The sequence below is a fragment of the Neptunitalea chrysea genome (assembly GCF_027924145.1).
In the GTDB taxonomy this organism is placed as follows: Bacteria; Bacteroidota; Bacteroidia; order Flavobacteriales; family Flavobacteriaceae; genus Neptunitalea; species Neptunitalea chrysea.
Map to the genome: position 1 here is coordinate 1 of NZ_BRVP01000025.1, position 44,686 is coordinate 44,686.

Genomic DNA, 44,686 nt, shown 5'->3' on the forward strand with positions numbered 1-44,686 from the left:
ATACAACTCTTCAGAATTAAGCTATATACAACTAGGGATTATACCGGATTCTTCCTAAAGGTTCGGGACTATGCAACTATTTTAGTTAATCTGTATAAAACTACGTGTTTGTAAAACCTGTAAAGGTGTTTGTGTTGCTATTTATAAAGCAATTTAAGATACAGCTATAGGTTAAGCGGATGCTATTAATTTAGCTAGAGATTGCAAGCTTTCTGTAGCTCTGGATATAATCAAAGAGTAATGTAAATAGCTCACGTTGGCTTATTATCCAGTCATTTGATGCTTTATAGAGTAGATACGGATCACAAGCGTAAAAGTTGGGGGATTGATCCAAAATATAGGCTATGAGTAACTATTTATACTATGTATACTTTAAAACATAGGATTGGAGATTTTAACCGTTAATGATTAATGCCTATAGGTTCTATCTGTTATTTAAAAAGACAGTAACGATGTTTTGACGTATCCCAATTATTTATGGATTTAATTTAATGGGTTTATTTAGTATTAGGCTATTATATTTTTGATAAAAGACTATTTAATATATCTATAACAGTCATTTTTATACATTATATGTGGTAGCGTATTTTATGGATTTATTCATCTTTTCTATATTTGAATATCATTATAACAGACTTCTGATTTTTATTTATTTATTGTTTTTATATAAATTTATTAAAACTGAGTAATAAAATAATATAAAACGTTTTAGTTGACGATGTGTTAAAGTATTAGTGTAAATTTTTAGCATATGGTATAAATAAAGCTTGTATATTAGTATTTATATAAAAGATATTGCTACTTTAAGCTAATTTACTATATTTATGCAAAAATATTATATATGAAGATTAATGCTTGTCCAAGTTGTGGCTCAAATCAGTTTGTTAAAGCCGGAATAGTTAATGATAGACAACGATACAAATGTAAAAAATGTAGTTATTATTTTACGGTAAATAAGCTCGGAAAACAGATAGACGACTACTACGTAAATAAATCTTTACAATTATATCTTGAAGGTTTAACCTATAGAGAGATAGAACGTATTCTTGGAATATCTCATGTAACAATAATGAATTGGGTTAAAAAGTATAATATTAAAAGGCCTTATAATTCTGATTATCACCCTACATATAAGATTATTAATGGTTCTGAGTTATCTAATTATTTTAAAGATCCCGCAGTTTTAAAAGGTGCTGGAGTTATTATTACAGAGCTAGGAGATAAGTTTATGCTTATTAAATGGGAGCGTTTTCGCGACTAGATATAGTAAATAAACAAAAATATATAATAGTTTTTTATTAATCCAAAAATTATGTGAAGTTCGTACTGCACACAAAATCAATTTTAATAGTAGTACAATTTAAAACTTTACACAATGAGGAAACTTTTTCTTCTTATGGGTGTACTTGCGCTGTATTCAACGCAATTATTCTCACAAGCATCACCGCATTACAAAGGCGGTTTGAAGGTCAACTTTGGAGATGATGGTAAAAAATATCTTCGAATTATTTCTTGGGCACAGTTTCAGGGAGTATATTCAGATGACGTTGCAGAAGACCAGAGCAACACTAATTTTATGGTAAGACGGGCAAGGGTTTTGATGTTTGCCCAAATTAATGAGAAGTTTTTAATACTTACTCATTTTGGTTTAAACTCTTTAAATAGCTCTACAATGAGTCCAACAGGTAAATCTGAAGGATCGCAGTTATTTTTTCACGATGTATGGGCACAATATACTATTGCTACTGACCATGTAGTAGGTGGAGGATTGCATTATTTTAATGGTATTTCAAGATTAAACAATCAGAGTACCTTAAATATGATGAGTCTTGATAATAACCGTCAATCTTGGTCTACTCTAGGATTGTCTGATCAGTTTGCTAGGCACATAGGTGTTTTTGCCAAAGGTAAATTTGATCGTTTACAGTACCGTGTATCTATTAATGATGCTATTACCACAGGTTTAGATACTCGCGATGCGATGGCAGACGTTGCAGTATATGGTGGTAATAGATTATTAGGGTCTAAGGATGCCGGTAAAACGTATTCTGGATATTTTGATTTTCAATTTTTAGATCAGGAATCTAACTTCTTACCATTTAAGGTAGGAACCTATCTTGGGAGTAAAAAAGTTTTCAATGTAGGAGCTGGTTTCTTTTTACATCCAAAGGGTTCTGTAATTTTAGACGGTACAGAATTGAAAGGAGAAGATGTTCAAATTTTTGCAGTTGATGCATTCTATGATACTCCAATAGGAGAAAAAGGAAGTGCCTTAACAGCTTATGCAACATATCAGACTAACGATTATGGTGCTAACTACTTGTATAGTGCTTATGGTACAGGTAGTATGCTTTACGGGCATCTTGGGTATGTGATTCCTGGTGATGTTGAGAAAACACGTTTTCAACCTTATTTTACGTATGCTTCAAATAGTTATGATGCAGTTGATGATAACAGAAATGTTTTCGGAATTGGCGCTAATGCCTATTTAAGCGGAAATAACTCTAAACTTACTTTAGAATACCAAAACCAAAAGTTTGGAGAAACTACAAGAGGTACGCTTACCTTACAAGCAATGATTTACTTATAAACTTTAAACTAACATTATGACTGACAAGCAAAAAGCTATGGCATACTGGAAGGAAAACCTAAAGTATCTAACAATTTTATTAGTTATTTGGTTTTTATCTTCCTATGGAGCAGGTATTTTATTTAAAGATGCTCTAAACAAAATTCAATTTGGAGGGTTTAAATTAGGTTTCTGGTTTGCCCAGCAAGGATCTATTTACGTATTCGTAATCTTAATTTTTGTATACGTACGTTTAATGAATAAACTTGATGAAAAATATGGGTTTGACGAATAACCCTTACTTAAAACCTAAAAAAATATTATTATGAGTGTACAATTTTGGACATGGTTGTTAGTAGGGATTACTTTTACCCTATATTTTGGAATTGCTATTTGGGCTCGTGCGGGTTCAACAAAAGATTTTTATGTAGCAGGAGGAGGAGTTTCTCCATTGGCCAATGGTATGGCTACTGCTGCAGACTGGATGAGTGCTGCGTCATTTATCTCAATGGCCGGATTAATCTCTTTTATGGGGTATGATGGTTCGGTATTTTTAATGGGATGGACCGGAGGTTATGTACTCTTGGCGTTACTTTTAGCACCTTATTTAAGAAAATTCGGGAAATTTACAGTGCCAGCCTTTATTGGAGATCGTTATTATTCTAATACTGCACGTACAGTGGCTGTTATTTGTGCGTTATTAGTTTCGTTTACTTATGTGGCTGGTCAGATGAGAGGAGTTGGAATAGTATTTTCTCAATTTTTACAAGTGGATATTAACCTAGGTGTTATTATTGGTATGGCTGTAGTACTTGTATTTAGCCTTTTGGGAGGAATGAAAGGAATTACATATACTCAGGTAGCTCAATATTGTGTATTAATGTTTGCTTTCCTTGTGCCTGCAATATTTATTTCATTACAAATGACAGGTAACCCTATTCCGCAAATTGGAATGGGAGGAAAAGTACAAGACGGTACCTATCTGTTGGAAAAATTAGATAATTTACACACACAATTAGGATTTAAAGAATATACAGACGGGTCTAAATCTACTTGGGATGTTTTTGCCATTACACTTGCGTTAATGACTGGTACCGCTGGATTGCCACACGTAATTGTTCGTTTCTTTACCGTTCCTAAGGTTAAGGATGCAAGAAAATCGGCTGGTTTAGCTCTTTTATTTATCGCCTTTTTATATACAACAGCTCCGGCAGTATCGGTTTTTGCAAGAACCAATTTAATTGAAACTGTTAGAGATAAAGAATACACATCTATGCCTGTTTGGTTTAAAAACTGGGAAAATACAGGATTGATAGGTTGGAAAGATAAGAATAACGACGGTAAAATACAGTATGTGGCAGGTTCAGCTTTAGATGGAAAGACACCTGTATTTACTAAAGAAAGAGGAAAGTACGGTGAGCGTGTACTAGCCAATGCGAGTACGGCAGAGAATGAGTTATATGTAGATAGAGATATTATGGTGTTAGCAAATCCCGAAATTGCAAATTTACCAAACTGGGTTATTGGCTTGGTAGCAGCCGGGGGATTAGCAGCAGCTTTATCTACTGCCGCAGGATTACTATTAGTAATCTCTACTTCGGTTTCACATGATCTTATCAAAAAACAACTGAAACCAAATATTTCTGAAAAAGGAGAGTTATTAGCTGCAAGAATTTCAATTTTTATAGCTATTATAGTTGCTGGTTTATTTGGAATTTATCCTCCAGGCTTTGTTGCCGCTGTGGTAGCATTGGCCTTTGGTTTAGGGGCGGCATCATTCTTTCCAGCCATTGTTTTAGGAGTTTTTGATAAACGAATGAATAAGGAAGGAGCCATTTCAGGAATGGTTATTGGTATTGGGTTAATGTTGTTTTATATGATACGTTTCAAAACAGGGTTAATCGGTGTTATGGAGCCTAGACCTGCCAGTGAATGGTGGTTTGGAACGTCTCCAGAAGGTTTTGGAACCATTGCAATGTGCGTAAACGTTGTAGTTTCTTTAGTGGTTTCAAGATTAACTAAACCAACACCTCAACATGTTCAAGATATAGTAGAAAATATTAGAATCCCTAGTGGAGCAGGTGAGGCACATTCTCACTAGCATTTGTATTTGTTGGTCTGAAACAGTGTTGCGAAAGCAACACTGTTTTTTCATATCTTTATCTTATGAAAAAGCGCCATGCACAGAAATTAGTAGTACTTGCATTAATAATTGCACTTTTGTTAAACGTACCTCTTATATTGATTTACAATAAAGAAGGTGCAGTTTTTGGGATACCTTATTTATTTATAGGTATATTTTCGCTTTGGATTGTATCAATAGTTGTTTCGTTTGTAATAATTAAAAGGCATTATGAATAATTATGTTTTAATAACCATTATTATTTTTTACTTAGTAATGCTTTTTTTTATTGCTTTTTGGGCAGAAAAAAACTCAAAAAGTAAATGGATTAATAACCCAATTGTTTATACGCTTTCTTTAGGTGTTTTTTGTTCTGCATGGACGTATTATGGTAGTGTAGGAGTTGCTTCTACATCGGGTGCAGAGTTTTTACCCACCTATTTAGGACCAGTTATTGCTTCACCAATATTTATTGTGTTACTCAGAAAAATTATGCGTATATCAAAGCATCAAAGAGTAGCCTCAATAGCAGATTTTATTTCATTAAGGTATGGTAATAACAGATTTATTGGTGCACTTGTTACTATTACCTGTCTTATAGCAATACTGCCTTATATTTCTTTGCAGTTAAAAGCAATATCTGAAACCTATGAAATTATAACCCTAGATAGTTCTTCTGGTAAAATTTTAACGGGATCAGAAAGTATTTTTACTGATTCTACTTTTTATATAGCTGTTTTGCTAGCTATTTTTGCTTCATTTTTTGGAACTCAAACTGCTGATACAACTGATAAACATATTGGTATTGTTACTACCGTAGCATTTGAGTCTATTATTAAGTTGTTATTTTTCTTAATTATCGGAGTATATGTTACGTTTTTTATTTTTGATGGCACTGAAGATATTTATAATCAGATATCACAATTTAAAGATGTAGATACACTAACTACATTCCCCGATGTTTATGGTGGCTTTAATTGGTTTTACATGACGGTCATTTCGTTTGTGGCAGTTTTTTTATTACCAAGGCAGTTTCAGATGATGGTAGTAGAAAATGATAGAGAACGTTATTTGAAATACGTTATATGGCTTTTTCCTTTATACCTTTTGTTATTTAACTTGTTTGTTATTTTTATTGCCTGGGGCGGAAATTTATCTATCGGAGATACTGCAAATCCTGATTATTACACCATATTATTACCCTTAAAAAATGGAAATATAGTACTTTCTCTATTGGTTTTTTTAGGTGGTTTTTCAGCAGTAATATCTATGGTAGTGGTTTCTACAATAGCACTTTCTACAATGCTTAGTAACAATGTTATTATACCTTATGGGTATTTAGAAGTGTTTAGAAATACTGAAACCGAAAGAAATAATAAATACATAAAAAATATAAGAAGGTTTTCTGTTTTTTCTTTGATTATAGCAGCCTATTTATTTTATGTGAATTTTTCTAGAGAGTTATCTTTATTTTCTATTGGGTATATTTCGTTCGTAATTATTGCGCAGCTAGCACCATCATTCTTTATTGGTTTATATTGGAACAGAGGAGCGGCAAGAGGAGCAAAGGCAGGAATTATTATAGGTTTAGTAGTGACTTTTTACTCATTGATTCTTCCTCTTATTTTAAATGGTTTTTTCAATACCAATAGTTTTGTAGAAGAAGGTCCGTTTGGGATTGGTTTGTTAAGACCTTATCAGCTTTTTGGAATTGACTTTTTAAATCCAATAGCACACGCTTTTTTTTGGAGCATGTTTTTTAATGTAGCAGCCTATTTGTCTTTTTCTTTAATGGGGAGTGGTAATTATCGTGAGCGTAATTATGCTGAAATGTTTGTAAGAAGTAGTAACTATAGTGATTTACAAGAGGGAGCTTATGTTTGGAAGGGAGAAGCCTATGTATCGGATTTAAGAAGAATTTTGGAACGATTTTTGGGGGTAAGTAAAACTGAAAGAGCTTTAGAGCTTTTTTACAAAAAATATGATTTACCAAAGGATACTGTGATGGCTGATGCAAAACTGGTAAACTTTTCTGAAAAATTATTAATTGGTAGTATTGGTAGTTCTTCAGCGAGGATTATCATTAGTAACGTTGTGAAAGAAGAACCTGTTAGTTTACCTGAAGTATTACAAATTTTAGAAGAAAGCAAAGAGACTATTATAACGAATCAGTTTTTAAAAGATAAATCGGAACAATTAACACGATTAACAGCTGATTTAAAGCGGGCTAATGAAGAGTTGATATTTCAGGATAAGCAGAAAGATGAGTTTTTAGATACGGTGTCACATGAGTTAAAAACACCTATAACTGCTATAAAAGCATCTGCTGAGATATTAATTGATGATGATGAAATGTCATTAGAGATGCGAGAAAGGTTTCTTAATAACATAGTAGAAGATACCGAACGACTGTCTAAATTAATACATAATATATTAGATGTAGAAAAGTTATCATCGGGAAGAGAACAGTTAGTTATAAAGGAATATGATATATTAAAAACGATAGAAGAAGCAATTCATTTTGTAACAGCCGAGGTAAATTGTAAAAAAGTTACTATTTTTAATGTTGTTCCTCCTATGAGTTTAAAATATGATGAAGACCGAATAATTCAGGTTTTCATTAACTTACTTTCAAATGCAATTAAATTTGTAGATGAAAGTACAGGAGAAATAAAAATCTATTTAGAAAATTTTCCAGAGTATGTGTTAATTTATGTAGAAGATAATGGAAAAGGTATTCCTAAAGAAGATTTTAATTATATATTTGATAAGTTTTATCAATCGAAAAATCAAAATACAAAGAAGCCGCTGGGTAGTGGTTTTGGTTTAGCTATCTGTAAACATATTGTAGAAAGTCACGGTGGATCTATTTGGGCTTATGAATTTGTTGAAAAAGGTGCTAATTTTGTAGTTAAACTTCCAAGATGAAGAAAATATTAATAGTAGACGACGAGCCAAATATTGTGATGTCTTTGGAATATACACTAAAAAGGAATAACTTTGAGGTGTTTATTGCCAGAGATGGTAGTGAGGCTCTTGAAATACTTAAAACCAATATTCCTGATTTGGTATTGTTAGATATAATGATGCCCGAGGTTGATGGTTATGAAACATTAAAGAGAATTCGTTTGGAAGAAAAGCTTAATGATACAAAAGTAGTTTTTCTTTCAGCTAAAAATAAAGCATCTGACATAGAGAAAGGTTTAACGCTGGGTGCCGTTAAATATATTACCAAACCTTTTTCAATAAAGAAAATTGTTTCTGATATAAATGAACTACTAAATTAAGATTGGTTTTGTGTGCAAAATAAACCAGTGTTTAATTTAAGTTAGTTTAATATGAAATTCAGATTAGGTTCGTTAGCTTCAGATATTGTAATAAGTATCTACGTAGCAGCCACTCTATTGCTTCGTTTGAAGTATGAAAATGAGACGGCTGTAGACCCCGTTACATCTATAATTATAGGATTATCTTTTGTTGTAATTCTTTGGGTTTTAATAAAGCTTCGCTTTTTAAATCCGAATTGGTTTGGATTGTTCACTCCTAAAAAATCCAAATCATGAATTACAAAAATTTCTACAATAGGAGTATAGCTAATCCTGAGGCATTTTGGAAAGAGCAAGCATCTGAATTAACTTGGTACGATTTTCCTAGTACCATTTTGTCTAAAGATTCATATAACTACGACCAGTGGTTTTCCGATGGAAAGCTTAATATGAGTTATTTATGTATTGATAAGCATGTTCAGGATGGTTATGGAGATCAGGTAGCAATTATCTACGATTCTCCTGTAACTAATACCAAGAAAAAATACACCTATAACGATATGAAGTCGGAAGTTGGTAGATTGGCTGGCGCACTTAAAAAACTTGGTTTAGAAAAAGGAGATACGGCCATTATTTACATGCCAATGATTCCTCAAGCACTTTTTTCTATGTTAGCTTGTGCACGTATTGGTGTAGTACATTCGGTTGTGTTTGGAGGCTTTGCTCCGCATGAGTTGGCTATACGTATTGACGATTGTAAACCCAAAATAATTTTAACGGCTTCTAGTGGTATAGAGGTCGATAGAATTATACCTTACAAACCTTATGTAGACAAGGCAATAGAACTTTCTAAACACAAACCAGAAAACGTTGTAGTGTACAAAAGACATTTAGGAGCCGATGTTCCAGACAAAGAATATGATTTAGATTATAAGTCTTTAGTACGGACGGCAGATATGGCTTCTCCTATTTCATTGCCATCTACGCATCCGTTATACATTCTGTATACTTCTGGTACCACAGGAAAACCTAAAGGGATTATTAGAGATACCGGAGGGTATGCAACTGCACTTAAATTCTCTATGAAATATATTTATGGAGTAGAGCAAGACGAAGTGTTTTGGGCAGCAAGTGATGTAGGATGGGTTGTAGGGCATAGTTACATTGTGTATGGTCCATTAGTGAATAGAAATATGACGGTAATTTTTGAGGGTAAACCGATTAGAACACCGGATGCTTCTACTTTTTGGAGAGTGATAAGTGAACATAGTGTAAGTGTTATGTTCACCGCTCCAACGGCTATTAGAGCTATTAAAAAAGAAGATCCGCAGGGTAGTTTAATTAAAAACTATGACTTATCTTGTTTACGCTATCAGTTTTTAGCAGGTGAACGTTGTGACGTTGCTACCTTAAGCTGGGTACAACAACACATAGGGGTACCGGTTATAGATCATTGGTGGCAAACAGAATCGGGATGGCCAATGCTTTCTAATATGGCAGGGGTAGAGTTGGTTCCTGTAAAACCTGGTTCGGCTACATTTCCTGTTTGCGGATATGATATCCAGATTTTAAATGATGAAGGACAGGAGGTTGATGCTAGTACTGAGGGGTATGTAGCAGTAAAACTTCCATTGCCACCCGGAACATTACGAAACATTTGGGGCAATCCTGATCGTTTCCGTGACGGTTATTTAGCACCATTTAAAGGATATTATTTCTCTGGAGATGGTGGATATATAGATGAAGATGGCTATGTATTTATAACAGGGCGTGTTGATGATATTATTAACGTAGCCGGGCATAGATTGTCTACTGCTGAAATGGAAGAGGTAGTAGCTGCTCATCCGTCTGTTGCAGAGTGTGCTGTAATAGGCGTACACGATGATTTAAAAGGACAAATACCTTTAGCACTTGCTGTAACAAAATCAGACAATATGCTTGCTGAGTCTGTAATTCAGGAAGAAATTGTAAAAGATGTGAGAGCTCATATTGGAGCGGTAGCATCATTAAAATTAGTATTAATTGTAGAACGATTACCAAAAACCAGATCCGGTAAAATTTTGCGTAAACTTTTAAGAAGCATCGCAGATGATAAAGAATTTTCTATACCATCTACTATAGATGATCCTAATATAATTAACGAAATTAAACTGGCATTTACAACACATAAAGTAGGCATTAATTAATTTAAGACAACAACATGAGTAATTATCATATTAAACATTTAGAAGAATATTTTCAAGTATATCGAAAGTCGGTCAGAGATCCTGAACACTTTTGGCAAGAAGTAGCTGAAGAACATTTTTTATGGAGAAAAAGATGGGATAATGTATTGTCCTGGGATTTTTCTAAACCAGAGGTGAAATGGTTTGAAGGAGCTGAGTTAAACATTACAGAAAACTGTTTAGACCGTCATTTGCGTACTCATGGGGATCATACCGCCATTTTATTTGAACCTAATAGTCCGGATGAAGAAGCACAACATATTACGTACAAGCAATTACATGAAAAAGTTTGTAAAATGGCAAATGTGCTTAAAGATAATGGGATAGAAAAAGGAGATAGAGTATGTATCTATTTACCTATGATTCCTGAACTAGCTATTGCCTTATTAGCTTGTGCACGTATAGGAGCGGTACATTCTGTAGTATTTGCTGGGTTTTCTTCAAAAGCCTTGGCTACTAGAATAAATGACGCTGCTTGTAAAATGGTAATTACTTCCGACGGGTCTTATAGAGGGGCTAAGAAATTAGATCTTAAATCAATTGTAGATGAAGCTCTGGAATCTTGTGAAACTATAGAAACGGTTTTATTGGTTGAAAGAACAAAGAATAAGGTAGTATTAAAAGAAGGAAGAGATAAATGGTTACAGCCTTTATTAGATGCAGCCGACAGTACTTGTGAGGTAGTTACAATGAAAGCAGAAGACCCTTTATTTATTTTATATACTTCGGGGTCTACAGGTAGACCAAAAGGGATGGTACATACTACGGCAGGATATATGGTGTATACAGCGTATACGTTTAAGAATATATTTCAATATAATGATGGAGATATATATTGGTGTACAGCGGATATTGGATGGATTACAGGGCACAGCTATATAGTTTATGGTCCGTTGGCTAACGGAGCTACCACTGTAATGTTTGAAGGTGTACCAAGTTACCCTGATTTTAGTAGATTTTGGGAGATTGTAGATAAACATAAAATTACACATTTATATACGGCTCCAACGGCTATTAGAGCCTTGGCTAAAGAGAATATTGAATATGTAGAGAAGTGCGATTTAACCTCGTTAAAAGTACTTGGGTCTGTTGGTGAGCCTATTAACGAAGAAGCTTGGCACTGGTATAATGATAATATTGGTAAAAATAAGAGTCCGATTGTAGATACTTGGTGGCAAACAGAAACTGGAGGTATCATGATTTCGCCAATACCATTTGTAACACCCACCAAACCAACCTATGCTACGTTGCCATTTATTGGTATTCAGCCATCCTTAATGGATGAAAGCGGAAAAGAAATGAAAGGAAATCAGGTAGAGGGAAGATTATGTATAAAATACCCTTGGCCATCTATGGCACGTACTATTTGGGGAGACCATGAGCGTTATAGAGATACGTATTTCTCTGCTTACGAAAACAAATATTTTACGGGTGATGGTGCTATGAGAGACGAAGTTGGATATTATAGAATTACCGGTAGGGTAGATGATGTAATTATTGTTTCTGGTCATAACTTGGGTACAGCACCAATTGAGGATGCTATTAACGAACACCCAGCAGTTGCAGAATCTGCTATTGTTGGATTCCCACATGATGTGAAAGGTAATGCATTGTATGGTTATGTAATCTTAAAAGAATATGGTGAAACCAGAAACCTAGAGAACTTAAGCAAAGAGATTAACCAGCAAATCTCAGATAGAATTGGACCTATAGCTAAATTAGATAAGATTCAATTTGTATCGGGATTACCAAAAACACGTTCTGGTAAAATTATGAGAAGAATTTTGCGTAAAATTGCAAGTAAAGATACAAGTAACTTAGGAGATACTAGTACATTACTAAATCCTGAAGTTGTTCAAGAAATTATGGATAATTCTCTATAATGTTATGTTAGTTAGTTTGACAAAGGCGCTTTTTATAAAGCGCCTTTGTTTTTTTATAGAATGTCTTTAATTTTTTCAGGTGGTCTGCCTACTACTGCTTTGGTACCATTAATAACAATAGGGCGTTCAATTAATTTAGGGTTTTCTACCATTATTTTAATCAATTCATCATCGGTAAAAGTTTTGCCTTTGTAGTTTTCTTTCCAAATAGCTTCTTTGGTTCTTACCAACTCCATTGGGGTAATGCCTAGTAATTTAATAATGTTTTTTAGCTCTTCTAAGCTTGGTACGTTGTCTAAGTATTTTACTACCTCTACTTCAGCACCACTTTCTTCAACTATTTTTAATCCTTCACGAGATTTTCCGCATCTTGGGTTGTGGTATATGGTTATCATGGGTTTTAGATTTAAAAAATGAATATAATAAATTTTAATTTAGATTGTTATGGGAAGCCTACACAAATAGCTTGGGAAACTGAAATATGGATTTGCGAAATGCCAAGTCATATGATTCATTTTAACGGAGATAGATTTATAGGTCCCAGATAGATTTACTGATGTTTTCAGGTAAAAGAATTATCTAACTTGTTTTTTATTCTCACTCTTGAAGTAGTGTATCTATGATAGAATATTCATTCTTACAACCTCTTACATAGTGTTAACGTTAACATAACAAACACTAGAAAATAAAAAAGCAGCCAATTGGCTGCTTAATTTTTATAAAGATTATTCTGTTATTTCTAAGTTTCCTCTTCTTTTTGTCCCATCATCATTAGGAATCCTTTTAAGAAGTCATCAATGTTACCATTCATTACAGAGTCTACATCCGTAGATTCAATTCCGGTACGTACATCTTTAACTAGTTTATAAGGCTGCATTACGTAGTTACGTATTTGCGATCCCCATTCAATTTTCATTTTACCAGCTTCAATATCGGCACGGGCTTCCAGACGTTTTTTAAGCTCAATCTCGTATAACTGAGATCGTAACATTTGCATGGCACGGTCACGATTATCATGTTGCGAACGCGTTTCAGAACATGAGATTTGTATTCCGGTAGGTTTGTGTACCAACTGTACTTTGGTTTCTACCTTGTTTACATTTTGTCCTCCTGCACCACTAGAACGGGCTGTAGTAATCTCAATATCTGCCGGATTAATATTAATCTCAATGGTATCATCTACCAATGGGTATACATATACAGAGGCAAATGAAGTGTGGCGTTTACCATTACTGTCAAATGGAGAGATACGGACCAAACGGTGTACACCGTTTTCGCCTTTCAAATATCCAAAAGCAAACTCGCCTTCAATTTCGAGTGTTACGGTTTTAATACCGGCAACATCACCTTCCTGATAGTTAAGTTCTTTTATTTTATACCCGTTTTTTTCGCTCCACATTAAGTACATACGCATGAGCATAGATGCCCAGTCACAACTCTCGGTACCACCGGCACCTGCAGTAATTTGTAATACAGCACTCATACTATCACCTTCTTCCGATAGCATGTTTCTAAACTCTATGTTTTCTATATGTTCTGATGTAGCTTGGTATTGCTCTTCTACATCGGTAGCTTCGGCATCTCCTTCTTTATAAAATTCATAAAGCACTTCAAGGTCGCTTATCAATGTTTTGGCTTTTTCATAAGCTTCCACCCATTTTTTCAGACCTCTCAAGGCTTGCATTATGACTTCTGCTTTTTTAGGATTGTCCCAAAAATCAGGAGCAAAGGTTTTTTCTTCTTCGTTTTGTATTTCTATACGTTTGGCATCAATGTCAAAGATACCTCCTTAACGCACCAAGGCGTTCCACAAGATCTTTTACTTGTTCGGTAGTGATCATATATTATTCAATTATTTTTTTCAAAGGTAGTATAAATTTTTTCCTTGCAGAAATAGCAAAGCCTATTGTTGATGCGTTACCTCAACCGTATATTTGGTAAAGTTATTACCAGAAGAGTATACAATTCCTTTAAGTGGCGGACAATCGTCATAATCTTTACCATGCGCTACCTTAATATGGTTATGGTTGGCCAATAGATTGTTGGTACAATCAAATCCTACCCATCCTACTTTAGGAATGTAAAGTTCTACCCATGCATGCATTTGTGAGTCGCCAAAAAAGCCATTTCCTTGGTGTAAATAGCCCGAAACGTACCGTGCCGGAACCTTGTTTCTACGGGCAATAGCACACATTAAATGTGTGAAATCTTGACAGACACCTTTCTTGTTTTGTATAATGGTATTTAGCGTAGTTTCGGTAGTGGTAACTCCCGTAGTAAAAGTGACATAATCAAATATCCAATGGGTAAGGTTTAAACAGTTTTGAAAAACAGATTCCCTTTTGTCAAAAAGAAATAATTCTTCAGGTAAGTTTGGTAAGGTGGTAAGCTTGGTTTGTTTTAAGTAAGCTTCAAACTCTACTCTAAACAGTAAGCTTTCTAATAATTTGTAATCTAAGGCATTGTCTAAAGACGGAGTAAAATCAAACGGATTGATTTCTTTTTTGGTCAGCTTAAACGTTACCTCAAAAATAATATCTTTAAAAGGCTTTTTGCAGTGTATTCTAGACGTGTTAAATCCTAATCCGTTAATAGAAGATTCTATTCTTGCATTAACAGAGGTTGTAATATTTTCAGAAATGAGTTCTTGGGTTTCGTTATTTTCCGGTGTCACCAAAAACTGCCAATAAGCTTCAAATACAGGGGTTTCATAATGATTTTCAGACCTGTATTTTATTGTATAGTCATATATCATTTTCAAAATTTGGCGTGCCAAAAATAGTATAAATCCCTAAATATTTGACATGCCTACACATAGAAATATTCATTTTCTAGTTTGAATCCTATACTAAAAAGCAATTGAGAGGTTTTCTCTATAAAATCGTGTACATTAAGTTGTATTTCTTCAATAGTTTTAAACTCATATTCTGCTCTCATTTTTCCGATTAAAAAAGCTGAGGTGTCTTTCTTAAACACTTTTGTATTATCAATAGTACAGATGTTATTATATATCTGGTTTAAACTGTTCATAACAGATCTTGGACACTTGGCATTTAAAATAAGAAACTCTAAGGTAGTAAGCTGAGTAGGCGACTTTTTGTAATATCTACGCATCATATCATATGATTCTGTACACTTCAATAAGGTAGTCCACTCATAACTGTTTTTAATTGGATTAGCATAGCCACCTATTGCTTTGTTGGCATCATCAAACTTTGTTTTAATAATACGTGTAATTTGAGTAGCTCTTTCAATATTAATACCCAACATAATCAGGGCATAAATCTCATCATGTAATAACGTACCTCTTATTTTTCCACGCAAAATGGAGGTGTGTTCTGTTACCGAAGTGGTAAAATCATATAACCCGTTTTTAACAAACTTATCATTAGAGTAGTTCATTGCAAAATGATAAAATTTATTAATAGATTCATAAAACTCTGTAGAAACCAGGTCTCTGGAGCTATTAGCATTTTCGCGGGCTAGTTTTATACTGTTTAAAACGGAATACGTTTTGTTTAAATTGAGTCCTACGTTATACAATACTTCTTCTTCTTTAAGAGTTAGTGATGTAAAAGATGTTTCACCTACCATTTGGTAAACAGATTGCAATACAAATTGTCGGGATTGTGAAAGTTTATTAGGAGCATCAAGAGATGAAAAATAGTTAACTTTTAAATATCTAGCGGTATGTTCGGCTCTTTCAATATAGCGTCCCATCCAAAATAAATTATTGGCAACTCTGGCTAACATAAATGTGTTTTTATTTTTTTAGAATCCATGTGTCTTTAGAACCACCTCCCTGAGAAGAGTTCACAATTAAATTTCCTTTTTTGAGAGCCACACGGGTTAAACCTCCTCTAAGTACAAAATCTTTTTGATTTCCTAATAATGTAAATGTTCTTAAATCTACATGACGTTGTTCAAAAGAGTTTGTGTCTTCTATATAGGTAGCATGTACCGATAATGACATTATAGGCTGTGCTATATACTTACGAGGCTCTTTTTTAATAGTTTCTTTTAAGGTTTCAATTTCTTCTTTGGTTAGTCGATTCCCTATAGAAATACCATAACCGCCAGCTTCATCCACTGGTTTTACTACTAACTCATTTACATTTTCTAACACATATTTTAAATCATCTTCTTTGCTGCAATGGTAGGTATGTACATTGTTTAAAATAGGTTCTTCGCCAAGGTAGTATCTTATAATTTCGGGCATATAGGTATAAATAGCTTTGTCATCGGCAACACCTGTGCCCGGAGCATTTACAATAGTTACATTTCCTTTTTTATAAGCAGCAAACAACCCGGGAACCCCAATGGCAGAATCTTGTTTAAACTCCAACGGGTCTAAAAATGTATCGTCTATTCTGCGATAAATAATATCCACTCTTTTTGATCCTAAAATGGTTTTCATGTAAACAAAGTCGTTCTCTACAAAAAGATCACGTCCTTCTACTAATTCAATACCAATGGTTTTAGCTAAATAAGAGTGCTCGTAGTAAGCAGAATTATAAATACCTGGAGTAATTACCACAGCAGTAGGAACATCTACCCCATGCGGTTTAACACTTTCTAAAATCTCCAGTAAATTTTCGGCATAGTCTGTAACCGAATGAATATCGTAATGATTAAAAACTCCGAATAAAGCTTTTTTTAAAGCACCTCGGTTACACATTACATAACTAACACCAGAAGGACATCTTATATTATCTTCTAGTACATAATATTTACCATCGGAATGTTTTATAAGATCGGTCCCTGAAATGTGATTGTAAATACCTCCTGGAGGATCTATATCCATCATAGATTGAAGATAATTAGAAGAAGAACTAATCATTTCAATAGGAACAATACCATCTTTTATTATTTTTTTATCGTGGTATACATCGTGTAAGAAAAGGTTTAACGCTTTAGAACGTTGTAGTACCCCTTTTTCAATAGTATCCCATTCATCGTGATCAATAATTCTAGGAAACAAGTCAAAAGGAAAAATCTTTTCTTGCGCTTTGGTATCGCTATATACCTGAAAGGTGATTCCTTGATTAAAGAAAGAAGCTTTGGCCATTTCATTTAAATTGCCGTAGTCATCTATTGAAAGCCCACTGTATAACTCAAAAAGCTTTTTGTATACCTCTCTTACATCACTATTTTCATCAAAGATTTCGTCGTATAAACTCTGAATTTTGTCATAAGATGAAAAAATGGGGTTTAGTGTGTTTTTAGTCATTTAGTTATTTTGTTCTAAAATATGTGATTAATTAGAGAAATCATATCAAATAATGATAATTATTTAACGTTTAAATTGTGTTATATGTAAAGTAAAATCATGCTTCTATTTTGTGAAATATCTGTAATTTTAAATTTCGTGTTTTAATTTATTTTTACTTTGCGTTTCTGTTTTGAAACACATTCCCTTTAATAACTACAAATAGATTTCAAAATGAAAGTTAATTTACTAAGTGATACGATTACCAAACCAACTCCTGAAATGTTAAAAATAATGATGGATGCAAAGGTTGGTGATGATATGTATAGAGAAGACCCAACAACCATTGAATTGGAAGAAAAAGTAGCTAGTATGTTTGGTATGGAAGCTGCCATGTTTTTTCCTAGTGGAACCATGGCTAACCAAACGAGTATAAAATTACATACACAGCCCGGAGATCAGTTAATTTGTGATAAAGATTCGCATATATATCATTATGAATCGGGTGGTGTAAGTTTTAATAGTGGTGTTTCTTGTAGGTTAATAGATGGTGATAGAGGTACTATTACAGCTGCTCAGGTGGATACGGTAATTAATGATCCCGAATCTTTTCATAGTCCGATGACTACCTTGGTATCTCTTGAAAATACTGCCAATAGAGGAGGAGGTACGTGTTATGATTTTAGTGAAATTTTGAAAATAAAAGAGGTTTGTAATGCGCATGGTTTAAAACTACATTTAGATGGAGCCCGACTATGGAATGCTTTGGTGGCTAAAAACGAAAGAGCAACCCAGTACGGGGAAGTTTTTGATAGTATTTCGGTTTGTTTAAGTAAAGGTTTAGGTTGCCCGGTTGGGTCTGTTTTAGTTGGTAAAGCTGCGTATATTCATAGAGCACTTCGTGTTAGAAAGATGTTAGGTGGTGCTATGCGACAGATTGGATACCTGACGGCTGCCGGAATTTATGCTTTAGATAATAACATAAACAGGTTAGCAGATGATCATAGAAGAGCCAAAGAGCTTGAACAATTATTACAGCATCTTCCGTTTGTGAAGTCGGTAACACCAGTAGCGACTAATATAGTTATCTTTGAATTGAGTAAGAAAGAGGATCATAAAAAGTTAGTGGAATTACTTGCTAGTCATTCTATTTTTATCAGTCCTATGGGAACTAAATTACGTATAGTAACCCATTTAGATTACACGCAAGAAATGCACGAATATGTAATGGAAACATTAGAAAAGTTAGAAACTGTTTTTAACTAAAATAATAATAACTAACAGACTGCAGTTTTGGTAGTTTGTTAGCTATTATTTTGAAGCAAGTTTTCTAATAGCTTCAATATTGTTTTGCATACCTGCCTCTGAAGTATATTCTTCGCTTTGAGCTAATATAGTACCATCCGTATTTTTTACAATGAAGTGAAATTTACCATTAGATGATGTTTTACGTTCAATACCTGATTTTTTCTTTATTATTTCGGAGCAAGAGTTACTAGCTAATAATGCATCTTCCTCGTTTGTAAACGGAATACTGGTTAAAAGAATTTTTCCATGCTCGGCATTTAACGTAAAGTAAACGCGGTCTATTGTTTTATCAATTTTAAACATAATTAGATGTTTTTCTCTTAAAGATACTAAATTCATAAATAGTTTTATACTATATAAATTATTACAATTCAAAAATATAGATCATTATGAGTACCTTTGAGTTCTGTGATTTTTTCAGAGGTAATATATTTTATAATATACCCTTTAATATCAGAAATTCTTTCGGCACTTTCAATACTTTCTTCATCAGCTTAGGATGAAACAATATAGATTACTATAGTTAGGTTGTTACTTGTACATGTAATAGGTGACGTCCTGTTAAGTATAAAAAAAGAGTCATTAAATTGACTCTTTTTTATATTCTATTTTAAATCATTCTTCGGAATGATAGTATTAAATGTTTTATGAAAACATATCCATTCCCGGAATATTAGGCATTCCTTCTTTAGCCACCGCGGCTAATTCGGTTTCATTTACACTAGTTGCTTTTTGAATAGCTTTGTTAAGTGTAAGTATTAAATAATCTTCTAACTGTTCTTTATCTTCCAATAAGCTCTCATCTATATCTATAGATTTAATAGTTCTGTTAGCCGTTAAGGTTATTTTTAATAAACCATCAGAAGATTTTTCGTCTACCAATACGGTGTCTAATCTCTTTTTTGTTTCTTCTACTTTTTGTTGGGTTTCTTTAAGTTTACCCATCATACCCATTAGGTCTCCAAACATGTTTTACCGTTTAAAATTTATGCAAAAATAATAACTCTTTTTATAATCCACGGATATAATTTCCGTATAGGTCGTTAAACTGATAGCCGTCACTAAAGCGTTGTTTACTTAGTTTATTAAATGCTACCAATCCCCATAATACGAATTCCATGAGAAAATATCGGTCATTTTCTGTTACATCCTTTTGATGATTAGCTAATAGTTTTTTAACAGGATAAATTTTTTCAAGAGTTTGTTGGTATTCTTTATCTGTTATGTCATCCAACAACTCAAAATCGGTATTTTCAAAAAACCAACTGATAATGTCATCATACGGAGATTCATTATTAGATTTTTCTAGTTTTTCAATTCTTGGAAAATAATCTGGAAATAATGTTTTAATAGAAGCTTCCAATAATTGTATAGCTACCTCTGCCGCACCTTCTTGCTCTCCTTCATACACAAGTTCTACTTTTCCTGTAATAGCAGGAATAACCCCCATAAAATCAGAAAGTCTTACAATAGTCTTATCTTCACCATTTTGTAATGCTCGTCTTTCTGCTGTACTTAATAGGTTTTCATAAGCAGTAATACTCATACGAGCACTAACACCACTTTTCGCATCTATATATTCGCTATTTCTAGCTTCAAACCCTAGCTGTTCTAATAGGTCTTTGGCTAATTCTGGTACATAAATGTTACCAGATTGTCGTTGATCTGAATGAGCTTCCTGTGCAGTAATGGTTTTGGCAATACCAATAGTTTTAGGGTAGTGTGTTAATATTTGCGATCCAATACGATCTTTTAAAGGGGTAACAATACTACCTCTGTTAGTATAATCCTCTGGATTTGCCGTAAATACAAATTGTATATCTAATGATAAACGTATCTTAAATCCTCTTATTTGAACATCACCTTCTTGTAATATATTAAATAGCGCTACCTGTATACGAGCTTGTAAATCGGGCAATTCGTTTATGACAAAAATACATCTATTGGCTCTTGGTATCATACCAAAGTGAATCACTCTATCATCGGCATAACTTAATTTTAAATTGGCAGCTTTAATAGGGTCTACATCCCCAATAAGGTCTGCCACAGTAACATCTGGTGTTGCCAATTTTTCATAGAATCTATCATCTCTATGCAACCAAGAAATGGGTGTATTATCTCCTTTTTCAGCTATTGTTTCCATCGCATATCTTGAAATGGGATTAAAAGGATCATCGTGTATTTCCGATCCGCTAACATAAGGGATATATTCATCTAATAGATTGGTCATTAATCTAGCAAGCCTTGTTTTGGCCTGCCCCCGTAACCCAAGTAAGTTTATATTATGTTTAGATAGAATTGCTCTTTCTAATTCGGGTATCACAGAATTTTCATACCCGTGAATACCAGCGAAAACCTGTTCTCCTTGTTTAACTTTAGTTATAAGGTTATTTCGTAATTCATCCTTTACGGATTGGGTTTTATAATTTGTTTCTTTTAAATGTCCTAAAGTTGTAATGGCTTCAATATTCATAGTTTATCCTCTAATTCTTTTTTTTCTGTTTTTTTCGTAATCTTCAAAAATCATCTCACCTAAGTTACCCAAGCCGGTATAAAAGGCTTTTCCTTGATTGGCATGTGTAAACTCTCTAACAAATTTCATTAAGTAGGGATCTTGTGCTATCATAAAGGTAGTAATTGGTATATGGAGCCTTCTGGCTTGTCTTGCTTTATTATAGCATTGTCCTACAATATACGAATCTAACCCCATACTGTTTTTATAATATTCACCGTTAGGTTCTTTAATACAGCTAGGTTTACCATCGGTAATCATAAATATTTGTTTATTGGTATTACGTTTACGGCGCAACATATCCATGGCTAAATTTAACCCTGCAACAGTATTTGTGTGGTACGGACCCACCTGTAAGTACGGTAGTTCTTTAATAGAAACAGGCCACGCATCGTTACCAAAAACTAAAATGTCTAAGGTGTCTTTTGGGTACCTTGTGGTAATTAGTTCGGCTAACGCCATGGCTACTTTTTTAGCAGGTGTTATACGGTCTTCTCCATAAAGTATCATACTATGACTTAAATCGATCATTAGTACGGTGCTCATTTGCGCTTTAAATTTCGTTTCTTCAACCACTAAATCGGTTTCATCTAAATAGAAACTGTCCATGCCGTGATTAATTTGTGCATTTTTAAGACTTTCCGTCATGGAAATACGTTCAAGGGAATCTCCGTATTGATATTCTCTAAATTCTCCTGTTTGTTCATCGCCTATACCAGTTCTATTAGTTCTGTGGCTTCCTTTAGCTCCTTTTTTAAGTTTACCAAATATTTGATTTAACGCGTGTTTACGAATAGCCTGCTCTGTTTTTGCGGTAATGCTAATTCCACTTCCACTTCCTTCACCATCTGGTTCAACTTCTTCTCTTATATACCCTTTTTTCTTTAGGTCTTCAATAAAATCTTCAATGGTATATTCAGGGGTTGTAAGTTGGTATTCTTCATCTAAATTTTTTAACCAATTAATAGCTTCATCAAAATCACCTGAAGTATGGGTAATAAGTTCTTTGAAAATTTCCAGAAGCTTTTCAAAGATGGATTGTTCCGGAGCTTCATATTTCGTAAAAACGAATCCTTTTCTATAATTTTTATTTCTACTGTCCATACCTTAAAAGTATTAAATATTCTTGTAAGTCACTTAATGTATAAAAGGTTAAAGTTTTGTTATAAGTGCTAAAATGTGCTTTATAGATGCCATTACCATATGGTTTTAGAATCTAACTTTTTTTGAAGAGAGGTCAATAGCTTTAATAAGTGAAGCTTGTACGTAAGTAAACGTACAAGTAATTACTATAGATAGTGAACCTAACATATATAGCAACCCTTAGCATAGTTTTTTAAATGTTTATAAGGTTTTTAAAAGAGATTCTAATATTAAAAATCTCCTTTTTTGCATGCATACATTTGGAATTTATTAACGTAAAATGAATGTATTAATACGTACATTTGTGTATTAATTTTAGACTTAGTTAGTTTCATGATATATCCTGCCATTCCATTAGCACAAACGATTCTTCAACTGTGTAAGGCAAATCAAATTAAGCATGTTGTAATATCACCCGGAAGCAGAAACGCGCCATTAACAATTGGTTTTACACATGATGATTATTTTGAATGTTATAGTATTGTAGATGAACGTTCAGCAGGTTTTTTTGCTATGGGTATAGCGCAGCAAACAGGTGTTCCGGTTGCATTGGTTTGTACATCGGGTTCTGCTTTATTAAATTATTATCCTGCAATTGCAGAAGCTTTTTATAGTGATATTCCGTTGGTGGTTATATCAGCAGACAGACCTGCTAGCAAAATAGATATTGGAGACGGGCAAACGATTAGACAGGAGAATGTGTATGCAAATCACATTTTATATTCTGCTAATTTAAAAGAAGATGTACCTTATGAATTGGCTATTCATGGAGACGGAAAACATCAGAAACGACCGTTAATAGATGTAGCTTCTACAGTGCAGTTGTATAATGAGGAGGAAATATCTAAAGCTATTCATAAAGCTTATATAGAAAAAGGACCGGTACATATTAATGTTCCTTTTGAAGAACCTCTTTACAAAACGACAGAGCAATTATTAGTGCAGGTTAAAGAGTCCCCTATACCTTTTCAGCAAGATGTTATAAATTCGGAGTCATTAGCTCATTTTATAAAAGCATGGAATAGCGCTGAAAGGAAGATTATTTTGGTAGGAGTGTTAAAACCAAATAGTTTAGATAAGCAGATCATTGAGTTTTTAGGAGCAGATGAATCGGTTATGGTTTTAACTGAAACAACTTCAAATTTACATCATTCTAACTTCTTTCCGGGAATAGACAAGGTATTGGCTCCGGTTGAATTTTCAGAGGAATATATGAAAGCCTTGCAACCCGATATGCTAATTACATTTGGTGGGATGGTGGTTTCTAAAAAGATTAAAAAGTTTTTACGTTCGTATGCTCCCAAAAGTCATTTTCATATTGATGAGAAAAAAGCCTTTGATACGTTCTTTTGTTTAACAGAACATTTTAAAATTTCAGTGAATTCTTTTTTTAGTTATGTTCAAAATCAATTAGAAAATATCACTAGTGCTTACAGGACTAATTGGCTAGCTATTCAGGAGCAAAGAAGAGTTTCACATGCAAACTATTTAACTGAAATACCTTATTCAGATTTTTCTGTTTATAATTACATTTTTAAAGCGCTACCCGATACGCAATTATTACATTTAAGTAATAGCTCTACCGTTAGATATGCACAGTTGTTTGAACTTAAAGAAAATTGGCTTGTATATTGTAATAGGGGAACTAGTGGCATAGACGGAAGCACGTCTACAGCTGTAGGGGCTTCGGTAAATAGTAAAATACCAACTACATTAATAACAGGGGATCTGAGTTTTTTATATGATAGTAACGGATTGTGGAATCATTACGTACCTGACAATCTTACTATAATTGTTATAAATAATGGAGGTGGCGGCATTTTTAGAATTTTACCTGGAGATAAAAATACAACTGAATTTGAGACCTATTTTGAGACCATTCATAAAAATGAAGCTTCTCATTTAGCTGCTATGTATGGATTTACTTATGTAAAGGCAACATCAAATGAAGAGGTAACACAAGCTCTAGAAGAAACGTATAAAAATGAAATCAGAAATAAACCTGTTATTGTGGAAGTGTTTACACCAAGGCTAGAGAATGACACAGTACTTTTAAATTATTTTAAATATTTAGTAAACAATGCTATATAGCCACTTGCGGGCATCTTTAATATTGGTGAACGACTGAAAAGGTCTAGGGCAAACGATTTTTTCAATTTGTTCAGATTCAAAACTTAACAAATCATTTTTCTTGTAGTTAACAACGGCAATGCATTTTAAATTAAGATGCATTTTTCTTAAAATCAAATAGTCTGTTGGAAATACGGAGTATGAATACACCCTGTTAGAAATTACGCCAAAACTTTTATTCTCACCATAAAACTTATCAATTAAAAAGCAAAGCTCTTTGCAGTTTTCAAAGTTAACAGTTACTCCTTCGTTAAATTCCGTAATTACGTATTTTTCAAAGAAATAGAAAGTGCCCATGTCCGTTTCGTACTTATCATGAAAGGCACCACAAAAGTCGTTCCCTAATCTCGCTTTTAACATATTCCCACATAATATAAATTGATTAGACTTTTTGTTTTGGAGAAACAAATATATATAATAGCCTAATTTTATAGTATAAAGAAATAATGTATTCGATTAAAGGAGTTTTCCGTCTGTTTATATGTTTATTATAGTCAAGTTTTGCTATAGTAGCTTAGCTATATTCTTTTAACATATATTTGCATAAAATTTATAGAAATGATTCAACTTGGGGTTTATAATAAATTACCAATTTTAAGAGATACATCGGTAGGTTTATATTTAGGAGATATTAATAATGAAGAGCAACAAATATTACTACCTAATAAGTATGTTCCGGAGACTTTTGAGATAGGAGATGTGTTAGAGGTATTTTGCTACCTTGACCATGAAGAAAGACCCGTGGCTACTACTTTAGAGCCATTTGTAGTTTTAAATAGTTTTGCCTTGCTTAAGGTAATTCAAGTAACAGAAATAGGAGCCTTTTTAGATTGGGGATTAGAAAAGCATCTGTTTGTACCGTTTAGAGAGCAAGCCAGAAAAATGGTGGAAGGAAAATGGTATGTAGTATATTTATATCTAGATGAAACCTCTGGTAGATTAGTTGGGTCTAGTAAAACCAATAATTTTATTTCTAATGAAGAGCTTACCATAGAAAAACTTGATGAGGTAGATTTAATTGTCTCTCGATTTACAGATTTGGGAGTTGAGGTTATTATAAATCAGAAACATAAGGGGTTAGTTTATAATAACGAGATTTTTGAAGATTTATCATTAGGAGAAAAGCGTAGGGGAGTTATTAAAAAAATACGTGAAGACCATAAAATAGATGTTTCTTTTCAACAACTTGGTTATAAGAATATAGAACCTTCTTCTCAAAAAGTTTTAGAGTTTTTAAAACGTAATAATAGTTTTTTAGGACTACATGATAAAAGTACCCCAGAAGATATTGAAGCTATTTTAGGAATGAGTAAAAAGTCTTTTAAAAAATCAATAGGTTACCTATACAAGCTTAAAATAATAGAGATAAAAGAAAATGGGATTTATTTACTTAATACCCAAGCTTAGATTGCTCAGTAAAATTGATTTTGGTGTTAATCGATAAAACAGGTTGTTGAAATAATTTTACAAAAGGATAATTTTTTATTTTTCACTTAATTAGGTATTTAGGTTATTTTGGTAGCCCCTTAATAACCTAAATTATATGCAGTCTAACCTTTTTCTTCTTGAACAAATAAGTAATGGGAATGTAACGGCTTTTAATCTTCTATATAAAAGCTACTGGGAAAAGTTATATGCTTTTGCCTACCGTATCTCTAATGGAGATAAAGAGATTTCTCAGCAAATTGTTCAGGATGTGTTTGTATATATATGGGAAAAAAGAGCTTCACTAAAGGTTAGTAATTTAGATAGTTATTTATTTCAGGCAACCAAGTTTCAGGTATATACTTATTACAATAAACGAAAAATAGATACTGAGTATCTTGAAGAAAATTTTGAAGCTTACTTAACCGAAATGAATTTTACAGAAGATAGCCCGATATATGAGATTTTGTATGGGGCAATAGAAAAACTCCCTGAAAAACGAAAAAACATTCTACTTCTTAATAAAATTCAAGGGCTGAATATAGAGCAAATAGCCGAGCAATTAAACATATCTCCACAAACAGTTAAAAATCAATTAGGGGCTGCTATTAAACAATTACGAACAGAATTAAAAGATGTCTCTGTATTGTTAGTGCTGTTTGAGTTCTACAAAACATTACAATAATATACACTTAATGTTATCATAATATCTACGGATAGTACTTTTTTGCTTCTTCGGTTACTTAACTACGAAGAAACAATAGTAACAGTGGATAGAAAACAACATATATTAAATGTTTTGGTAGGTAAGTTTTTTAAAGGAAAACTTTCTCATGAAGAGGATACCCTACTAAATGACTTTCTTACAAAAGAATATAATAGTGAAGAAAATACCATCGACAAGGGTACTGATAAGGAAAAGCTGTCATCAGATATTTGGATTGGAGTAAAAAAACAAATTAGTCCGGCACCTAATGTAAGATACTTGCAATTTATAAAGTATGGTGTTGCAGCTTGTTTAGTTATAGCTATTTCTATTTCTTTTTTCCTGAAAAGCGAAAAACTAGAAATAGTAACTACTGGCGTTGCTATAGATTCCTTGCTATTATCAGACGGATCATTAGTGTACCTAGGAGCACATACACAATTACAGTACCCAATGGAGTTTCATGGAAACAAAAGGGAGCTGGTTTTAGACTACGGAAATGCCTTCTTTAAAGTAACACCGAATAAAGAAAAACCCTTTGTGGTAACATCTAATAATGTAGCTACAAAGGTTTTGGGTACTTCATTTAATATAAAAACGTCAACCATAGAGACAGAGGTGGTTGTGGCTACAGGAAAAGTAAATGTGTCTTCAGCATCTAATAGTGTTGATCTGATTCCTTTTGAAAAAGTAATTAGCAGAGATCATAAGCTAATTAAAGAAGTAGTACAGCATAACGAATTTAGTAATTGGTATAAAAGGGAATTCAATTTTAATGAAGTGACTTTAGCAGCTCTTACCAGTTTATTGGAATACAAATATAATGTAGCGTTCTCTTTTGAGGACGATACTTTTCAAGATCAAAAGATTAACTTATATATTTCTCCAGAAGATACTTTAAACGAAGTATTAGAAAACCTTTCATTTATAACCGAATTAAATTTTAATAGACATGATCAAAAAGTAATTGTAACTAAAAACTAATGAAACAAAAAATCCACAATTGTTGCAGCAATTGTGGATTGTGAAAGTATTGACAAACTGAATAATCAACACTAAAAATGTATTTTTTTAAAAACAAATTTCAAAATTTTAAAACGATAACCAGTATACTACTATTCTTGTTTTCGTTTAACTGTCTGTGGTCTAACAACCTTTCTTATCAGGCAAATATAACTATTTCTTCTAAAAGCATTACGCTTAATTCTCTGTTTTCTGAGTTAGAAAAACAAACAAGCTACACCTTTAATTTTGGGGAAGATATCCTTAAAGATGAGCACACTTATGATGTAAATTATGTTCAAACCGATATTGAAGAGGTGATGAATGATATTTCTGTTAGAGCTAAACTTTCTTATGTGATTAATAAGGAGAAAGTTTTGATTAGAAAGAAGCATGATGACCAAGGTGCTGTTAATTATCAGAAAGTTATAAAAGGAATTATAACTGATGAAAATAACGTTCCGTTACCTATGGTGAATATTGCAGAGCAAGGAACTGCCAATGGTACAGTAACTACTTTTGAAGGAACCTTTACCATGAATCTTACCACTGAAAATCCGGTGTTAGTTTTTGCCTATATGGGGTTTGAAACAGTAGCAATAGAGGTTGGTTCTCAAAGTTACATGACGGTAGTTATGGAGCCTTCTGAAAATTCATTAGAAGAGGTAGTAGTTATTGGGTATGGTAAAGAAAAGAAAAGAGATTTAACCGGAACTGTGGCTTCTGTAAGTGGAGAGGAGTTACAAGAGATTCCTTCTACTAATACGGTTCAGGCATTAAAAGGTAAGGTAGCCGGGTTAGATATTATAGATAACGGGCACCAACCTGGAGGAGGTGTAACTATAAACATAAGGGGGCAACGTTCTATAACAGCGAGCAACTCTCCTTTAATTGTAGTAGATGGAATTCCGGTTATTGATGGTTTAAACGATTTAAATCCTAATGATGTAGCCTCGGTAGAGGTTTTAAAAGATGCATCTGCGTCGGCTATTTATGGTTCTAGAGCCTCTAACGGGGTTATTATTATTACCACTAGAAGAGGTAAAAATGATGAGGTTCGTATTAGTTATAATGGATACTACGGTATTACATCGGTATCTAAAAAAGTAGATATGATGAATGGTGAGGAGTTTGCTCAATTAAGAAGAGAAGCTTACCGTACGTATAATGGAGGAGATACTTATTCTACAGATGCTTCAATTTTTGATGCTATTGCCTTAAACGCTATAGCTAACAAAGAATATACAAATTGGCAAGATGTTATATTTGAAGAAGGTTATAAGCAAAGCCATCAACTTTCTGCAATTGGTGGAAATAAGAAATTTAAATATGCTATTTCTGCAAACTACTATGATGAGCAAGGTATTGTAGACAATTCAGGATTTAAAAGATATTCATTACGTGTAAATACAGATTATGTAAAAAGTGAACGTTTAAAGTTTGGTGTTTCTTCTTATATAAGTCGTTCTAAGCAAGAAGTAGTAGAAAGTGACATCTATGATTATGTTTTAAAATTAAGTCCTCTAGGAAGAGCGTATGATGATAATGGAGATATCTTGTTTAGACCAACAACTGATGAAGGTAAGTTGATTAACCCATTATCTCAGTTTCAGAATGCAGTAAATGAAAACTTTACTACACGCTTATTTGCTAGCTTATATGTAGAATATGAATTGTTTGATGGATTAACGTATAAATTAAAAGCAGGGCCTGATTATAAACATACATTTGGCGGATATTTTAATGGAGAAGAAACTATAGCTAATCAAGGGGAGGGAACTACAGCTGGTAATTCTAACACTAACGTTACCTCGTTAACAATAGAGAATGTATTAGATTTTAATAAAAGAATAAATGCAAATAACGAACTTAATATAACCTTAGTTAGTAGCTACCAAAAACAAATAACTAAGAGTACTTATATTAACGTAAACGACATACCATTTAGTTCTAAATTATACTATGATTTAGGAGCTGGTTCTGTAACTAGCTATGGTACTACTTATAGTGACTGGTCTTTAATGTCATATGTAGGTAGAGTAAATTATAAATTTAAGAATCGTTATTTGTTTACTGCTACTGCTAGAGCCGATGGTTCATCTAGGTTAGCAGATACTAATAAATGGGGCTTTTTCCCTTCTGCTGCAGTGGCGTGGATAGCCTCTGAAGAAAGTTTTTTAAAAGATAATTTCTCAAAACTTTCTAACTTAAAACTGCGCTTGAGTTATGGCGAAACAGGTAATACAGCTATTTCTCCTTACCAAACATTAAGTACCTATTCTAAAGATTCCTATTCTTTTGGAGATACCGGTTATGTAACCTATACACCAAGTTCTTTGGCAAATGAGGATCTGAAGTGGGAAACTACTAAGGAATTAAACATTGGTTTAGACGCTGGTTTTTTCGATAATCGTTTCTCGGCTAGTATTAACTATTATATAGCTAAAACTAGCGATTTATTATTACAGAGAAGTATTCCTGTTAGTTCTGGTTTCGAAACTGCTATGCAAAATATTGGTAGTACAGAAAACAGAGGTTTAGAAGTTACTGTAAACTCGGTAAACGTAGATAACGGTAAATTTAGATGGGAAACTACAGTAACATTTGCACGTAATAAGAACAAAATAACCGATTTATATGGTGATGGTACTTTGGCAGATATTGATAACGCATGGTTTGTAAATTCACCAATTAACGTTTATTACGATTATGTAGCAGAAGGAGTTTGGCAACAAGAAGAAGCCGCAGAGGCGGCATCTTATGGGTATAATGTTGGAGAAATAAAAGTAAAAGACCTTAATAATGATGGTGTTATAGATGATGATGATAGAACAATTATAGGAGCTAATACGCCTAAATGGACGGCTGGTTTAACCAATAGAGTTTCTTATAAAAACTTCGATTTGTCGTTTGTTTTATATGCTAGACAAGGGAATGTAACCTACTCTAAATTCTATGATGATTATAATACCCTTGGTGGTAAATATAATAACATAGATGTAGATTATTATTTACCAGAATCTACTACTAATGCAAATCCAAGACCTTATTACAATATGCAAGACAGCAAATCTTCTGCTTTAGCGTATAGAGAAATCAACTTTGTGAAAGTTAGAAACATTGTATTAGGGTATACATTACCGGAAAGTACTTTCAAGAAGTTTGGTGTAGAAAACGTAAGATTCAATATTACTGCAGAGAATCCTTTTACGTTTACAAAATATGAAGGATATGATCCTGAATATGAGGCTTCAGGAGAGAAAGCTTCGTATCCGGCTACACGATTTATTTCAATTGGTTTAAATGTTAATTTCTAAAAAAAAATAGTTGAATAATGAAAACTATAAAAAATATAATCAAAGGTTTTTCATTTCTATTGCTTTTACTATCAGTAGGATGCTCATTAGATGAAAACCCGTATACAACAACTACAGCACCTATTTTATTTGCTAATGAAGACGGAGTTAAACAAGCGTTAGCGGGTACGTATTCACCATTACGTTATATCTATGGTAGACAGTCTAGTTTATTATTAACCACTTCTGGAACTGATATTTTTCAGCATGGTAATGATGGAGATTGGGAACTAGATGAATATAGTAATGATTTAAATCCGGCTCAGGGAAGAGTTGATAGAGTGTGGGGAGAACTATATGAAGGCGTATCTGCTGCTAATTCATTTTTAATGAATATTGAAGAGGTAGACTTTTTAGATGCAGATCTTAAAGCAACTTACATTGCAGAGGTTAGATTTATTAGAGCGCATTTTTATTATTGGTTAACCATGCAATGGGGAGATGTTGTATTTATGGACAAAGCTTCAGCAGAAGTAAATACAAATACTACAAGAACAGCAAAAGAAACGATATGGCAGTTTATGTTAGAAGATACTCAGTTTGCTATTGATAACTTAGATTGGGAAGCAGAGGAATACGGAAGAATAACAAAAGGAGCTGCATTACAACAATTGGTTTTAGTAAATATGCTACTAGGTAATTATACCGATGCAAAAATAGCATTAGATGCTATTATAAATCAAGGACCTTATGCTTTAGAACCTACCTTTGCCGATGTTTTTGATTATGACAATCAGGAAAATGGTGAGATTATATTTTCTATACAGTATACCAATGATAATGTGTATAACGGAGATGGTAACAGAGGACACTTGTTTTTTACCCCAAACTATGCGGCATTTGCAGGTTTAGAAAGAGATGCTTCTCAGGGAGGTAGGCCTTATACTCGTTTCAGACCAACAGAATTCTTTAGAAATTTATTTGAAGATGACGATACTCGTTTTGATGAAACTTTCAGAAGAGTTTGGTATTACAATGTAGATGGATATACTGCCGATGTTGATTTTAACGGACAAATGGTGGCAGTACAAGAAGGGGATAGCGTTGTATGGGATATTCAGGATGATTACGGAAATGTACTTTACCAGAGTAAAATAGCACCAAACAGAGATGATATGCACTGGGGAATGAAAAAGCATGATGACCCAACAAGAAGTTCGCCCAATGAAAAAGCTGGTTTCAGAGATTTCTTTGTGTATAGATTAGCTGAAACGTATTTATTAAAAGCAGAAGTAGAATTTGAGTTAGGGAATACTTCTGAAGCAGCATCTGCATTAAATGTTGTTAGAAACAGAGCAGCGGCATCTGGTAGTATTCTTCCTCAGGTAACGGCTTTTACCATAGATATGGACACTATTTTAGATGAGCGCGCAAGAGAACTTGGTGGAGAGGAAAAACGCTGGATTGATTTAAAAAGAACCGGGCGACTATTAGATCGTGTTCGTTTATATAATCCGAATGCAAGTGCTAATGTTAAAGAATATCATTTGTTAAGACCTATTCCGCAATCTGAAATAGATGCAAGTACTGCAGGAATGAAACAGAATCCGGGATATTAAATACATTGCTATGTACAAAAGAGTCATTTATTTACTGATTGTTTTTTTAATAGGGCTTAGCGACTTTTGTTTTGCCCAAACAAGAGTAGATAGTTTATTAAACGATTTTTTAAAACATCCAGAATATATTTTGGTGGCAGCTCATAGAGCTGCCCACCAAGAATTTCCAGAGAATTCTGAAAAGGCAATTTTAGAAGCAATACGAGTTAAAACAGATATTGTAGAGCTAGATGTAAGGGAAACAAAAGATCATGAATTAGTGATTATTCATGATAGAACTATTGATCGTACAACTACAGGAAAAGGATTGGTGAAAAACTTTACTCTTGCAGAGTTAAAAGCCCTTAGGTTAATTTTTAATGGGGAGCCTACAGATCAGGTTATCTTAACTTTTGATGAGGCTTTAAAACTTTGTAAAGACAAGATTATTGTAGATGTTGATTTTAAAGCAGAAACCAAGGAGTCTTTTGTAAATGCTTTGAATATTCTTAAGGCTAACCAAATGGAAGATGAGGTGCTGTTTTATATCTATGATGATTATAAGCTAATTAAAAAGCTACGCAAATTAGATGAAGATATAACCGTAATGCCAAGAGCTTATTCTGAAAAAAATATTGATAAAATATTAAAGTTTGAAGATATTAAAGTAATCCATGTAGACTTTACGTTTTATACAGACGCACTTATGCAAGAAGTATTGGATGCTCAATCTCGTGTTTGGGCTAATGCTTTAGGGAAATATGATACTGAACAACAAGAATCAGGAACAGGGTATGACACTATTATTAAGAAAAACGTAAATGTGATTCAAACAGATTACCCGAAAGAATTATTAGTTTATTTAAGAGCGCACAAATTACATCGGTAATTAATGTGTTTGTTTTGTTTTTTGAGTTACTAAAAAGCCGCTATTTTTAATAGCGGCTTTTGTTTTATCTTGTTGAGACATTCATGTCTCAAAATGTATAAAAGTCTAATAATTATTCTGCAGCTGTTGGTTCTGCAATACTAACTATTTCAAGATCAAAAACTAAGTCAGATTTTGGAGGGATCAACCCTCTTCCAGCTCCTCTATCACCATAACCTAAGTAGTAAGGTATAAATACTCTTACTTTATCTCCAACTTTCATTTGTAATAAGGCTTCTTTAACACCAGCAATTAGGTTAGCATTACTGCTATAATCCATAATAGCCGGGTCTGTTTTAGGAGGCATTGGGCTTTTCTTATCTAAGTTATTTTCTTTTATTACAGATTCTATGTTAGAAGCAAAAGCAACAAGTTCTCCGTCTCTATCTAAATAACCAGAATAGTAAACTAATACTTTACTGCCTTGTTTTGGCTGTTCTCCATCCTCAGATTTATTTAAGAATAATAATTGCAAACCAGAGTCGGTAGTGGTAGCAGCTTTTTTCTGAGCGGCTAGTTTAGCTTTTCTTTCTTCTTCTCTTTTTATTTTTTCTTTGTAGTATTCATCAAAAACCTTTGCTGCTTTAAATTTCTTAGCATTTCTACCGTTTTTAATAATTTCTACATGGTTAATAATCACGGAGTCAATAGGTTTGCTGTTACTTGGATTCACTTTTACATTGGCAATGGTATCAATAATTTCTTCACCTTTAACAACTTTTCCAAAAATAGTATGTGCCCCGTTTAACCATGGGGTTTCTTTATGGGTAATAAAAAATTGACTTCCATTGGTATTTCTTCCTGAGTTTGCCATTGCAAGAATTCCTTTACCATCAAATTTTAAAGTGTCTACAAACTCATCTTCAAATTTATAACCAGGGTCTCCTGAACCGGTACCAAGAATATCACCGCCCTGAATCATAAAATCTTTCATAACTCGATGAAAAATTACTCCATCATAGTAAGGTTTTCCTTTTAAAGAATCTGTAACGTATTCATTAGTACCCTCAGCTAACGAAACAAAGCTGGCAACAGTAGCTGGTGTAGCATCATAGTACAGTTTTACAATCATGTTTCCTTTATTGGTTTGAATATCGGCAAATAGCCCATCACCAAGTTCTCTGTATTGTTTTTTCTGACAACTACCTGCTGCAACCGCTAAAAGGGTAAACATAGATAAGATTAAGATTTTTTTCATAAATTAATTATTTGTTGTAATGGAATCGTTTGATTTTTCTATATCTATTATTTTTAATGTGCTTTTTAAGGGTATATTCACACCAATTCTTTTATGGTCACCAATATAACCGTATGCTAAAGAAGAAGGGAAATAAAATGTAGCTTCTTCTCCTTTATGAAGTAATTTAACCGCTTTTCTAAGGCCAAAAAATAAATTCTCTTGCTTATCAACTTTGTAGGTTACTGTACCAATAGCATCAAAAGAATAAATGTTTTGATTGTTTAAAGATTTGATGTTGTATGTTAATGTAACTAAATCATCTTCTACCGGTTTGTTTGATGACAAACTATCTTTGGTACCGTAGGTATACCAGAATCCATCTTTAGAAGGAATATAGTTATTCAGAGAGTCAGCTTTTATAAGTTGCTGAATGTAGTTTTCTTCTTTTTCAAGAATAAGTTTATTTCTTTTTACCGATTCTTTAAAAAAGGTACCTGTTTTAGAGGTTACCGGTTTTCTAGGTTCTGGCTCAGAACAAGAGACCAGAAATGATAAAATACCGATGATTAAAATATACTTTTTCATTAATCAATTAACTGATTTTTATAGCCTTTTATTATATCTTCAAAATACGTTTTAGTAGCCTCTAATGACATATTACTTCTTCCGCCAGCTGCATTTATATGTCCACCACCATTAAAATGACTTCTAGAGAACAAATTAACATTAAAATTCCCTTTTGATCGTAATGATACTTTTACAAATTCTTCATCCGTATGCATATTTTCAATAAAAATAGCAGCAAATTTAATTCCGGCAAGCGAAAGTCCGTAGTTTACAAAACCTTCTGTATCACCTTTCTCATAATTATAAGTTACTAGCTCTTCTTTACTTAAGGTGATATAAACAGTATTGTATTCTTCAAGTACCACCAAATTTTTTAAAGCACACCCTAATAACAGAAGCCTGCTTTTAGAGTTAGAATCGTATATTCTATTATGAATAGTGGCATTCTCAGCGCCCTTATCAATAAGAGTTGCTATAACTCTATGAGTAGTGCTAGAGGTACTTGCAAATCTGAAGGAACCGGTATCTGTCATGATTCCTGTATAGAGGCAGTCTGCTATATCTTTATTAATGCTAGCTTCATCACCCAGCATATAAATAAAATGATATACCATTTCACAGGTACTACTCATTGTAGGGTCTGAATAGGTAACCTTAGCATAGTCAGAAGGCGATTGATGATGATCTATCATTACAAAATCGGCAGTACTTTTTTCTAACAAAAACTGCATGTTATCGGTTCTACTAAAGTCATTAAAGTCAAGCGTAAAGATAAGGTCTGCCTCTTTAATCTTTTTAGTAGCCTCGTCTGTTTGATAGTCATATTTAACAATGGTGTTTTCGCCCGGAATCCACTTTAAAAAAGCAGGGTAGTCGTTAGGAGAAACAACAGTAACGTTTAAACTTTTCAACGTAAGATAATGATATAGACCAAGAGTAGATCCTATAGCATCTCCATCAGGATTTTTGTGAGGTATAATAACTATATTTTTGGCACTTTTTAAAAGTGCCTGAACTTTTGCAATTTCAAATTCATTCATGATTTTGCGAATATACAGATTTTATCTGTTGTGGTTAAACAATACTGTATAAGCTTGTGAATAAAGTCAAAAACAGTAAATTTGTTAAAAATAATTAATAAGAATGGCAACAAACAGAACTTTTACAATGATTAAACCTGATGCTGTGAAAAACGGTTATATCGGGGCAATCTTAGAAAAAATACAAACTGCTGGGTTTAAAATTGTGGCAATGAAGTATACAAAATTATCAAAAGGAGACGCTGAAACGTTTTATGCAGTGCATAGCGAGCGTCCGTTCTTTAATGATTTAGTTGCTTTTATGACTAGTGGGCCTATTGTATCTGCTATACTTGAAAAGAGTAATGCAGTTGAAGACTTTAGAACTTTAATAGGAGCAACCAACCCTGAAGAGGCTGCTGAAGGAACAATTCGTAAGTTATTTGCTGGTTCTATTCAGGAAAATGCAGTTCATGGATCTGATAGTGATGAAAACGCTGCTATAGAAGGAGCTTTTCATTTTTCAGGTAGAGAAATATTTTAAGGAAAAAAAAGAGGCCTAGGCCTCTTTTTTTTTAGATTCTAATACCAACCGGTAGTAAATCTTTGTAAATCATTCTGTGTTTTCTTAAGAATTTAGCAATCTCTGGACTAGTAGGTACCACTCTGCAATTTTTCTCTTCAATTTCTTTAAGTACAGCTCTAATAAACTCATCTTTAAATGATTCTTCTGCACTTTCAGGAATCGTTAATTTCGTAAGGAATACTTTTCTTTCTTGTAAAGCATATTCAATTTTTGCTAGTTCCCCATTTATTTCTACTTCAAACTGGCGTAAAAAATCATTATCATTAACTTCTAAACCCATTGTATAAATTTTAATTTATTGTGTTTTAATCTATTATGTAAGATAATAGCAGTGTATGTCATTATAAAAAAGAACGAAGAGGTAAGCTAATTTACATGCTTAAGAAAGTGCTATAAATCTTGAAATAGGAAGATTATATGTATCGTTTCGATTATCTCCTAAAAATTAACCTACGCTGTTAAAGAAATGTTATTCAATAACATTTTTGACGCTCAAAAAAAAAATGTCTGGATTATGTATTACATTTACAATGCAAATTTACAAAAAAACTTATAAATAGTAAGTTACGTTTTAATATATGAGTGTTAAATCTAAAATTCCGGTGTATTTTATGCCCGGAATGGCAGCAAATAAATTAATTTTTGATGCCATAAAATTACCAGAAGATACCTTTGAAGTGTTTTACCTAGAATGGTTGATTCCAGAGAAAAAGGAACCAATTAAAACGTATGCTAAGCGATTAACTGAATGTATACACCATGATAACCCTGTATTAATTGGAGTTTCGTTTGGAGGAATTCTTGTTCAGGAAATGGCGGCATTAATACCTGTGAGAAAGGTACTTATTATAAGTAGCGTTAAGCACGAATCTGAAATGCCTGCAAGAATACATTTTTCTCGTAAAAGTAAGTTGCATAAAATTTTACCTACGGGATTAGTAAATAATGTAGAGGTTTTGGCAAAGTATGCTTTTGGTGAAACTGTAACGAATAGGTTAGAGTTGTATAAAATGTACCTTTCTGTAAGAGATAAGCGCTATATAGACTGGGCATTAGATACCATTATTAATTGGAAACAAATGAATAATATACCAGTAGTACATATACAAGGAGATAATGACAAGGTTTTTCCTATTGATAACGTGAAAGATTGTGTTGTTGTAAAGGGAGGAACGCATATTATGATTATTAATAGGTTTAAATGGTTTAATGAACATTTGCCAAGTTTAATTACTGAATACTGAATAAGGTTGGTTTTATTTATTATATTAGAATTACCCAAAAATTGATTGAGATGAAAAACACTTTAAAGCGAGTTGTAGGAGGCATTGGGATTTTGCTTTTATCAGCTGTATTGATTAACGCGGTTAGCAATACAAAAACGGAAAATAATGAAATAGACAATGATAAAGAAGCTACTTCTGTAACAAAGGTATATGCGATAAAAATTCCTGATAGTATTTCATTTGCAGGAGAATTAATGCCTACAGATGATCCGGAAGTAATGGAGCGTATAGATAGGGAGTTTTTAGTAAATACCTATTGGCAATCAAATGCGCTGTTATTGTTGAAACGAGCTCATAAATACTTTCCAGTAATAGAACCTATTCTAAAAGAAAATGGTGTGCCTGATGATTTTAAATACTTAGCCGTAATTGAAAGCGGATTGCAGAATGTTGTGTCTCCGGCTGGAGCTAAAGGGTATTGGCAATTCATGGAGCCTACAGCAGAAGAGTTTGGATTAGAGGTGAATAGTAACGTAGATGAACGTTATAATTTAAAATTGTCTACACAGGCTGCATGTGAATATTTAAAATCTGCCAAGGAAAAATTTGGTAATTGGACGTTGGCGGCAGCTGCTTACAATGCTGGACAATCTGGCGTTGCTAAACAAATGGAAAGACAAGATGTTGAAAATTATTATGATTTACTTTTAGGAGCCGAAACTGGTAGATATGTATTTAGAATATTAGCGATTAAAGAGATTATGTCTCATCCTGAAAAATATGGCTTTCAATTTGAAGAATCAGATTTGTATAAATATATACCTACTTATGAAGTTAAAGTAGATACGGCAGTAAAAGATTTCGTTTCTTTTTCTAAGCAATTTGATATTAACTATAAAATATTGAAAGTACACAACCCTTGGCTTAGAGATGCGTATTTAAATAACAGATCAAGAAAGGTGTATCATATTGAAATACCGAAGAAAGGTACTTATTTATATAATAGATGATAGCATTTATTTTGCGTTATCTGCATGGCAAGTTGTTTTAATTGCTGTGATTATCATGCTTTTTAAATAGCAACCTAGCGAAGTATATTAGAATATATTATAGTATTAGTATTGGCAGTGTTGCCAATTCTATGATTGTTGTGCATTATTTATTTGGACAAGAATATAGAAAAGAACTTGGGATAGGGGTAAAGTTGTTTTTAATCTATCAAATTCCTATTATAATATAGGTAACCAAGATGTTTGATAGATTCTACAAGTACTATATAGAAAAGGTAGTTTACTTGTTAGCAAATGTATTAGAGTCTGCATTTATAAGTAACTCTTTGATGTAAACAAAATGATTGTTGTAGTTACTTTCTTTTACAAAATCTTGCTCTGTATAAAAAGGCTTTTTAGCACCACCTCTGTTAATAGAAACAATGCTCATATCCGCATTCATATAAAAATATGTAGGAAAACCAAAGAAATGTTTTAATTTACCAACAATATAAGCTCCTTTGTTGTCTCTTTCGTCAAAATAGGTGATAGATATTTTAGAAGAAAATACTTTACTGGCTTTTTTAGCTTTATTTCTAGGCCCCCAATACAACACCACAAACTCAATATCTTTATGATATTGTTCAGCTAATTCATTAATAGCTTCAATTTCTCCTTTAGTTTGTAAATGCCATGTAGTTAAGGTAATAAGAAATATAGGTTTTTTAAATGTCTTTAAATCAACACATCTATTACTTAGTTTTTTAACTATAAAGGGGTCAAAGTATTTTCCTTTAAGATATTTGTTGGTAATGGAATCAAACAAAAAATCAATACGATCCATGTCGTCTCTAAGCATGGCTTTCTCGCATTCGTGCTGATATTTAGCACCATAGCTAACCAATGCTTCAGATAATAACATGTAATTAGAATCTGTTTGAGAAAACAGATTACCGCATGCTAAAAATACAAGTATAGCTATTAGTCGTTTCATTTTTTGGCTCAATTATCTTGACAAAGATAACCAAAAAAACTTTGAAATTGATTAATTTTTATTTTCGTGGTATAAAAATGAAAATTAATCAATTTATAACCTAAAAATTACGACTCTAATAAATTTATGTTAAGTTTTAAAGTGTAAGTTAAGATAAAGTTTTGCACTAGAATTTAAATTCTTTTTAGCTGTTGCTGCATCATTTTTATTTGATCTGTAAGCATATTTTGTTTATCTAACTTCTTAGCTTGGTTTAATAAGGTGGTAGCTTCTCTCTTTCTTCTTTTTTGCATAGCTATACCGGCAAGACTTAATTTAGTCATGGCTATATCATAATCCATAGTTAATCCAAGTTTTAATGCCAGCTTAAAGTGTTTTTCTGCAACAGTAAGATTTCTTTGCGAGTTAATGATACCTTTTATATAGTTATAGTAGCCTTGTTGCTTTTGAATTAAAGCAGCTTCAGGATTTTTAATTTTATCTAGCCATTTCTCGGTACCTTCAAAATCTTGCTTACGCATTTTTAAAAAGGCTAGTAGAATAAATTCGTTTCTAAAATATAGGAATATAAAGATTCCAACTAATAATATTAAGGAGATTCCGTTTCCGATATTGCCTTCTATAAATTGATAAATAGCCCATCCGAAAATTAAAATTGCAACTACTATTTTTAAATTTTTATTGAACATGATTTTGTATTACTATTTTTAGGGTTGCAAAGATACTAAAAACAATAGAAAATATTTTTACTTTAGTGTTTGTAAAAAATAAAACTCTTTGTATATTTGCGCCCAGCTTTTGAATAAGGCTGTAAGCATTAGACTAACACTAAGATAAGCGGTTAATAAAGATATTACAAAATGAAAAGAACATTTCAACCATCGAAAAGAAAAAGAAGAAACAAGCACGGTTTTAGAGAAAGAATGGCTTCTGCCAATGGTAGAAAAGTGCTTGCTAGCAGAAGAGCTAAAGGAAGAAAGAAACTATCTGTTTCATCTGAGACAAGACATAAGAAATAATGATATAGCATAAATGTTTATATTTAAGGTGTTACTTTTAATAGAAGTAACACCTTTTTTGTACCTTGAAATTCCATTTTTAATTAGCACAACTTATAAAAGATGCCAAAAAGAAAAGACCTTAAAAGTATACTGTTAATCGGATCGGGACCAATTATTATTGGACAAGCATGTGAATTTGACTATTCAGGTTCTCAAGCATTGCGTTCTCTTCGTGAAGATGGTATAGAAACGATTCTTATTAATAGTAACCCTGCTACTATTATGACCGACCCTTCAATGGCTGATTATGTATATTTAAAACCATTGACTACAAAATCAATTGTAGAAATTCTTCAAAAACACCCTAATGTAGATGCTGTATTACCTACAATGGGAGGACAAACTGCGTTAAACTTATGTATTGAAGCAGATGAAAAAGGAATTTGGGAAGACTTTGGTGTTGAAATTATTGGTGTAGATATAGATGCCATTAACATAACCGAAGATAGAGAGAAGTTTAGAGAGCTTATGTTGAAAATTGGGATTCCAATGGCACCACAAGCTACAGCAACATCGTATCTTAAAGGAAAAGAAATAGCACAGAAATTTGGTTTTCCACTTGTAATTAGAGCTTCGTTTACCTTAGGTGGAGCAGGAGCTTCTTTTGTACATCATAAAGATGAGTTTGATGAATTATTAACGCGTGGTTTGGAAATTTCTCCAATTCATGAGGTAATGATTGATAAAGCTTTATTAGGTTGGAAAGAATATGAACTTGAATTATTGAGAGATGATAACGATAATGTGGTTATTATCTGTACCATTGAAAATATGGATCCGATGGGTATTCATACCGGAGATTCTATTACTGTGGCACCTGCAATGACTTTAAGTGATAAGACATTCCAGAAAATGCGTGACATGGCAATTCACATGATGCGTAGTATTGGTGACTTTGCCGGAGGTTGTAACGTTCAGTTTGCAGTGAGCCCAGATGATCAGGAAGATATTATTGCAATTGAAATTAACCCTCGTGTTTCCAGATCGTCTGCATTAGCTTCTAAAGCTACAGGATATCCTATTGCTAAGATTGCAGCTAAGCTTGCAATTGGCTATACCTTAGATGAACTTGAAAATCAAATTACAAAATCTACTTCGGCATTATTTGAGCCTACTTTAGATTATGTGATTGTAAAAATACCAAGATGGAACTTTGATAAATTTGAAGGTTCAGACAGAACTTTAGGATTACAAATGAAGTCGGTTGGTGAGGTTATGGGTATTGGTAGATCGTTCCAAGAAGCACTTCATAAGGCTACGCAATCCTTAGAGATTAAGCGTAACGGTTTAGGTGCCGATGGAAAAAGCTATAAAGATTACAACCAAATTATAGAGAAGCTTACTTATGCTTCATGGGATAGAGTGTTCGTAATTTATGACGCTATTCAAATTGGTATTCCGCTTAGTAGAATACACGAGATAACTAAAATAGATATGTGGTTCTTAAAACAATATGAAGAACTATACTATCTGGAAAAAGAGATTTCTACCTTCACTATAGATACCTTAGATAGAGATTTATTGTTGGAAGCTAAACAAAAAGGGTATGGAGACAGGCAAATAGCACATATGCTTGGTTGTTTAGAAAGTGAAGTATATAATAAAAGAGCCGAACTTAATATAAATCGTGTTTATAAATTAGTAGATACTTGTGCTGCTGAGTTTATGGCACAAACACCTTATTATTACTCAACTTTTGAAAACGAAGTGCAGTCTAAAGAGGGAGTAACTTATGTTGATAATGAAAGTGTAGTTACTGATAAAAAGAAGATTGTTGTTTTAGGATCGGGACCTAACCGTATTGGTCAGGGGATTGAATTTGACTATTGTTGTGTACATGGTGTATTAGCTGCTGCAGAATGTGAATATGAAACCATTATGATTAACTGTAATCCTGAAACAGTTTCAACAGATTTTGATACGGCAGATAAATTATATTTTGAACCTGTATTTTGGGAACATATTTATGATATTATTCAACACGAAAAACCAGAAGGTGTAATTGTACAGTTAGGAGGACAAACGGCACTTAAACTTGCTGAGAAATTAGATAAGTACGGTATTAAAATTTTAGGAACAAGTTTTGAGTCTTTAGATTTAGCAGAAGATAGAGGTAGTTTCTCTAGACTGTTAGCAGACAACAATATACCTTATCCTAAGTTTGGTGTTGCTGAAACAGCTGATGAAGCTTTAGCTTTAGCAGATGAACTTGATTTCCCATTGCTTATTAGACCTTCTTATGTATTAGGAGGGCAAGGAATGAAAATTGTAATTAATAAGCAGGAGTTAGAGGAGCATGTTGTAGACTTATTAAGAAAAATACCTAATAATAAATTGTTATTAGACCACTACTTAGACGGAGCTATTGAGACCGAGGCGGATGCAATTTGTGACGGTGAAGATGTTTACATCATTGGTATTATGGAACATATAGAGCCTTGTGGTATTCATTCAGGGGATTCTAATGCAACATTACCTCCATTTAATCTTGGAGATTTAGTGATTCAACAAATTAAAGATCATACCAGAAAAATAGCCTTGGCACTTAACACGGTAGGGTTAATTAACATTCAGTTTGCGGTTAAAGATGATGTAGTTTATATTATTGAAGCAAACCCAAGAGCGTCTCGTACAGTGCCGTTTATTGCAAAAGCTTACAAAGAGCCTTATGTAAATTATGCTACTAAGATTATGTTGGGTGATAAGAAAATTAGTGACTTTAACTTTAAGCCAGAGTTAGACGGGTATGCTATTAAGCAACCGGTATTCTCGTTTAATAAATTCCCTAAAGTGAATAAGAATTTAGGACCAGAGATGAAGAGTACTGGTGAGAGTATTTTATTTATAGATAGTTTAAAAGATGACGAATTCTATAACTTATATGCTCGTAGAAAAATGTACTTAAGCAAGTAATTATTCATTTTTTACATATATGAAAAGGGAGTCTAACGACTCCCTTTTTTAGGTTATAAAAGATCTATTTTAACCTTTTCATCTTTTAATTTTTGAACAGCGTCTATAATATCGAATTTAAAATTTTTAGTAAGCTCTTTATATTGTTTAGCTAATGCCTTTTGCTGCATAGAACGTGTAAATCTGCGCACATCGTTTTTAGAAGTAAGTAATAACCCTGGTACAGGTACGCTTTTACCATTCTGACTACGCGCAACCATTGTAAAATAAGATGAATTGCAATGTTTTATTTTCCCTGTTTGTATATTTTCAGAATCAATTCTAATACCTACTACCATAGAGGTGTTACCTACATAGTTAATACAGGCCTTCATAGTTACCAGTTCACCTACCTCTATAGGGTTTAAAAAGTTAACCGTATCAACCGATGCTGTAACACAGTAAGTGCCTGAATGTTTACTGGCACATGCAAATGCTATTTGATCCATTAACGATAAAATATATCCACCATGAACTTTTCCATTAAAATTTGAAGTAGATGGTAGCATGAGTTCTGAAAAAGTAACTGCTGTTTCTGATACTTTTTTAAATATAGTATGCATTTAATAAGTTGTATTTGGTTTGTAATTATGAATGTACAAAATTTAGTTCATAATAACCTTTTGATATGGGGAATAACTTAATGGTACTTTATAATGAGTATTTTGTCTATATGCTTTTACAAACATGGGAATGTCACAACTGTAGGCTTCCCAAAAAATCAGACAGTATAAAATCAATTTATTAACTTTAAATTAAATACGGTCTTATGAAAAAAAGTAAGTTTAGG

40 protein-coding genes are annotated in these 44,686 nt (G+C 33.0%); 23 read left to right on the top strand and 17 right to left on the bottom strand.

What is annotated here, in order from left to right:
* The first annotated feature begins 841 nt into the window (after positions 1-841).
* From NBRC110019_RS14460 to acs, 9 genes are all read left to right on the top strand, one after another.
* On the top strand, positions 842-1,261 hold the full coding sequence (locus NBRC110019_RS14460) for an IS1/IS1595 family N-terminal zinc-binding domain-containing protein (protein ID WP_281756039.1): 420 nt from the start codon (positions 842-844) through the stop codon (positions 1,259-1,261).
* Positions 1,262-1,375: 114 nt separating this feature from the next.
* A complete protein-coding gene (locus NBRC110019_RS14465; RefSeq protein WP_281756041.1) occupies positions 1,376-2,590 on the top strand; it encodes a hypothetical protein in 1,215 nt (404 codons plus the stop codon).
* A gap of 16 nt (positions 2,591-2,606) precedes the next feature.
* Positions 2,607-2,864, top strand: a complete 258-nt coding sequence (locus NBRC110019_RS14470; protein WP_281756042.1) for a DUF4212 domain-containing protein — start codon at positions 2,607-2,609, stop codon at positions 2,862-2,864.
* Positions 2,865-2,894: 30 nt separating this feature from the next.
* Complete coding sequence (locus NBRC110019_RS14475) at positions 2,895-4,670, top strand: sodium:solute symporter family protein (protein ID WP_281756043.1); 1,776 nt, start codon at positions 2,895-2,897, stop codon at positions 4,668-4,670.
* 252 nt (positions 4,671-4,922) lie between these two features.
* Complete coding sequence (locus NBRC110019_RS14480) at positions 4,923-7,619, top strand: sodium:solute symporter family transporter (RefSeq protein ID WP_281756044.1); 2,697 nt, start codon at positions 4,923-4,925, stop codon at positions 7,617-7,619.
* Positions 7,616-7,978 (top strand): response regulator transcription factor, encoded by a 363-nt coding sequence (locus NBRC110019_RS14485; protein ID WP_281756046.1) that lies wholly within the window; start codon positions 7,616-7,618, stop codon positions 7,976-7,978. The genes NBRC110019_RS14480 and NBRC110019_RS14485 overlap by 4 nt, the downstream gene beginning before the upstream one ends.
* A 51-nt stretch (positions 7,979-8,029) precedes the next feature.
* Positions 8,030-8,254, top strand: coding sequence for a hypothetical protein (locus tag NBRC110019_RS14490; protein ID WP_281756048.1), 225 nt, complete (start codon positions 8,030-8,032; stop codon positions 8,252-8,254).
* A complete protein-coding gene (locus NBRC110019_RS14495; protein ID WP_281756050.1) occupies positions 8,251-10,143 on the top strand; it encodes an acetate--CoA ligase in 1,893 nt (630 codons plus the stop codon). The genes NBRC110019_RS14490 and NBRC110019_RS14495 overlap by 4 nt, the downstream gene beginning before the upstream one ends.
* 14 nt (positions 10,144-10,157) lie before the next feature.
* Positions 10,158-12,065 carry an acetate--CoA ligase gene (gene acs, locus NBRC110019_RS14500; RefSeq protein ID WP_281756051.1) on the top strand — a complete coding sequence of 636 codons (1,908 nt, stop codon included), beginning with the start codon at positions 10,158-10,160 and terminating at the stop codon, positions 12,063-12,065.
* Positions 12,066-12,118: 53 nt separating this feature from the next.
* On the opposite strand, the gene arsC is transcribed toward acs, so the two are convergent.
* Complete coding sequence (gene arsC / locus NBRC110019_RS14505; protein ID WP_281756052.1) at positions 12,119-12,460, bottom strand: arsenate reductase (glutaredoxin); 342 nt, start codon at positions 12,458-12,460, stop codon at positions 12,119-12,121.
* An 18-nt stretch (positions 12,461-12,478) separates the two neighbouring features.
* On the opposite strand from arsC, the gene NBRC110019_RS14510 reads away from it, so the two are divergent.
* Positions 12,479-12,613 carry a BsuBI/PstI family type II restriction endonuclease gene (locus tag NBRC110019_RS14510; RefSeq protein ID WP_281756053.1) on the top strand — a complete coding sequence of 45 codons (135 nt, stop codon included), beginning with the start codon at positions 12,479-12,481 and terminating at the stop codon, positions 12,611-12,613.
* Between the two features lie 191 nt (positions 12,614-12,804).
* Here the strand turns inward: NBRC110019_RS14510 and prfB are convergent.
* From prfB to NBRC110019_RS14530, 4 genes are all read right to left on the bottom strand, one after another.
* A protein-coding gene (gene prfB, locus NBRC110019_RS14515; RefSeq protein WP_281756054.1) for a peptide chain release factor 2 occupies positions 12,805-13,906 on the bottom strand; the annotation gives its coding sequence in 2 pieces (ribosomal slippage) (positions 12,805-13,842 and positions 13,844-13,906; 1,101 coding nt in all).
* Positions 13,907-13,968: 62 nt separating this feature from the next.
* Entirely contained in the window at positions 13,969-14,820 is an 852-nt protein-coding gene (locus tag NBRC110019_RS14520) for a transglutaminase-like domain-containing protein (protein WP_281756055.1), read from the bottom strand.
* Between the two features lie 53 nt (positions 14,821-14,873).
* Positions 14,874-15,818: an alpha-E domain-containing protein gene (locus NBRC110019_RS14525; protein WP_281756056.1), complete on the bottom strand. Its 945-nt coding sequence runs from the start codon at positions 15,816-15,818 to the stop codon at positions 14,874-14,876.
* A gap of 10 nt (positions 15,819-15,828) precedes the next feature.
* Positions 15,829-17,295: a circularly permuted type 2 ATP-grasp protein gene (locus NBRC110019_RS14530; RefSeq protein WP_281756057.1), complete on the bottom strand. Its 1,467-nt coding sequence runs from the start codon at positions 17,293-17,295 to the stop codon at positions 15,829-15,831.
* A 213-nt stretch (positions 17,296-17,508) separates the two neighbouring features.
* On the opposite strand from NBRC110019_RS14530, the gene NBRC110019_RS14535 reads away from it, so the two are divergent.
* Positions 17,509-18,540: a threonine aldolase family protein gene (locus NBRC110019_RS14535; protein ID WP_281756058.1), complete on the top strand. Its 1,032-nt coding sequence runs from the start codon at positions 17,509-17,511 to the stop codon at positions 18,538-18,540.
* Between the two features lie 45 nt (positions 18,541-18,585).
* Here the strand turns inward: NBRC110019_RS14535 and NBRC110019_RS14540 are convergent, their stop codons facing one another.
* The 4 genes from NBRC110019_RS14540 to NBRC110019_RS14555 all read right to left on the bottom strand — a co-directional run bounded on the left by NBRC110019_RS14540 (position 18,586) and on the right by NBRC110019_RS14555 (position 22,198).
* Positions 18,586-18,885 carry a YegP family protein gene (locus NBRC110019_RS14540; RefSeq protein ID WP_281756059.1) on the bottom strand — a complete coding sequence of 100 codons (300 nt, stop codon included), beginning with the start codon at positions 18,883-18,885 and terminating at the stop codon, positions 18,586-18,588.
* 342 nt (positions 18,886-19,227) lie between these two features.
* Complete coding sequence (locus tag NBRC110019_RS14545; protein WP_281756061.1) at positions 19,228-19,551, bottom strand: YbaB/EbfC family nucleoid-associated protein; 324 nt, start codon at positions 19,549-19,551, stop codon at positions 19,228-19,230.
* A 40-nt stretch (positions 19,552-19,591) separates the two neighbouring features.
* Positions 19,592-21,055 carry a MoxR family ATPase gene (locus NBRC110019_RS14550; RefSeq protein WP_281756062.1) on the bottom strand — a complete coding sequence of 488 codons (1,464 nt, stop codon included), beginning with the start codon at positions 21,053-21,055 and terminating at the stop codon, positions 19,592-19,594.
* Between the two features lie 3 nt (positions 21,056-21,058).
* Positions 21,059-22,198, bottom strand: a complete 1,140-nt coding sequence (locus NBRC110019_RS14555) for a vWA domain-containing protein (RefSeq protein ID WP_281756063.1) — start codon at positions 22,196-22,198, stop codon at positions 21,059-21,061.
* Between the two features lie 372 nt (positions 22,199-22,570).
* On the opposite strand from NBRC110019_RS14555, the gene menD reads away from it, so the two are divergent.
* Positions 22,571-24,328 (top strand): 2-succinyl-5-enolpyruvyl-6-hydroxy-3-cyclohexene-1-carboxylic-acid synthase, encoded by a 1,758-nt coding sequence (gene menD / locus NBRC110019_RS14560; RefSeq protein ID WP_281756066.1) that lies wholly within the window; start codon positions 22,571-22,573, stop codon positions 24,326-24,328.
* Here the strand turns inward: menD and NBRC110019_RS14565 are convergent.
* Complete coding sequence (locus tag NBRC110019_RS14565) at positions 24,308-24,727, bottom strand: hypothetical protein (protein WP_281756068.1); 420 nt, start codon at positions 24,725-24,727, stop codon at positions 24,308-24,310. The genes menD and NBRC110019_RS14565 overlap by 21 nt on opposite strands.
* A 198-nt stretch (positions 24,728-24,925) precedes the next feature.
* On the opposite strand from NBRC110019_RS14565, the gene NBRC110019_RS14570 reads away from it, so the two are divergent.
* The 6 genes from NBRC110019_RS14570 to NBRC110019_RS14595 all read left to right on the top strand — a co-directional run bounded on the left by NBRC110019_RS14570 (position 24,926) and on the right by NBRC110019_RS14595 (position 33,283).
* Positions 24,926-25,774, top strand: a complete 849-nt coding sequence (locus NBRC110019_RS14570; RefSeq protein WP_281756070.1) for a CvfB family protein — start codon at positions 24,926-24,928, stop codon at positions 25,772-25,774.
* A gap of 136 nt (positions 25,775-25,910) precedes the next feature.
* Complete coding sequence (locus tag NBRC110019_RS14575; RefSeq protein WP_281756071.1) at positions 25,911-26,477, top strand: RNA polymerase sigma factor; 567 nt, start codon at positions 25,911-25,913, stop codon at positions 26,475-26,477.
* A gap of 84 nt (positions 26,478-26,561) precedes the next feature.
* Positions 26,562-27,482 (top strand): FecR family protein, encoded by a 921-nt coding sequence (locus NBRC110019_RS14580; RefSeq protein WP_281756072.1) that lies wholly within the window; start codon positions 26,562-26,564, stop codon positions 27,480-27,482.
* A gap of 77 nt (positions 27,483-27,559) precedes the next feature.
* Positions 27,560-30,817, top strand: a complete 3,258-nt coding sequence (locus NBRC110019_RS14585; RefSeq protein WP_281756074.1) for a SusC/RagA family TonB-linked outer membrane protein — start codon at positions 27,560-27,562, stop codon at positions 30,815-30,817.
* A 17-nt stretch (positions 30,818-30,834) separates the two neighbouring features.
* Positions 30,835-32,415 carry a RagB/SusD family nutrient uptake outer membrane protein gene (locus tag NBRC110019_RS14590; protein ID WP_281756075.1) on the top strand — a complete coding sequence of 527 codons (1,581 nt, stop codon included), beginning with the start codon at positions 30,835-30,837 and terminating at the stop codon, positions 32,413-32,415.
* 10 nt (positions 32,416-32,425) lie between these two features.
* Positions 32,426-33,283, top strand: a complete 858-nt coding sequence (locus tag NBRC110019_RS14595) for a glycerophosphodiester phosphodiesterase family protein (protein ID WP_281756077.1) — start codon at positions 32,426-32,428, stop codon at positions 33,281-33,283.
* Between the two features lie 112 nt (positions 33,284-33,395).
* Here the strand turns inward: NBRC110019_RS14595 and NBRC110019_RS14600 are convergent, their stop codons facing one another.
* Genes NBRC110019_RS14600 through NBRC110019_RS14610 form a run of 3 tightly spaced genes read right to left on the bottom strand, consistent with a single transcriptional unit; the run spans position 33,396 to position 36,109 of the window.
* Positions 33,396-34,520, bottom strand: coding sequence for a peptidylprolyl isomerase (locus NBRC110019_RS14600; protein ID WP_281756079.1), 1,125 nt, complete (start codon positions 34,518-34,520; stop codon positions 33,396-33,398).
* Between the two features lie 3 nt (positions 34,521-34,523).
* Positions 34,524-35,087, bottom strand: coding sequence for a gliding motility-associated peptidyl-prolyl isomerase GldI (gene gldI, locus NBRC110019_RS14605; protein ID WP_281756081.1), 564 nt, complete (start codon positions 35,085-35,087; stop codon positions 34,524-34,526).
* Positions 35,087-36,109, bottom strand: a complete 1,023-nt coding sequence (locus tag NBRC110019_RS14610) for a DHH family phosphoesterase (protein ID WP_281756083.1) — start codon at positions 36,107-36,109, stop codon at positions 35,087-35,089. Before NBRC110019_RS14610 ends, gldI begins: the two co-directional genes overlap by 1 nt.
* Before the next feature lie 103 nt (positions 36,110-36,212).
* Here NBRC110019_RS14610 and NBRC110019_RS14615 point away from each other — a divergent pair, with 103 nt between their 5' ends.
* Positions 36,213-36,632, top strand: coding sequence for a nucleoside-diphosphate kinase (locus NBRC110019_RS14615; RefSeq protein WP_281756085.1), 420 nt, complete (start codon positions 36,213-36,215; stop codon positions 36,630-36,632).
* Between the two features lie 31 nt (positions 36,633-36,663).
* Here NBRC110019_RS14615 and NBRC110019_RS14620 read toward each other — a convergent pair whose 3' ends face one another.
* The gene (locus NBRC110019_RS14620) at positions 36,664-36,954 is read right to left on the bottom strand and encodes a GNAT family N-acetyltransferase (RefSeq protein ID WP_281756087.1); all 291 of its coding nucleotides are present in this window, start codon (positions 36,952-36,954) and stop codon (positions 36,664-36,666) included.
* Positions 36,955-37,252: 298 nt separating this feature from the next.
* Here NBRC110019_RS14620 and NBRC110019_RS14625 point away from each other — a divergent pair, with 298 nt between their 5' ends.
* Both NBRC110019_RS14625 and NBRC110019_RS14630 read left to right on the top strand, forming a co-directional pair.
* The gene (locus NBRC110019_RS14625) at positions 37,253-37,918 is read left to right on the top strand and encodes an alpha/beta fold hydrolase (protein WP_281756088.1); all 666 of its coding nucleotides are present in this window, start codon (positions 37,253-37,255) and stop codon (positions 37,916-37,918) included.
* A 50-nt stretch (positions 37,919-37,968) separates the two neighbouring features.
* A complete protein-coding gene (locus tag NBRC110019_RS14630) occupies positions 37,969-38,910 on the top strand; it encodes a lytic transglycosylase domain-containing protein (RefSeq protein WP_281756089.1) in 942 nt (313 codons plus the stop codon).
* 280 nt (positions 38,911-39,190) lie between these two features.
* Here the strand turns inward: NBRC110019_RS14630 and NBRC110019_RS14635 are convergent, their stop codons facing one another.
* Both NBRC110019_RS14635 and NBRC110019_RS14640 read right to left on the bottom strand, forming a co-directional pair.
* Entirely contained in the window at positions 39,191-39,883 is a 693-nt protein-coding gene (locus tag NBRC110019_RS14635) for a hypothetical protein (protein WP_281756092.1), read from the bottom strand.
* Between the two features lie 173 nt (positions 39,884-40,056).
* The gene (locus NBRC110019_RS14640) at positions 40,057-40,572 is read right to left on the bottom strand and encodes a DUF2892 domain-containing protein (RefSeq protein WP_281756093.1); all 516 of its coding nucleotides are present in this window, start codon (positions 40,570-40,572) and stop codon (positions 40,057-40,059) included.
* A 171-nt stretch (positions 40,573-40,743) separates the two neighbouring features.
* Here NBRC110019_RS14640 and rpmH point away from each other — a divergent pair, with 171 nt between their 5' ends.
* The gene (gene rpmH, locus NBRC110019_RS14645; RefSeq protein ID WP_281756094.1) at positions 40,744-40,902 is read left to right on the top strand and encodes a 50S ribosomal protein L34; all 159 of its coding nucleotides are present in this window, start codon (positions 40,744-40,746) and stop codon (positions 40,900-40,902) included.
* A 102-nt stretch (positions 40,903-41,004) separates the two neighbouring features.
* On the top strand, positions 41,005-43,857 hold the full coding sequence (gene carB, locus NBRC110019_RS14650) for a carbamoyl-phosphate synthase large subunit (RefSeq protein ID WP_281756096.1): 2,853 nt from the start codon (positions 41,005-41,007) through the stop codon (positions 43,855-43,857).
* 53 nt (positions 43,858-43,910) lie between these two features.
* Here carB and NBRC110019_RS14655 read toward each other — a convergent pair whose 3' ends face one another.
* Entirely contained in the window at positions 43,911-44,459 is a 549-nt protein-coding gene (locus NBRC110019_RS14655; protein WP_281756098.1) for an acyl-CoA thioesterase, read from the bottom strand.
* Positions 44,460-44,686 lie beyond the last annotated feature (227 nt).

Coding starts and splice junctions, on each gene's coding strand:
- NBRC110019_RS14460 (WP_281756039.1), top strand. CDS start 842: ATGAAGATTAATGCTTGTCCAAGTTGTGGCTCAAATCAGTTTGTTAAA.
- NBRC110019_RS14490 (WP_281756048.1), top strand. CDS start 8,030: ATGAAATTCAGATTAGGTTCGTTAGCTTCAGATATTGTAATAAGTATC.
- NBRC110019_RS14530 (WP_281756057.1), bottom strand. CDS start 17,295: ATGACTAAAAACACACTAAACCCCATTTTTTCATCTTATGACAAAATT.
- NBRC110019_RS14640 (WP_281756093.1), bottom strand. CDS start 40,572: ATGTTCAATAAAAATTTAAAAATAGTAGTTGCAATTTTAATTTTCGGA.
- NBRC110019_RS14655 (WP_281756098.1), bottom strand. CDS start 44,459: ATGCATACTATATTTAAAAAAGTATCAGAAACAGCAGTTACTTTTTCA.
- NBRC110019_RS14610 (WP_281756083.1), bottom strand. CDS start 36,109: ATGAATGAATTTGAAATTGCAAAAGTTCAGGCACTTTTAAAAAGTGCC.
- NBRC110019_RS14555 (WP_281756063.1), bottom strand. CDS start 22,198: ATGGACAGTAGAAATAAAAATTATAGAAAAGGATTCGTTTTTACGAAA.
- NBRC110019_RS14485 (WP_281756046.1), top strand. CDS start 7,616: ATGAAGAAAATATTAATAGTAGACGACGAGCCAAATATTGTGATGTCT.
- rpmH (WP_281756094.1), top strand. CDS start 40,744: ATGAAAAGAACATTTCAACCATCGAAAAGAAAAAGAAGAAACAAGCAC.
- NBRC110019_RS14550 (WP_281756062.1), bottom strand. CDS start 21,055: ATGAATATTGAAGCCATTACAACTTTAGGACATTTAAAAGAAACAAAT.
- NBRC110019_RS14465 (WP_281756041.1), top strand. CDS start 1,376: ATGAGGAAACTTTTTCTTCTTATGGGTGTACTTGCGCTGTATTCAACG.
- NBRC110019_RS14630 (WP_281756089.1), top strand. CDS start 37,969: ATGAAAAACACTTTAAAGCGAGTTGTAGGAGGCATTGGGATTTTGCTT.
- NBRC110019_RS14475 (WP_281756043.1), top strand. CDS start 2,895: ATGAGTGTACAATTTTGGACATGGTTGTTAGTAGGGATTACTTTTACC.
- menD (WP_281756066.1), top strand. CDS start 22,571: ATGATATATCCTGCCATTCCATTAGCACAAACGATTCTTCAACTGTGT.
- NBRC110019_RS14595 (WP_281756077.1), top strand. CDS start 32,426: ATGTACAAAAGAGTCATTTATTTACTGATTGTTTTTTTAATAGGGCTT.
- NBRC110019_RS14540 (WP_281756059.1), bottom strand. CDS start 18,885: ATGTTTAAAATTGATAAAACAATAGACCGCGTTTACTTTACGTTAAAT.
- NBRC110019_RS14520 (WP_281756055.1), bottom strand. CDS start 14,820: ATGATATATGACTATACAATAAAATACAGGTCTGAAAATCATTATGAA.
- NBRC110019_RS14545 (WP_281756061.1), bottom strand. CDS start 19,551: ATGTTTGGAGACCTAATGGGTATGATGGGTAAACTTAAAGAAACCCAA.
- NBRC110019_RS14575 (WP_281756071.1), top strand. CDS start 25,911: ATGCAGTCTAACCTTTTTCTTCTTGAACAAATAAGTAATGGGAATGTA.
- NBRC110019_RS14510 (WP_281756053.1), top strand. CDS start 12,479: ATGAATATAATAAATTTTAATTTAGATTGTTATGGGAAGCCTACACAA.
- NBRC110019_RS14565 (WP_281756068.1), bottom strand. CDS start 24,727: ATGTTAAAAGCGAGATTAGGGAACGACTTTTGTGGTGCCTTTCATGAT.
- NBRC110019_RS14470 (WP_281756042.1), top strand. CDS start 2,607: ATGACTGACAAGCAAAAAGCTATGGCATACTGGAAGGAAAACCTAAAG.
- NBRC110019_RS14620 (WP_281756087.1), bottom strand. CDS start 36,954: ATGGGTTTAGAAGTTAATGATAATGATTTTTTACGCCAGTTTGAAGTA.
- NBRC110019_RS14625 (WP_281756088.1), top strand. CDS start 37,253: ATGAGTGTTAAATCTAAAATTCCGGTGTATTTTATGCCCGGAATGGCA.
- NBRC110019_RS14525 (WP_281756056.1), bottom strand. CDS start 15,818: ATGTTAGCCAGAGTTGCCAATAATTTATTTTGGATGGGACGCTATATT.
- carB (WP_281756096.1), top strand. CDS start 41,005: ATGCCAAAAAGAAAAGACCTTAAAAGTATACTGTTAATCGGATCGGGA.
- NBRC110019_RS14635 (WP_281756092.1), bottom strand. CDS start 39,883: ATGAAACGACTAATAGCTATACTTGTATTTTTAGCATGCGGTAATCTG.
- NBRC110019_RS14585 (WP_281756074.1), top strand. CDS start 27,560: ATGTATTTTTTTAAAAACAAATTTCAAAATTTTAAAACGATAACCAGT.
- gldI (WP_281756081.1), bottom strand. CDS start 35,087: ATGAAAAAGTATATTTTAATCATCGGTATTTTATCATTTCTGGTCTCT.
- NBRC110019_RS14600 (WP_281756079.1), bottom strand. CDS start 34,520: ATGAAAAAAATCTTAATCTTATCTATGTTTACCCTTTTAGCGGTTGCA.
- NBRC110019_RS14495 (WP_281756050.1), top strand. CDS start 8,251: ATGAATTACAAAAATTTCTACAATAGGAGTATAGCTAATCCTGAGGCA.
- acs (WP_281756051.1), top strand. CDS start 10,158: ATGAGTAATTATCATATTAAACATTTAGAAGAATATTTTCAAGTATAT.
- NBRC110019_RS14535 (WP_281756058.1), top strand. CDS start 17,509: ATGAAAGTTAATTTACTAAGTGATACGATTACCAAACCAACTCCTGAA.
- NBRC110019_RS14570 (WP_281756070.1), top strand. CDS start 24,926: ATGATTCAACTTGGGGTTTATAATAAATTACCAATTTTAAGAGATACA.
- NBRC110019_RS14615 (WP_281756085.1), top strand. CDS start 36,213: ATGGCAACAAACAGAACTTTTACAATGATTAAACCTGATGCTGTGAAA.
- NBRC110019_RS14480 (WP_281756044.1), top strand. CDS start 4,923: ATGAATAATTATGTTTTAATAACCATTATTATTTTTTACTTAGTAATG.
- arsC (WP_281756052.1), bottom strand. CDS start 12,460: ATGATAACCATATACCACAACCCAAGATGCGGAAAATCTCGTGAAGGA.
- NBRC110019_RS14590 (WP_281756075.1), top strand. CDS start 30,835: ATGAAAACTATAAAAAATATAATCAAAGGTTTTTCATTTCTATTGCTT.